Source organism: Hungatella effluvii, from assembly GCF_003201875.1.
Classification (GTDB): Bacteria; Bacillota; Clostridia; order Lachnospirales; family Lachnospiraceae; genus Hungatella; species Hungatella effluvii.
The window spans coordinates 57,672-115,342 of record NZ_QJKD01000005.1; the positions used below are offsets into that span (position 1 = coordinate 57,672).

At 50.3% G+C, this 57,671-nt stretch carries 46 protein-coding genes, 2 tRNA genes and 1 other annotated feature (2 of these 49 cut by a window edge); of the genes, 10 read left to right on the plus strand and 38 right to left on the minus strand.

The features are described from left to right. Positions 1–696, minus strand: the 5' portion of a protein-coding gene (locus DFR60_RS10785) for a PspC-like choline-binding domain-containing protein (RefSeq protein WP_110322911.1). Its footprint begins 246 nt before the window's first position; 696 of the gene's 942 nt are visible here — the first part of the coding sequence; the start codon lies at positions 694–696; the stop codon falls past the left edge of the window. Positions 697–1,124: 428 nt separating this feature from the next. Then, complete coding sequence (locus tag DFR60_RS10790; protein ID WP_110322912.1) at positions 1,125–1,982, minus strand: tyrosine-type recombinase/integrase; 858 nt, start codon at positions 1,980–1,982, stop codon at positions 1,125–1,127. Between the two features lie 337 nt (positions 1,983–2,319). On the opposite strand from DFR60_RS10790, the gene DFR60_RS10795 reads away from it, so the two are divergent. Continuing rightward, the gene (locus tag DFR60_RS10795) at positions 2,320–3,588 is read left to right on the plus strand and encodes an L-cysteine desulfidase family protein (protein WP_055654662.1); all 1,269 of its coding nucleotides are present in this window, start codon (positions 2,320–2,322) and stop codon (positions 3,586–3,588) included. Positions 3,589–3,779: 191 nt separating this feature from the next. Here the strand turns inward: DFR60_RS10795 and DFR60_RS10800 are convergent, their stop codons facing one another. From DFR60_RS10800 to DFR60_RS10825, 6 genes are all read right to left on the minus strand, one after another. Further along, complete coding sequence (locus DFR60_RS10800) at positions 3,780–5,450, minus strand: DUF4091 domain-containing protein (RefSeq protein WP_110322913.1); 1,671 nt, start codon at positions 5,448–5,450, stop codon at positions 3,780–3,782. Continuing rightward, positions 5,450–6,862: a sulfatase gene (locus tag DFR60_RS10805; RefSeq protein WP_110322914.1), complete on the minus strand. Its 1,413-nt coding sequence runs from the start codon at positions 6,860–6,862 to the stop codon at positions 5,450–5,452. The genes DFR60_RS10800 and DFR60_RS10805 overlap by 1 nt, the downstream gene beginning before the upstream one ends. A gap of 34 nt (positions 6,863–6,896) precedes the next feature. Next, complete coding sequence (locus DFR60_RS10810) at positions 6,897–8,360, minus strand: sulfatase family protein (RefSeq protein WP_110322915.1); 1,464 nt, start codon at positions 8,358–8,360, stop codon at positions 6,897–6,899. A gap of 3 nt (positions 8,361–8,363) precedes the next feature. Next, positions 8,364–9,938 carry an extracellular solute-binding protein gene (locus DFR60_RS10815; protein WP_110322916.1) on the minus strand — a complete coding sequence of 525 codons (1,575 nt, stop codon included), beginning with the start codon at positions 9,936–9,938 and terminating at the stop codon, positions 8,364–8,366. Between the two features lie 68 nt (positions 9,939–10,006). After that, positions 10,007–10,906 carry a carbohydrate ABC transporter permease gene (locus DFR60_RS10820; RefSeq protein ID WP_110322917.1) on the minus strand — a complete coding sequence of 300 codons (900 nt, stop codon included), beginning with the start codon at positions 10,904–10,906 and terminating at the stop codon, positions 10,007–10,009. Then, positions 10,906–11,853 carry an ABC transporter permease gene (locus DFR60_RS10825; protein WP_110322918.1) on the minus strand — a complete coding sequence of 316 codons (948 nt, stop codon included), beginning with the start codon at positions 11,851–11,853 and terminating at the stop codon, positions 10,906–10,908. The genes DFR60_RS10820 and DFR60_RS10825 overlap by 1 nt, the downstream gene beginning before the upstream one ends. A 371-nt stretch (positions 11,854–12,224) precedes the next feature. Between DFR60_RS10825 and DFR60_RS10830 the strand changes: the two genes are divergently transcribed. Next, on the plus strand, positions 12,225–14,459 hold the full coding sequence (locus tag DFR60_RS10830) for a helix-turn-helix transcriptional regulator (RefSeq protein ID WP_207659522.1): 2,235 nt from the start codon (positions 12,225–12,227) through the stop codon (positions 14,457–14,459). Between the two features lie 36 nt (positions 14,460–14,495). Here the strand turns inward: DFR60_RS10830 and rfbD are convergent, their stop codons facing one another. The 4 genes from rfbD to DFR60_RS10850 are packed head-to-tail and all read right to left on the minus strand — an operon-like array spanning position 14,496 to position 18,567. Then, positions 14,496–15,338 carry a dTDP-4-dehydrorhamnose reductase gene (rfbD, locus tag DFR60_RS10835; RefSeq protein WP_002601769.1) on the minus strand — a complete coding sequence of 281 codons (843 nt, stop codon included), beginning with the start codon at positions 15,336–15,338 and terminating at the stop codon, positions 14,496–14,498. A gap of 27 nt (positions 15,339–15,365) precedes the next feature. Then, entirely contained in the window at positions 15,366–16,388 is a 1,023-nt protein-coding gene (gene rfbB / locus DFR60_RS10840) for a dTDP-glucose 4,6-dehydratase (protein ID WP_110322920.1), read from the minus strand. 43 nt (positions 16,389–16,431) lie between these two features. After that, complete coding sequence (gene rfbA / locus DFR60_RS10845) at positions 16,432–17,316, minus strand: glucose-1-phosphate thymidylyltransferase RfbA (protein ID WP_055654649.1); 885 nt, start codon at positions 17,314–17,316, stop codon at positions 16,432–16,434. 57 nt (positions 17,317–17,373) lie between these two features. Next, positions 17,374–18,567: a MerR family transcriptional regulator gene (locus DFR60_RS10850; protein WP_110322921.1), complete on the minus strand. Its 1,194-nt coding sequence runs from the start codon at positions 18,565–18,567 to the stop codon at positions 17,374–17,376. A 266-nt stretch (positions 18,568–18,833) separates the two neighbouring features. On the opposite strand from DFR60_RS10850, the gene DFR60_RS10855 reads away from it, so the two are divergent. After that, complete coding sequence (locus tag DFR60_RS10855) at positions 18,834–19,589, plus strand: helix-turn-helix transcriptional regulator (protein ID WP_110322922.1); 756 nt, start codon at positions 18,834–18,836, stop codon at positions 19,587–19,589. Between the two features lie 17 nt (positions 19,590–19,606). Here DFR60_RS10855 and DFR60_RS10860 read toward each other — a convergent pair whose 3' ends face one another. The 7 genes from DFR60_RS10860 to DFR60_RS10890 form a co-directional block, all read right to left on the minus strand. Beyond that, complete coding sequence (locus DFR60_RS10860) at positions 19,607–20,098, minus strand: GNAT family N-acetyltransferase (protein ID WP_110322923.1); 492 nt, start codon at positions 20,096–20,098, stop codon at positions 19,607–19,609. A 48-nt stretch (positions 20,099–20,146) separates the two neighbouring features. Then, entirely contained in the window at positions 20,147–20,881 is a 735-nt protein-coding gene (locus tag DFR60_RS10865; RefSeq protein WP_110322924.1) for a ComF family protein, read from the minus strand. Between the two features lie 157 nt (positions 20,882–21,038). Next, complete coding sequence (locus tag DFR60_RS10870) at positions 21,039–22,475, minus strand: Sapep family Mn(2+)-dependent dipeptidase (protein ID WP_110322925.1); 1,437 nt, start codon at positions 22,473–22,475, stop codon at positions 21,039–21,041. An 8-nt stretch (positions 22,476–22,483) separates the two neighbouring features. Then, a complete protein-coding gene (locus DFR60_RS10875) occupies positions 22,484–23,329 on the minus strand; it encodes a carbohydrate ABC transporter permease (protein ID WP_110322926.1) in 846 nt (281 codons plus the stop codon). Continuing rightward, positions 23,326–24,243, minus strand: coding sequence for a carbohydrate ABC transporter permease (locus tag DFR60_RS10880; RefSeq protein WP_110322927.1), 918 nt, complete (start codon positions 24,241–24,243; stop codon positions 23,326–23,328). Before DFR60_RS10880 ends, DFR60_RS10875 begins: the two co-directional genes overlap by 4 nt. A gap of 83 nt (positions 24,244–24,326) precedes the next feature. Next, positions 24,327–25,718, minus strand: coding sequence for an ABC transporter substrate-binding protein (locus tag DFR60_RS10885; protein WP_110322928.1), 1,392 nt, complete (start codon positions 25,716–25,718; stop codon positions 24,327–24,329). A gap of 12 nt (positions 25,719–25,730) precedes the next feature. Continuing rightward, the gene (locus DFR60_RS10890; RefSeq protein ID WP_110322929.1) at positions 25,731–26,702 is read right to left on the minus strand and encodes a uroporphyrinogen decarboxylase family protein; all 972 of its coding nucleotides are present in this window, start codon (positions 26,700–26,702) and stop codon (positions 25,731–25,733) included. A 237-nt stretch (positions 26,703–26,939) separates the two neighbouring features. On the opposite strand from DFR60_RS10890, the gene DFR60_RS10895 reads away from it, so the two are divergent. Continuing rightward, the gene (locus DFR60_RS10895; protein ID WP_110322930.1) at positions 26,940–28,730 is read left to right on the plus strand and encodes a cache domain-containing sensor histidine kinase; all 1,791 of its coding nucleotides are present in this window, start codon (positions 26,940–26,942) and stop codon (positions 28,728–28,730) included. Beyond that, complete coding sequence (locus tag DFR60_RS10900; RefSeq protein ID WP_110322931.1) at positions 28,724–30,223, plus strand: response regulator; 1,500 nt, start codon at positions 28,724–28,726, stop codon at positions 30,221–30,223. The genes DFR60_RS10895 and DFR60_RS10900 overlap by 7 nt, the downstream gene beginning before the upstream one ends. Positions 30,224–30,271: 48 nt before the next feature. Here DFR60_RS10900 and recD2 read toward each other — a convergent pair whose 3' ends face one another. The 3 genes from recD2 to DFR60_RS10915 form a co-directional block, all read right to left on the minus strand. Continuing rightward, positions 30,272–32,506, minus strand: coding sequence for an SF1B family DNA helicase RecD2 (gene recD2 / locus DFR60_RS10905; RefSeq protein WP_110322932.1), 2,235 nt, complete (start codon positions 32,504–32,506; stop codon positions 30,272–30,274). Between the two features lie 299 nt (positions 32,507–32,805). Continuing rightward, the gene (locus DFR60_RS10910) at positions 32,806–33,807 is read right to left on the minus strand and encodes a rod shape-determining protein (RefSeq protein WP_006772389.1); all 1,002 of its coding nucleotides are present in this window, start codon (positions 33,805–33,807) and stop codon (positions 32,806–32,808) included. Positions 33,808–34,578: 771 nt separating this feature from the next. Continuing rightward, complete coding sequence (locus tag DFR60_RS10915) at positions 34,579–36,135, minus strand: ABC-F family ATP-binding cassette domain-containing protein (protein ID WP_110322933.1); 1,557 nt, start codon at positions 36,133–36,135, stop codon at positions 34,579–34,581. A 164-nt stretch (positions 36,136–36,299) separates the two neighbouring features. On the opposite strand from DFR60_RS10915, the gene DFR60_RS10920 reads away from it, so the two are divergent. The 5 genes from DFR60_RS10920 (at position 36,300) to DFR60_RS10940 (ending at position 42,532) form a co-directional block, all read left to right on the plus strand. Beyond that, positions 36,300–37,265 carry a putative ABC transporter permease gene (locus DFR60_RS10920; protein ID WP_110322934.1) on the plus strand — a complete coding sequence of 322 codons (966 nt, stop codon included), beginning with the start codon at positions 36,300–36,302 and terminating at the stop codon, positions 37,263–37,265. Positions 37,266–37,447: 182 nt separating this feature from the next. Further along, the gene (locus tag DFR60_RS10925; protein WP_110322935.1) at positions 37,448–38,104 is read left to right on the plus strand and encodes a TetR/AcrR family transcriptional regulator; all 657 of its coding nucleotides are present in this window, start codon (positions 37,448–37,450) and stop codon (positions 38,102–38,104) included. Beyond that, positions 38,088–39,320, plus strand: coding sequence for an MFS transporter (locus DFR60_RS10930; protein ID WP_110322936.1), 1,233 nt, complete (start codon positions 38,088–38,090; stop codon positions 39,318–39,320). Before DFR60_RS10925 ends, DFR60_RS10930 begins: the two co-directional genes overlap by 17 nt. A 3-nt stretch (positions 39,321–39,323) precedes the next feature. Then, the gene (locus DFR60_RS10935) at positions 39,324–41,672 is read left to right on the plus strand and encodes an ABC transporter permease (RefSeq protein WP_110322937.1); all 2,349 of its coding nucleotides are present in this window, start codon (positions 39,324–39,326) and stop codon (positions 41,670–41,672) included. 101 nt (positions 41,673–41,773) lie between these two features. Next, complete coding sequence (locus tag DFR60_RS10940) at positions 41,774–42,532, plus strand: ABC transporter ATP-binding protein (RefSeq protein ID WP_110322938.1); 759 nt, start codon at positions 41,774–41,776, stop codon at positions 42,530–42,532. A gap of 117 nt (positions 42,533–42,649) precedes the next feature. Here the strand turns inward: DFR60_RS10940 and DFR60_RS10945 are convergent, their stop codons facing one another. The 16 genes from DFR60_RS10945 to DFR60_RS11015 all read right to left on the minus strand — a co-directional run. Continuing rightward, a complete protein-coding gene (locus tag DFR60_RS10945; protein WP_110322939.1) occupies positions 42,650–44,386 on the minus strand; it encodes a phospho-sugar mutase in 1,737 nt (578 codons plus the stop codon). 78 nt (positions 44,387–44,464) lie between these two features. Continuing rightward, positions 44,465–45,442, minus strand: a complete 978-nt coding sequence (locus tag DFR60_RS10950; protein WP_110322940.1) for a protein kinase family protein — start codon at positions 45,440–45,442, stop codon at positions 44,465–44,467. Between the two features lie 141 nt (positions 45,443–45,583). Continuing rightward, positions 45,584–46,816 carry a CCA tRNA nucleotidyltransferase gene (locus DFR60_RS10955; protein ID WP_167437585.1) on the minus strand — a complete coding sequence of 411 codons (1,233 nt, stop codon included), beginning with the start codon at positions 46,814–46,816 and terminating at the stop codon, positions 45,584–45,586. Positions 46,817–46,888: 72 nt separating this feature from the next. Next, positions 46,889–48,322, minus strand: coding sequence for a proline--tRNA ligase (gene proS / locus DFR60_RS10960; protein ID WP_110322942.1), 1,434 nt, complete (start codon positions 48,320–48,322; stop codon positions 46,889–46,891). 154 nt (positions 48,323–48,476) lie between these two features. Further along, positions 48,477–48,678 (minus strand) — a binding site (T-box leader). A gap of 55 nt (positions 48,679–48,733) precedes the next feature. Next, positions 48,734–49,909, minus strand: coding sequence for a S8 family serine peptidase (locus DFR60_RS10965; protein WP_110322943.1), 1,176 nt, complete (start codon positions 49,907–49,909; stop codon positions 48,734–48,736). 33 nt (positions 49,910–49,942) lie between these two features. Then, complete coding sequence (locus DFR60_RS10970) at positions 49,943–50,290, minus strand: tRNA-binding protein (protein ID WP_110322944.1); 348 nt, start codon at positions 50,288–50,290, stop codon at positions 49,943–49,945. An 87-nt stretch (positions 50,291–50,377) separates the two neighbouring features. Beyond that, positions 50,378–51,742, minus strand: a complete 1,365-nt coding sequence (locus DFR60_RS10975; protein WP_243005042.1) for a M20/M25/M40 family metallo-hydrolase — start codon at positions 51,740–51,742, stop codon at positions 50,378–50,380. 54 nt (positions 51,743–51,796) lie between these two features. Next, entirely contained in the window at positions 51,797–52,858 is a 1,062-nt protein-coding gene (locus tag DFR60_RS10980) for an AI-2E family transporter (protein ID WP_110322946.1), read from the minus strand. Positions 52,859–52,950: 92 nt separating this feature from the next. Beyond that, positions 52,951–53,229 carry a hypothetical protein gene (locus DFR60_RS10985; RefSeq protein ID WP_110322947.1) on the minus strand — a complete coding sequence of 93 codons (279 nt, stop codon included), beginning with the start codon at positions 53,227–53,229 and terminating at the stop codon, positions 52,951–52,953. A 30-nt stretch (positions 53,230–53,259) separates the two neighbouring features. Continuing rightward, entirely contained in the window at positions 53,260–53,412 is a 153-nt protein-coding gene (locus DFR60_RS30380; RefSeq protein WP_167437577.1) for a hypothetical protein, read from the minus strand. Positions 53,413–53,442: 30 nt separating this feature from the next. Next, positions 53,443–53,527 (minus strand) — tRNA-Ser (locus DFR60_RS30385). Between the two features lie 63 nt (positions 53,528–53,590). Next, a tRNA-Tyr gene (locus DFR60_RS10990) sits at positions 53,591–53,674 on the minus strand. 478 nt (positions 53,675–54,152) lie between these two features. After that, the gene (locus tag DFR60_RS11000) at positions 54,153–55,112 is read right to left on the minus strand and encodes a family 43 glycosylhydrolase (RefSeq protein ID WP_110322949.1); all 960 of its coding nucleotides are present in this window, start codon (positions 55,110–55,112) and stop codon (positions 54,153–54,155) included. A gap of 22 nt (positions 55,113–55,134) precedes the next feature. Further along, entirely contained in the window at positions 55,135–55,992 is an 858-nt protein-coding gene (locus DFR60_RS11005) for a carbohydrate ABC transporter permease (protein ID WP_110322950.1), read from the minus strand. Position 55,993: 1 nt separating this feature from the next. Continuing rightward, positions 55,994–56,878 (minus strand): carbohydrate ABC transporter permease, encoded by an 885-nt coding sequence (locus DFR60_RS11010; RefSeq protein WP_002601819.1) that lies wholly within the window; start codon positions 56,876–56,878, stop codon positions 55,994–55,996. Between the two features lie 37 nt (positions 56,879–56,915). After that, positions 56,916–57,671, minus strand: the 3' portion of a protein-coding gene (locus DFR60_RS11015) for an ABC transporter substrate-binding protein (protein WP_110322951.1). Its footprint extends 633 nt past the window's final position; only the last 756 of its 1,389 coding nucleotides appear in the window; its start codon lies off the right edge, out of view; its stop codon occupies positions 56,916–56,918.

A 57,671-nucleotide genomic window follows, 5' to 3' on the forward strand; every position in this document is an offset into this window, starting at 1 on the left:
GGCCGCCGGAAGTCCCTCCAGCATGGTGGAAACAGCAACAGGAGTCACGCTTATACTCTGTCCGCTGATCGAGGCGCTGACTATATGCTCGCTTCCGCTTGTCTGATTAACAGCGTCTTTGATGTCATTCTGGACAACGTCTCTGACCCGTACCTTCTCTTTGGACGAACTGTTGTCTGAACCGGACGTCTGGTTTCCGTTGGCAGACCACACCTGCGCCGTCTGAACCGGAGGCACCGATCCTACTGTTCCATTTTCCGTAAAGTGATAGATCACACCGTTAATTTCCTTATCTCCTGTAAACAGCGCTCCGCCCGGTTCCATATAATATACTTTCTGGTCTACTTTGATCAGGCCTGTCTGCATGGCTCCGCTGTAAGCGAGGAAATACCATTTCCCATCGGGATCCTGGTGCCATCCAGTCTTCATCGCCCCGGTGTCTGTTGCCAGGAAATACCACACGCCGCTGCCATCCTGAAACCATCCGGTCTGCATAATTCCATTCTGGTCAAAATGATACCAGCGCCCATCCGTATCCTGGAACCATCTGGCTGCCTGATACTGCCCTTCCACAGACATATAACGCCAGCCCTCCCCGGTTAAACTCCATCCCGGCGTCTGCGCGTAGACGGCTGCTGCCGCGCTGATACTAAGTCCCAGTGTAACAGCTGCAAGTTTCCATGTTTTTCCTCTCATCTTTTCTCCTCCTGATTAAAATGACCTGATTGAAATATTCTGTCCGCAATCGTCCTGTCTGCACTATTGGAATATTATGCCGCCTCGGCTTTCTGGTTCTGCCCGAGAAATTACCGCCCATGTTCGGTTTACAACATAATACACAATATGTAGTAAAAAAGGCCTGCGCTGTCATGTATTTACGGCCTTTTTCCGTATTTGGAATAAATGCCGCTGTCCGAGCGCAGACCTGATCCTATTCGTTTTTATTGCCGCAAAGCCTGACAGGTTCTAAAAAAATACCCTGTCGTATATTGACAACGAAACTTCGTTGCTGTATGCTTATCACAACATAATGTGTAATATGTAGTTTACCGTACTAAAATCCTTGACATAAAAATCTAAGAGTCGTATAATTGTCACAACATAATGTGTATTATGTTGTATTTTTATATTATTAGTCCCATTTCATTCAATTGTCTTTCATATTCCCAACTGCTCGTCATGGTATAGATCCTGGTTGTTTCGATGCTGCTGTGCCCTAAAATATCCGCCAGATGCACAATATCTTTCTGTTTTCCATAATACGTCCTTGCAAACAGGTGACGCATATTATGGGGAAATACTTTTTCGTGGGAAATCCCTGCTCTCTCACATATTTTGTTCATTTCAGTCCAGACATTGCTGCGGTCGATCGGCTTACCTGTCCGGGTTATAAAGATGCTTCCCGACTGGATGGCGTTATTGATACAGTAGTCTTTTAGTTTGTCCTTCAGCTTTAGAGGAATCAGGATAATCCGCTCCTTTCCTTTGCACGAGACGCTTGCATACCCCCTCTGCAGGGATTCTGCCGTTATATTGCGCAGTTCGCTGATGCGAATTCCGGTCCCGCAGATCGTCTCCATAACCAGGGCCAGCCGATCTTTCTTCTCACTCTGGGCCGCTTCGACCAGTCGAATGTATTCCTCTCTGGTCAGCTCCCTGTTCTGATCGGTAAAAACGCGTTTCTGGATCTTCAGCAGCCTGACACGGCATTCCTGCCTGTCGTAAAATGTAAGGAAGCTGTTCAGCGCGGTTAAAAAGGAATTCACACTGGAAGGCTTATATCTTCCTATTAATTCTGTTTTGTAGTGCATAGCGTTTTCTTTCGTTATCTTGTCTCCCGTTCCCCCACAGGTCTGCAAAAAATCCAGAAATTTACCAGCATCCCGTACATACTTACTGACTGTCGACTTACTTTTCTCATTGTAGATGAGATACCTTCGATACTCTTCCAACATCATATCTGCATTCATTTCCGTCTCCATCTGTCTTCTCCTTTTCAATTTTACGTTTTATGCACTATTATTACCGATACCAAAGAAAATATTATCTGTTAGGAGACCAGAAAAAAAGTGTTTCATCCATTTCCTGTAAAAATATGAACATAATCATACCGGCTGATATGTCGCCCGAAACTCAAACCGTGGATGGAAACGATGCAATATCCCCAAAACCATTGACTTTCCACTCGGAATTTGATAAATTTTTATTATTAAAACATCCTAATTCAGCGCAGCAGCCACAAGGAATTTCAATACCTGTTCGGGCTTCATGCTGATTTACCTGCTTACAATATGAATGAATGGAAAGGTGAAGATACTCATGATGAACGAGAGAATACACGATGAATTCCTGAAGATACTGGCTGAAGAACTGATCCCCGCCATGGGATGCACCGAGCCCATCGCACTGGCCTACGCCGGAGCCAGGGCCAGAGAGGTGCTGGGCTGCCTGCCCGACAGAGTCATCGCTTACTGCAGCGGCAACATGATTAAAAATGTCCGCTGTGTCACGATTCCCAACTCAGAGAATATGGTCGGCATCGAAGCCGGCGTCATGCTGGGAATTGTCGGAGGCAATGCCTCCAAATGTATGGAAGTTTTAGAAGATCTGACAGATGAGGACCGGAAGACGGCGGCAGCTATGCTGAGAGACGGAGTCTGTACCGTGGAATATCTGGATTCTGAGATTCCGCTGCACATCATCCTGGAGCTGCATAAGGACGCTTCCGTTGTAACGCTGGAGATCCGGTATGACCACACCAACATCACGAAGATTACGAAAGACGAAGAAGTGATTTTCAGTTCAGACCATAAGGAAGGCGGATGCAGTCTGGCGGACCGCAGTCTGCTCTCCGTGGATAATATTAAGGATTTTGCAGACCAGGTACCGCTTAAGGATATCCACGAGCTGCTGGACCGGGTCATCATTCATAATATGAACATTGCCTATGAGGGAATGGCCGGAAGCTACGGACTCGGTATCGGAAAGATCATCAAGGAATCGTACCCGGACGGCGTGGCTGTCCGCATGAAGGCCTACGCGGCCGCCGGATCAGAGGCCCGAATGGGCGGCTGTGACATGCCGGTCATGATCAACTCCGGCAGCGGAAACCAGGGAATCGCCTCCTCGGTCCCCGTCATTGTCTATGCAAGGGAAAATAATATCTGCCAGGAACGTCTATACCGGGCTCTCGCATTTTCCAGCCTGCTGACCATCTACCAGAAGGAATTTATCGGCAAGCTGTCTGCCTTCTGCGGCGCCGTATCCGCTTCCTGCGCATCGGGAGCTGCCATCACCTATCTGGTGGGCGGAACCCTGGAACAGATTAAGAACACCATCGGGAATGTCTTAGCCAATATCCCGGGCATCATCTGCGACGGAGCCAAGATCTCCTGTGCCGCCAAAATCGCCACAAGCCTGGATGCCGCCATGATGGCCCACTATCTCGCCATGAACGGCAGGGCCTACCAGGCAGACAGCGGCATTCTCCAGGAGGACGCCGGTGAGACGATCAGCTGTGTGGGATACATTGGAAAAGAAGGCATGAAACAGACCGATAAAGAGATTATTAAGATTATGCTGCAGTAGTATCTCGCAGTATGGTTCTTCGCAGTGTAATTTAACAAAATAAGCGATTCATCTCCCACCTGTAGAGTCTGGGAGATGAATCGCAAAAACAAGTTCAGCGGCAGCGGCGGGCATATATCCCCCACTGCCATGTCATTCTGGGTGTTGTATTCTGGACTCAGAATGTGGATTGAAACAAACAAACACACACACTAATCTTCATCCAATTCCCGGTTAATCCGGTTTCTCATCTGGAGAATCCAGTAATCTGACTTCGGATACCGCTTAAAGGTGATCGGCTCTCCCAAATCCTCCTCCAGCATATTAACGACGTACTCTCTCCCCTTCTTATCGGCCAGCTGCTCCATGGCCCTCACGTCCTGCATCGTATGGCACAGGACCATCATGCGTATGGATTCCTCCGGTTTTCCGTCCGCTCCCGGATACACCAGGAATGAATCACCGGATGGGAATGCGCCGTCGGCATCCGTGGACCGGTAGGGATCCAGGGTCTTTAATGAGTACTGGGAATTATAAAAATTGTATCCCCAGTGAAGGATCCCCTCCATACCGTATTTAAATACCTGCGCGCCATAGATACGGCATCTGGCGGACGGCATGGCCATGAAGCGGTTGCTGACCAGATAATCCTGGGCTGTACAGTAATAGCTCCACAGAGGCGTAACGCCCGCTTCCAGAAATGGTTCCATATGGTCGTTGGAGCACACCGGACAGTCGATTTCTCCCTCCCTGCAGACCGCAAGGCTGGAGATGGCGTCCATGATGACGAAATCCTTCAGATACGGCGCCACGGATTCTCTCGCCTGCTTATAGGATAAGAGATGCTGCGGCTCCGGTTCATCGGAAATGTGAAATCTGGTTATCCCGGCAATGCCTAATTCCCGCAGCTTTTCCGTCAGCCTGGGGAGATAGGCCTCCAGGAATGTGGTGTAGCGTCCGCCCACGGCCGGATCATCCCAGCCGAACAGCTTTATTTCCTTCCCGTTCTCCTCGGCCATGATCTTCGGAGGATGACCGGCTCCCCACTGGGTAAAGAGATGGGACATTTCAAAACAGGTCATGCCGCAGGATAAGCACATGGCAGCCCAGCGCTCCAGCCTGGCAAAATCGAATTCATAGCCGCCCCCTGGAAGCACCTTTACCCCCACCAGCTGAATCGTGGTCCGCTCTCCGCCGGGCGCCGTGTCGAGTGGCGGGGTGAACTGCGGCGTCAGGATCATATTACAGCCCCTGGCCGCAGCCGCCGATATGAAATTCTCCATGATCCTCCAGTGCTCCTCGGAAAAGACAGGCACCTGGTAATAGTCGGCAAGGCAGTCTCCGTGGAACCATTCCGTGCGCAGGAGTCTCTGGGGACCGAGCACGGTCCGGTACACCTGTATGGAGGTCTCTCTCCTGCACAGCTCCTCACCCTCCGGCGAGGCAAATACCACAGCCACAGGAATTTCCCCGTGCGGTCCGTTCTCCGGAATCTCCACATCAATCCACAGGCTCTTAAACTGGCCCGGTGTGAAGGTAATGCGCCCTCCTGCCGGCTCGGTCAGCAGATCCGGATACATTCCCGGCTGTGTGCGCAGATAATTGCTGTCCGTGCAGCTGTTTACCGGGCGCAAGGATGGAACCGGGATGATCTCCCGGATACGGCAGTATTCTGCAGCCGGTGATTCCACCCGCACCACCGCATCGAAATTTCCCCGACCGCCATTTCCGCCGCCGCAGGTATACGCGGCCACGAAGCTGAACGTCTCCCCGCGGAGCATCGTAAATCCGGTACAGCATGGATCCTCTTCCGGCTCCTGTCCGGGAAATACCTTCGCCAGTGCGCTCATCAGTTTTATCTGGTATTCTCTGTTATCTTTCATCATACCTCCCCATACGCCTCATTTACTTCCGGGAAACGGGCGCATACCTCCCGCTGCCATCCATGCAGGAGCATCCGGAGCCGCGCAGCCATCTCAGGCATGTTTTCACAAATATTGTTCGTCTCACTAAAGTCCGCTTTCAGGTCGTAAAGTTCTCCGCGTCCGTCTTCGAAAAACTCAATATACTTGTAGTCTCCCAGAACAACGGAAGCGGCAGGAGTCCCTCCCTGGTTTCCATAGTGTGGGTAGTGCCAGAAGACAGGCCTTTCCGGCATGTGATTACCGGCCAGCAGAGGAACGATGCTTCTTCCGTCGATGGGAATCCCGGCTTTTTGCGGTACACCGGACAATTCCAGGAATGTGGGATAGAAATCCGGGGTCGTAACAGGCACGTCACACCGGCTCCCCGGAGCCACGTGGCCCGGATACTTAACGATCAGCGGAACCCTGGTTCCGCCCTCATAGACCCAGCCCTTTCCTTCCGAAGCGGGCAGATTGCAGGTGGGCGATCCTTCGCTTGTGGCGAGTCCGCCGTTATCAGAAGTGAATACCACCACGGTATTCTCCTCTTCTCCGCACTCAGAAAGCGCATCCAGCAGCCGTCCGATATTCTGATCCAGATTCCAGATCATTCCCGCGTAGGACGGATCCGACTGAATCACTCTTCTGACCACGCGCCGTCCCTTCTTATCCTCGGTATGGTGTAATTCTCCTTCCACCAGGGCCGTCTCCTGATCGAGCCCCTGCTCTCTCGCCTTCTTCTCGAAGCGCTCCCGGTCCTCATCCTTCACCTGTATCGGTGTATGTACCGCGTAATGGCATAAATTCATGTAAAATGGCTTCCTGCTTCCGCCCGCCTTCCGCTCTTTCAGCAGGCGGACCGCCTCATCCGTGATCCGGTCTGTCAGATATTCCCCTTCCGGCCCTTCGGGAAGCGTCTCGATCCCATAGGGGCTGAAATATCCTTCGTGGGGATGGCCCCAGGAACAGCCGCCTATATTGACATCGAATCCGAAATGGTCCGGGTAATATTCTCTTCCTCCCAGATGCCATTTCCCCACATGCCACGTTTCGTATCCCGCATCCTTTAACGCCTGTGCGATTGTATACACCCCGTCCGGCAGATGCTTGATATACGGAGCATCAATGAGTTTTCCTTTTAAGGGGTGAGAGGTTCCCTCCATATCGATCCAGTCCGTCACCCCCAGCCTGGCCGGATACTGTCCGGTTAAACAGCTGGCTCTCGATGGAGAGCAGACCGGGCAGGACGCGTAGGAATTGGCAAATACCATCCCCTGCCTGCAAAGCCGGTCAATGTTAGGCGTCTCATAAAAGGTACTGCCGGTACAGGCCAGATCCCTCCAGCCCATATCGTCCATAAAGATAAATAAGAAATTCGGTTGTACTGCCATGATTTCTCTCCTCCGTTTTCAAACACGCACTACTTTACGTCCCCACCGGGCCATATACATCTGTGCGTACAGCGTAAAGGCCGGGTCTGCAAAGCTGTCCCGATCCTGTCACACCTTCCCTTACCCCGTCGATCGCAGGATCCACATACTTGAGAAACCACGTTTCCATCTGCTTCTTCAGCTCCAGAACCTTTGCTTCATACTCCGAAAGCCCGAAGAGGTTTTCTGTCTCTCCCGGGTCGTCGGTCAGGTGATAGAGTTCGTGCGTTCCATAGGGATATCTGTGGATATACTTCCATTCTCTGTTCCGAATCATCCGCACCGGGCCATATTCGTCAAACACGACGATCTCGCCCGTCCGCTCCTGTTCCCCGCCGATAAGCAGGCTGGAAAAGCTCTTCCCCGGAAGGCCTTTGGGGAACCGGTCAGACAGGCCGGTCAGTTCCAGCAGTGTGGGGAACAAATCATACGCACTCACTATCTCACAGCATACACTTCCCGGAGCGATATGGCAAGGCCAGGATATAAGAAACGGCACTTTGACTGCCGAATCGAACATATTCATAGGAAAGGTTCCGTTTCCCTTTCCCCAGATTCCGTGCTGCCCCATGCTCATGCCGTTATCCGCGGAGAAAATCACGATGGTATCCTCTGTCAGATGCTTCTCTTCCAGGGCGTCTAAAAGTCTTCCCACCTGCTCATCCATGGCGCTGACCGCCGCAAAATAGCCCCGCAGATTTTCCTTTCTCTTTTCCGTACCGTAGACCGGTCCGGTCAGCAAATCGGGATGGTCCGGAATATCCGGAATGGAGGCAAAATCACAGTCCTCATAGAAGTCGATCCATTTGGCCGGATGGTGCTCCTTTCCCCATGGGGCGTGAGGCGCCGTAAAGTTCACAGCCAAGTAGAACGGTTCCTCCTCCTTTGCCAGTTCCTCTAAATAGTCCAGAGCCTTATCGGCGAAGAGCTCCGTCACGTATTTGCCGTGCTCCACCGTGATCTCCCCGTGATCCACAATGTCCGGATGGTAATAACAGCAGCCGCCCAGACCGATGGTGTACCATTTCTCAAATCCATGCTGGGGCGTCACGCTGTCCCCCAGATGCCATTTGCCCGCCAGAGCACAGTGATATCCGTCCTCCGCCAGGATGTCCGTATAGGCGGTCTGCCCGTCTAAATAAGCGATGGGCTTCCGCTCATTTTTGTAGCCGTCTGCGTAGGGATTCTCTTTTCCCTGGGCGGCAAATTTCTCCGCGTCCACACTTCCGCTCCGGATCCAGTCCAGGACACCGTGGCCCGACGGAATCTTTCCGGTGAGGAGTGACGCACGGGCCGGCGAGCAGACCGGCGAGGCGCAGAAGAAGTTGTCGAAGCGCATCCCCGAAGCGGCGATTCTGTCCAGATTCGGGGTATAAAGCTCGGGGGTGCCCGAGCAATGCATTGCCCAGGCCCCCTGATCATCTGTAAGTATGAAGAGTATATTTGGTTTCTTTCTCATCGATTATTCCACCTGTTTTTCTGACTTGTAGATCTCATTGGCTTCTTTTAAGATCTCATCGCCGCCCTGGTTTCTCCACTCTTTCCCAAGAGATACCACGCCATCCTCGATGGATATCTTTCCCTGAAGCATATCGGAGAAGTACTGGATAAATACGTCATTCACTGCGGATCCATTTTCAATTTCCGCCGGAGTCTTCTGTTTGATTAAATTCGGCATCTGGCACTCTGTAGCTACCTTTACGGTATCCAGCGCACGTTCTCTGTTGGGATCAGATACCGGAATATATCCGCTCTCTAACGGCCAGTAGAAGGAGCCCCAGGCCAGAGCATGGGCCCAGCCGTCCTCTGCAAATGCGTCTTTTGCACGTTCTTCTTCGTTAAAGGTGATGGTGTCTCCATCTTTTGTATAGTGGATTCCTTCAATACCAAGTCTCAGTAAGTCATTGCCTTCCTTAGAAACCATGAAATCGACAAATTCAGCCGCCTTATCCGGGTTCTTGCACGCTGTGGTGATACAGGTCATCATGCCGTTTTTCCCCTGCTTATTCAGTCCGCTTGCGCCGTCCGGTCCTTCCGGTGGAAGTCCGTAGCTAATGGAAGCGTCCGAAAACAGCTCTCTTACACTGTTTTCATGGCGTGTCACATGGCGGAACAATGGCGCAAGCATAGATCCGCATTTACCCTGATAGAATTTTTCTTCTTTTTTCGGATTATCATTCAGCATCAGCTCCGGATCCACCACTTTCATATCCCATAAATCCTTGATATAATTCATCGCCGGGATAAAGGATGGATCTTCGAAAAATGGAATGACCTCTCCGCCCGCATTAACAGAGTAGTCGGCATAAGGGAGACCGTAGGCAAAAAATACCCAGTCAAACGGCGTGCCTCCCGTTGTGCTGCTTGGTTTCTCCGCGGTATATCCATAAGTATTGGCCTTTCCGTCGCCGTCCGGATCATCGTTTGTAAATGCAATCAGCGCATTTTTCATATCATCCAGTGTCTTCGGATAAGAGAGCCCCAGCTTATCCAGCCAGTCCTGTCTGAAAACAATCAGGGAATTGGCTGCACTGTACTGCGTAATAAATGGAAGTCCGTAGTAGTTCCCGTCGATGGCAGACCACTCGTAGTCATCCTCCAGCCATGCTTTTATATTGGGCATCGTGTCAAAATACTGATTCAGAGGAATTACCATTCCGTCATCAATCCACTGCTTCGTAGCGCTTGTTCCATAAGCTCCCGTCACAACATCCGGGAAATCTCCCGAAGCCATAGCCACATTAACCTTCTCCGTATTTGCCTCCGGCACAATCTCTACGGTCAGATCGATGCCCAGTTTTTCATTAATGGCTGCCACAATCCGGTCATCCGGTTTGATCGCCTTCGCTGCCCCATCGCCTGTTGTCAGCCAGTGAATTGGAACTCTATCCTCTGATTTTGAAGAAGCTGCCTCCTTGCCAGATGCCTCTTTCGTCTCCGTCTTACCGGCTGTCTTCGCGGTTCCGCCGCCGCAGGCCGTTACAGAGGCTGCCATAACTCCCGCCAGTACCAAACTCATTACCTGTCTTTTTTTCATTACATACCCTCTCTTTCTTTTATATAAATCTGCTGTTTTACCGCATTTCGGGCGTTTCTGGTACACTTCTAGCCCTTGACCGCCCCCGCCGTCATTCCTGTTGTAAAATATTTCTGGAAGAATGGGTAGGCGCACATGATCGGAATAATCGCCATCATAACCGCAGCCATCTTCATCGGCTGTCCCAGCAGAAACAGGCTCTCGCCTCCGCTGGAATACGCTGCATCGTTCTGAAACAGCATGGAACGCAGGAACAGCTGCAGCGGCCACGCCTGTTTGCTGTTGATATACATGATCGCCGAAAAAAAGTCATTCCAGTGATCCACTGCATAAAAGAGTGTAACGGTCGTCAGAGCCGGTTTGGATATAGGAAGCATGATACGGAACAGGACTCCAACTTCCGTACAGCCGTCCAACAGCGCCGCCTCTTCCAGCTCCAGCGGTAAATCCATGAAGAAATTGCGCAAAATAATCAGATTGTAGGTATTGATCGCCGACGGAAGGATCATGGACCACAGGGAATTCATTAGATGAAGGTCCTTGACCACGATATAGGTCGGAATAATACCGCCTGAGAACATCATGGTAAACACCGCCAGGAACATGAAGAACCTCTGTCCCTTTAAATCCTTCTTTGACAGCACATAGGCCGCCATCGTCGTGATCGTCATATTGATCAGAGTACCTACAATTGTTATGAAGAGGCTGTTGGCGTAGGATGTCCACAGTTCTATATTCTTCACCATGTAGGCGTAGCCGTCAAGTGACCATTCGGAAGGCCACAGATGGATACTGGTTGCAAGATAACTTTTCAGTGAGGAAAATGACACCACCAGACAGTCCCAGAAGGGATAAAAGGTGGTCAGAGCCAGCAGTGTCAGCAGCGTCACGTTGACTACGTCAAAAACTTTACTACCGGCGGAAACCCTGACATGGCTTCCTTCCTCTTGTTTTTTCAATCTCAGCATCAGTAAATTCCCTCCTCTCCCGACATTCTTGCAATCTTATTGGCGGCCACTACCAGGCCGAAGTTAATGACGGATTTAAACAGGCCGACCGCCGTGGCCAGTTCGAATTTTCCATCCTGAAGGCCCATTCGGTATACGTACGTGTCGATAATATCCGCTGTCCCGTAGACGCCCGGATGGTAGAGAACGAAGATCTGCTCGAATCCGGCCTGCATCAGACTACCGATACGGGTAATCAGTATTACAATGATGATGGAACGAATACAGGGGACCGTAATATGTACCAGCTTCTGCCACCGGTTGGCGCCATCCACGGTCGCCGCCTCATAGAGCTGGGTGTCGATGCCTGTGATTGCGGCCAGATAGATGATGGTATTCCAGCCGAAGGTCTTCCAGATCATGGACACTACCATGGTCGGCACGAAAAACTTTTCATCCGTCAAAAACCCGATCGGCTGAAAACCGAGGCTCTTGATCACTCCGTTGACAATTCCTGAATCCATGGAAAGAATACTCGTCAGGATACCGCCAAGAACTACCCATGATATAAAGTTGGGAATGTAAATGGCCGTCTGAATCACTTTCTTCATCCGCAGGTGGCGCAGTTCATTTAACATGAGTGCGATGATAATCGGAAACGGGAAACCGAATATCAGACGGATCAGGCTGATCCTTATGGTATTCCAGAACACCGAATAAAACTTTTCCATGGAAAACAGCTTTTGAAATGTCTCAAAGCCGACCCAGGAACTCCTCATAATCCCTTTCATCGGGTTAAAATCCTTAAATGCGATTGTCACCCCATACATTGGTACATAACAAAAGATGATGTAATAGACGATTGCCGGAACCAGCATCAGATACAGATACTTGTGTTTCCATATATAAGTTCTGATACCGGGTCCATTTCTCACCTTTCTGCTTTTGCTTACGACTGCTTTCCCCAACCTTCTCCCTCCTCGTTATGAGCATTTAGCGGATATCCTTTGGCCGCTTACGTGATATCTCTTACATATCTCGTGACTAAAGCATAGCAAACTATTGTACTAAAATAAGTACAAAAAATAATCCTATTTCGTTCATTTTTTCACAAACCGTCATATTTACCTTATTTTCAATGGGAATTGCAAAAATTCATCTGCTTTTTAACCAATTTAGTTTGTTTTTTGCTATAGAAATTATACATTATATCCAATTTGTGTTTTGATTTTTACCATTACACGGAAGCATTTACGCTCATTTCGCACAAATCTTTTTGACTATCTGTCCATTTTTTGTTATAATTGGATACAACTAATCATTGGAAAGGATGGGACCATTGGGAAATAAGCACAAAAACACCAGGGACAGCAAATGGAAAAACATTCTGAAATCCAGACATTTCCGTTCATTTTTCTATATTACATTTCTATTCACTACTGTAATCTTTATCATCGGCGGCGTGGTGATTACGCTTCAGAACCGGATGAAGCTTCACGAAAATCTGGAGATGAAAGCAAATTATGTGGCGCTGTCGGTTCAGGATAATTTGTCCAACATGAAAAGCAGCGCGGTATTTATGGGGAATCTGGCATCCATCGAACAGGTTCTGGAGTCGAAGGCTCCCACGCTGGATCAGCTCTTACGCATGACCAACGATGTGACTCCCTACTCCACCCTGTACCACTACGAGTCCATCTGCCTCTTTTTCAACCGCTCCCAGAGAGTCTTTGACTCCAGCGGCGGGATGTATGATTACAGTGATTTCTATAATAAAGAATTAATAGACACCCTTGAGAATATGAAGGGGGAAGAGATGTGGCTGATTAACGTTCCCTATAAGCGTTACTACGCCCCCTCTCCGGCGGTTACCGTGATAACCTATGCGCGCAGGCTCCCTCTGTATAAATCCCAGGGGCGGGGCTATGTGACGGTGTCCTACTCTCTTGACCGGCTTCAGAAGGCCGCCGCAGAAGCCGCGGGCTACAATCCTTACACAGCCACGGTTTCCTTTCAGGACCATTTGCTCTGGTCTTCCTCCAATGCAGTTATGAAGGACTGGGACAACGGTCTGTCTGTTTCTGATAATGTGGAACTTCTGCTGCCCGGTACCTCCACATTCTCCTCCTACTCCACGATCGGGGCCAGGTGCTCTTTTTATGCGTCAAGGCTGGACCTCTTCACTGCCGTAAGCGCCACGCTCCTGCAGTGGTTTATCATCTATCTGGCCGTGGCTGCGGCCGATTTCGCCGCCTCCATGATTTACGGCATGATTATGCTGCGCCCGGTAGATGCGATCATGAAGAAGATCGGGATCAATCCCTACACGGAGATTCCCGGAGTCCGGGAGGATGAATTTTCGCTGATCAGCACCGCTCTCGATAATCTAAACGCGCAGCTGTCCGACATCGGGACCGTCATGCATGAAAACCAGCAGCTGGTCCGCGAGCGTCTGCTGTCAGGCATCCTCTATAACTACGTGGATATCACCAGTCTTCCGCCGGAATACGAGGAGCACGGGCTGGTATTTCCCTACCCGTTTTACGCCGTTATCCTGATTTCCCTTCCCTCTCTCGACGAGATGGAGGACTATACGAGGCGCGAACAGCTGAAGCTGGTCATCCGGACCAATACCACCAACGCCTTCTCCGCCCTGGGCACTGCCTACAGCCTCTATATTGATAACAAAAGCATCTGTATCATCCTGAATACCGGACTGTCGGATGCCCTTGGAAAGGAGCTGTCGAAGCTGTGTACCGCCCTGAAGAAGCGGATGAAGCAGAGTCTCAGCGTCTACCCGCTGTTCTCCATCGGCATCTGTTCCGAGACGGAACCGGCCCCATGGCAGGTATGGCAGCTGGCCCGGCAGGGCTTCATCTTTACGGCCGCGGATGCCGATGACTTCGTTCTGCTCAGCTATCAGAATGAGTTCACCTCCTCCATCGACCAGGATATGCTGTCCCGTATCACCCAGGCGATCATCGATAAAGACGGCGCCGGGTTAAAGGAGCAGACCGACGCCTTCCGCGACCGCTATCTGGAAAGCGAGGACCAGGAAGAGGTCAGGCGGATGGCTCTCATCACCGTCAGCACCATCTACGCCTCTCTTCTGGAGATCAACGGGGACATTCCTGACATCCAGATAAACGCCTCTGTGCGCAAGCTGGAAAACGCCTCCTCCGTCGAGGAAATCAATAAGTACTTTTTCAACTGCCTGTTTGGGATGCTGGATGCAAAGAACAAGATTTCCACGGAATCCTACGGTTACATCCAAAAGGCGATCCAGTATATCGAACAGAATTACTCGCAGCCCATCACCATCCCACAGATTGCCGGCTACGTGGGCGTCAGTTCCATCTATCTGACGAAGCTGTTCAAGCTCTCTACCGGAAAGACGCTGTCGGAGTATTTAAACTACTACCGCACCCAGAAGTCCCTGGACCTCCTGATGAATACGGAGGAGACCATCGGCTGGATCAGCGAAGCCGTGGGCTACAGTGACGTAAGAAGCTACATACGTTTCTTCAAGAAATTTTACTATATGACTCCCAGCGAGTACAGAAAAGACCGCTGATCTTTCATGATGATCAGCGGTCTTTTCTGTACTTCGTTACTGGATTTCTTTCAGATACCGTTCCAGCGCATCCTGCCACGACGGCAGTCTCTCAAATCCGTTTTCTTCCAGCTTATCCTTGCTCATGCGGCTGTTCATCGGCCGTTTTGCCTTTGCCGGATACTCTGCGGAGGTGACCGGAATTACCTCGACATTCATGTTTGCCTGTTTAAATATCTCCCGTGCAAAATCACACCAGCTGCACAGTCCCTCGTTTGTGGCATGGTAGCGGCCGTACTTGTCGGTCTCAATCATATCCACCAAAAGGCGGGCGAGATCGTAGGTGTAGGTGGGGGAACCGATCTGGTCGGATACCACGGTGAGTTTGTCGTGAGTCTTTCCCAGATTCAGCATGGTCTTTATAAAGTTCTTGCCGTTTACGCCAAACACCCAGGCGATGCGCACGGTAAAGTATTTGGTGAGATTCTGCTCGATCGCCAGCTCACCTTCGTACTTCGTAAGGCCGTAGACATTTAACGGTTCTCTCTCGTCGTCAGGCTCCCATGGGCGGGTGCCCTGGCCGTTAAATACATAGTCCGTGCTGATGTACATCATCTTGATGTCCAGCTCCCGGCAGACCCTGGCAATATTCTCCGTGCCGTATGCATTCACTCGTCTGCAAAGCTCCAAATTGTCCTCCGCCGCGTCCACTGCCGTATAGGCCGCACAGTGAATCACCGCGTCCGGGCTGGCTTCCCGGATCACACGGTCTACGCTCCCGGCATCCGTAATGTCCATCTCATCGATATCCACGCCGATCGCCTCATGGCCTCTCTTTTCCAGCTCATCGACCACATCGTGGCCCAGCTGGCCCTTTACTCCTGTTACAAATACTTTCATATACGCCTCCAGTGTGCTTTCTGCGAATTATAAACGGTCTCCGTACATATTCTCAAAGTAGTTCTGGTACTCTCCGTTGATGATGTGCTTCCACCAGTCTTCATTGTCCAGATACCACTGAATGGTCTGTTCGATTCCCGTATCAAATGTGTATTTCGGCTTCCATCCAAGCTCTGTCTCCAGCTTTTTCGGATCGATGGCGTAACGTCTGTCATGGCCGGGACGGTCGGATACGTACTTGATTAAGCTTTCCGGCTTGTTTAATGCCTTTAAAATCGTCTTTACCACTTCCAGGTTCGTTCTCTCATTGTGGCCGCCTACGTTGTAGATCTCGCCTTCCCTGCCCTCGTGGATAATTAAGTCGATTGCCTCACAGTGGTCAGCTACATGGAGCCAGTCACGGACATTTTCACCTGTTCCATAGACCGGAAGCTCTTCATCCGCCAGCGCGCGGCTGATAATCAGCGGAATCAGTTTCTCCGGGAAATGGTACGGTCCGTAGTTGTTGGAGCATCTTGAGATGGTTACCGGCGTTCCGAAGGTTCTGTGGTAAGAGAGCACGAATAAATCGGCGCTCGCCTTGGAGGACGAATACGGGCTGGAGGTGTGGAGCGGGGTCTCTTCCGTGAAGAATAAGTCCGGACGGTCTAATGGAAGATCTCCGTACACTTCGTCGGTGGATACCTGATGGTATCTCTTGATTCCAAACTCACGGCAGGCGTCAAGCAGAGTGGTGGTTCCCATGACATTTGTTCTGACGAAGCTTTCCGGATCGGTGATGGAGCGGTCTACATGGCTCTCCGCCGCGAAATTGACGATCACGTCCGGTTTCTCTTTTTCAAATAAGTCAAAGATGAATTTACGGTCCGCGATGTCGCCCTTCACAAACTTGTAATTCGGCTTGTCCTCTACCGGCTTTAAAGTCTCTAAATTGCCCGCGTACGTTAATAAGTCCAGGTTAATGATCTCATAATCCGGATATTTGTTTACCATGTGATGAACAAAGTTGCCTCCGATGAAGCCTGCGCCTCCTGTAACAATGATTTTCATGTGTGAATTCCTCCTGTTTTACTCCATTTTATCGGTTTATTTTTTACTTTATATCAATATATTTACCGGCCAGAACATCCATAAGATAATGGCCATACTGATTCTTCTTAAGCGGTTCGATATCCTCTAAAAGCTGATCCCTGGTAATCCAGTGGTTTAAATACGCGATCTCCTCCAGACAAGCTACTTTCCTGTGCTGATGGGTCTCCATGGTGCGGACAAAGTTGGTGGCGTCCGCCAGGGATTCATGGGTTCCTGTGTCGAGCCAGGTAAAGCCCTGTCCGAGAAGTTCCACATCCAGTCTGCCCTCTTCCAGATAGATCCTGTTTAAATCGGTGATTTCCAGCTCGCCGCGGGCGGAAGGCTGCAGATTTTTCGCATACTCTACGACCTTATTGTCGTAGAAATAGAGTCCTGTCACGCAGTAGTTACTCTTCGGATGCTCCGGCTTCTCCTCAATGGAGATAGCCTTTCCGTTGGAATCGAATTCCACGATGCCGAACCGTTCCGGATCGTCCACATAATATCCGAATACGGTAGCGCCCTCTTTTTTGTTGGCGGCCGCCAGAAGACGTTTGGTCAGACCGTGTCCCGCGAAGATATTGTCGCCCAGAATCATGGCTACATGATCGTCCCCGATAAATTCCTCGCCGATGATAAACGCCTGAGCCAGTCCATCCGGTGACGGCTGAACCGCGTAGGATAAGTGGATTCCAAACTGGCTTCCGCTGCCTAAGAGCGCCTCGAACCGCGGCGTGTCGTCCGGTGTGGAAATGATCAGAATATCTCTGATTCCCGCGTTCATCAGAACGGACAGCGGATAGTAGATCATCGGCTTGTCATAGATCGGCAGAAGCTGCTTCGATGTGACCATAGTCAGCGGGTAAAGTCTTGTGCCGGAGCCTCCGGCGAGGATAATTCCCTTCATAGTGTGTTCCTCCGTATTTTATTTATCTGTTTTCAGGTTTAGTTCTTCCGGCATTTTTCATCCGTTCATTTTCTTCCTGCATTGAAAGATACCGGCTCTCTTGGTGACAAAAAGCGTCCCCTTTTTCTCGATCTTCTTCTTTAAAAATTCTCGGAATTCATCGTACCGCTCGCTCAAATACTCCTGCTGGTTGCCGTGGCAGGATAGAATATACTCCATCAGCGGCCCCTCATCCCGGACCTCCAAATGGTCCTCATACAGGATCTCTTCCACCTGGTCAAAATGGCGGTTTAAAATCTCCCGGCCGTTTTCCAGGCCAAACACGTCGTATAAGTTCACTTCCGACAGCACGATCCGTGAATCAAACTCCTTCACCAGCTGGCTGATCTCCTTCATATGTTCCCGGCCGTAGGTACTGCAGAAAAATGTCCCGTCCGGCTTCAGCACCCGCCGCACTTCCTCCAGCGCACCGTCTAAGTCCTTTAAATAAAACAGCACATGGTTGGCCGAGACCTTATCGAAGCTCTCCTCCGCCTTCGGAATCCTGCAGCAGTCAAAGACTTCATAGGAAAACCTGCCCGTCACACCTTTTAAATGTTCCCTGGCATCCTGGATCATGCCCTCCGAGACATCGGACAGGCAGATCACAGCTTCCGGCGGGATTAAATCCCGGTTCTCTCTCCACAGCTCTCCATTACCGCATCCGGTCTCCAAAACTGTTTCACCGTCCTTCAGCTCCAGCTGGGAGTACAGCCACGGAAACCACCCGATGGGATTCTTCGCATATTTCTTGTGAAGATCAATCCTGATGTTGATATTGGCCGCATTCTTGTACTGCTCCACCAGGCTCTTTTCCATATTGGTAATATGGATTAAGTGCAGGATTTTATTCCAGTCAATGACCGGATTGTCCTTTACCAGCTTCGAGGTCTCCGAAAGTGTCTGCTCCACCAGTTTCAAATGCTCAATCCGCTTCTTCACTAAATCCAGCTGAAGCTCCAGAGACTGCTCTACATAGCCGTTGTCATCATCGTTGATGGTGATCGAACGGATCTCGTCTAAGGAGAAGCCTAGATATTTCAGTGAAAGGATCTTCTGGAGCTTGGCAAAATCGGAATCCGTGTACAGCCGGTATCCGGCCTCGCTCATGCCCGCCGGTTTCAGCAAGCCCTGTTTGTCGTAATAACGGATCGTCCGGATTGATACGTTTGCCTTTTTTGCGAACTCTCCGGAAGTATAATACCCTTGCATATTCTGCATCACCGCCTTTGTTCTGGGATCTTTATGATACCATTATATAGGGTGACGTAAGGGAAGGGTCAAGTGTTTTTTAGAATTTTTATTGCAGGAAGCAGTTTTTAAAACCATAATTTGCGTAAATGCTCTATTTTTATAGGGTGCAACGAATTGTTGCGTGACATTCTCTGTCCTGTTATGCTATGGTTATTACAGAAATAAGATGGAATTGGAAATATAACGGAATCAGTTTAAAGTTATGGTGAAACGGGAGGCAAATCATGAATGCAATAGACAAAAATATCAGAAAATTGAGAAAAGAACGGAAGCTGTCTCAAGAACAGTTGGCGGAGCGGCTCCATGTGACACGGCAGGCAGTATCCAGTTGGGAAACCGGAAAAAACCAACCTGACATTGAAATGTTGGAAGCGATTGCCAAGGCATTTGACACAGATCTATATATGATTTTATATGGTAGGAAAATAGACGAAGAGAGCGGAGCGTCCATAAGTAAAAGAAAGAAATACCATCTTTTTGCTGCCCTGATATGTGGAGCGGTCGTTCTGGCTGGTGTGATTTCCTGGATTATTTTAAAGGATAAGGTGATGGAGCTGCGCAGACTCTACTATAATATGGTGCCTTTCTTTATCTTCTATCTTCTCGTCCGGCCAGTCACGTTCTTTGCCGGCGGAGCAGGCTTGATGAATTTACTGGGACTTCTCGCCGATTTTTCGATTCGGCGTGCTTGGATCAGGAGAACAATACTGTTTTTTTCGGCAGGTATACTCCTTTTGTATGTCGTGGCTGTACTTTCTATGTTTATACCCAGTTTTCCCATGCAGCCGCTCCGGGATTATTTAAATCATATGAGGTTTTCGTATCTGCCCGACTACATGGCCTCATCGCCGGTTGTATTTCTGCTGTCCGGTCTCGGTATGTGCTTAGGGACACAGGATACGTTACAGCATGGCGGTTACTTTTGTATAATAAGAGGGAGGCGGAAAATATCCGCTTCCCCTGCGGAAAAATCACAGTAGCGTTCCCGCTGTCTTCCCTACACCATCATCTGGTAATTCTCAATATCCAGATACCTTCCAAACTTCACGCCCACTTCTTTGATCGTCCCGCAGTGCAGAAATCCAAGCTCCTCGTGCAGATGGATGCTGGCCTGATTTCCGCCGGTGATCACGGAAACTACGGTATGGATTCGCTCGTCCTCCCTCGCCAGGTTCAGTATATGCAGCGTCAGCTTCCTGGCAATTCCGCGCTTCCGGTAATCCCTGTGGACGTAGACAGACAGTTCCACGGTAGCCGCATAGGCCTCCTTCACACGATAGGGGGACAGGCAGGCATAACCGACCGCATGGCCGTCCTCCACCGCCACGATTAAGGGATGATTACTTATGTTATGAGCATAATACCAGTCGAGCCGCTCCGACAGTGTCCTGGGGTTGATATCGAAGGTCGCTTCCCCGTGCAGCACCTCGTGGTTATAGATATCCAGCAGATATGGGACGTCTTCTTCCTGCGCAATTCTGATTTCCATAAACTTTTCCTCCTGCGTTTCTATTTCTTTTCCTAATATTACAATATTTTACTGTCCCCGTCCAATACAAATCGCAATAAAATAGACATTTTTCACTCCCGCACGCAACAGTGCCCTGGCGCACGCCTCCATCGTGCTCCCGGTCGTATAAATATCATCCACCAGGATCACCCGCGTTACCCCTTCCGGCACCGCTCCCGCCGCAAACGCCTCCTCGAGATTGTGAAGCCGCTCCTTTGGATTCAGCTGCTTTTGAGGCGCGGTCTTCTTCCTGCGCACCAGCATCCCCGAACAGACCGGGATACCCAGCCGTTCTCCGATCCGGTCGGCAAAAACCTCCGCCTGGTTAAAGCCCCTCTGACGCCTGCGGGACGGATGGACGGGCACAGGCACCAGCGCATCGGCTCCCAGCCGCATCAGTAGCTTCCCATACCGTAGACAGACCGCCTCCGCGTAAAAATCGAGATATTCCCGACGATTTCTGTACTTGATATCCGCCATAGATTTTTTCGCGGTGTCATTATAGTTCAACAGCGCCCTCCCGTAATCAAAGGACCGCTTGTGCTTCGTACAGTCCAGGCAGTACTCCCTCTCAGCACTGGTAATCTCCTTTCCGCACTTCTTGCAGACCGGCTGTTTCACGAAAGACAGCTTTTTCACACAGCCGGGACAGATCAGCTCTCCTTTGGGCAGCACAATGTCACCGCAGACAGGGCAGCGGCGTGGGAAAAGGAGGTCGGTAAAAAAAGTCCTGAGCCGCACCGGAAAAGTCTCGTTCTTCATATTTTTTCTCCTGTTGGGGATGGGGTATGAAAGATTCTGTTACGATTAAGAAATATAAGATATACGCAAATGATGTTCAGAACTACCGTGCGAAGCCGCATCGGAGTATAGTCCCATTATACCATCAATGTTCTGATTTTCAATCCCTTTCATCTTTTTATGATTCTGGATTTTTTCTTTTTCCACTCCGCATTTTATATAGATCATTTAAATTCATGAAGGCATGAATGTAGACCTCCATCGCTTTCTTAAGGCTGGATACCGACTGAATTTCATCGCATCCATGGCCTCCCCCGTGGCCGGCCGGCAGCCCAAGCTCAGAGTAATCTTTCGGAATGCCCGGCCCAAAGCACACGGTATTTGGTATCATTCCCGCATAAGTATTGCCTCCCATCACATACGGCTTTTTCCCATCTTTCACCACATGATCATACGCGGCCAGCAGTGCTTTTACCTCCTCTGAATCAATACTGCCGCAGTAACCATCCCGGTGTTCTTCGGCAGTGACCATAAAACCATAACACTCTGCCGCTTTCCGCAGCTGTTCCACCATCTCCCCGGCATTGACCGAAGGCTGGTATCTGATATCCATCGTCAGGCATACGGTCCTGCCCTTCATCTCCAGCACAGTTCCGGCACATGTCAGATCTTCAAAAACCGGATCGCCGGCCGCAATTCCCAGTTCTTTTCCATACCCATCCAGACAGGCTTTTTGCAAAAATTCCAGAATATGTTTTTCCTCCTCTTTCAGCCCGGTCCCCCGTTTTAGAAGCCTGCCTGCCAGACCGATGGGGTTTACACAGCGATCCGGTGCCGCTGCATGCCCCGGTGTCCCATTTATCGTATAGCTCACGGTGGACCCGGATACCTCTCTCCTGATTATCACCCCCAGCCGTAATGCCTCCTCTTCCATATCCCCCATATCTATGGATCGGTCAATACGGATCACAGCTTCTGCCGGCACACTGTTGGAGGCCTCCCCTGCCGACATATCAATTATCCCTTCTGGAACCGAGTCCCGTTCCAGAATCACCACGCATCTGCCCTTCTCCCCATAACACAACGGAAAGCGGCAGTCTGATACAAATCCGAAATCGGGAGCCGGCCATTTCGTAAGATAATAGGCCGCGTCAGCCATTCCCGTCTCTTCACTCAGTCCACAGATCTGACTGATACGAAAGCATGGCTTTATGTTATGCTCCTTCATATATCTGAGGCAGTAAAGAACCGTGATGACCGCCCCTTTATTATCTGAAACTCCTCTTCCAATCAGAAAGTCTCCCTTTCTCGTACACTCCCACGGGGGATAGATCCAGCCTTCACCGGCCGGAACAACATCAAGATGTCCCCATACCTGCACTTCACTTTCACCATCCCCGTAGAGTATCTTTACACAGCGGTTATCGCAGTTTTCCGTATGAAATCCATACTGAGCCGCAATTTTTATCATACTGTGCGCTGCTTCCACCACATCATCTGACTGCTCCTGTTCCGGCCGCGAGACACTGGGGATTTTCACCAGTTCTCCGATATCCCGGACCAGTTCTTCCTCATGCGCGTCAATCCATTGTCTGATTTTATCCTCTCGATCCATGTTTCCTCCTATCCCTTAATCCCGGAAGATACGATTCCATCCACCAGATACTTCTGAAGCAGAATAAATATAATAATCAGCGGCAGAATGGAAAGTACCGACATAGAGAACATCGCTCCGTAGTCCGAGGTAGAAGCCGGATCACAGAACAGCTTCAGCGCAAGGCTGATGGGATACCGTTCTGATTTATTTACGTACAGAAGAGGCGACAGAAAGTCTTCCCATCTCCACATAAAGGAAAAGATGACTGCGGTAATGAGGGCCGGTACTACCAGTGGAAAAATAATCCGGAAGAAAATGGAATAATAGGAACAGCCGTCTATCTTTGCCGCCTCGTCAAGCTCCGTGGGGATTCCATTTATAAAGTTCATGATCAGATATACGAAAAAACCCTGAATAGCAAAGCAGTAGGGGACAATCAGAGGAAGATACGTCCCAACCCAGCCCAGCTTCTGATACCATAAGTACTGGGGAATCATAAGTACCTGGGCCGGAAGCATCATGGATACCAGCATTGCGGCAAACAGAAGCTTCTTTCCCCAAAAACGGCATCGTGAGAAGCTGTATGCCACAAAAGCGGAGGACAGGATGGTGCCGAACGTCGCCAGCGCTGCAATGAAAAAGGAATTTTTAAAAAAGGTGCCAAAGCTTACTTTTCCAAACCCTCTCCAGCCATTCTGATAATTCTCCAGGGTAAACTGCTTTGGTATCAGCTGCCCGGCTGTCGTGAAAATAGCGTTCGTCTCTTTAAAAGAGCTCATTACCATCCAGAGAAGTGGATACACCATAATGAACGCTCCGATCCCAACCAGAAGGTGGTAAACAATTTTTCCGGCTATTTTTTTGCTTTTCATGATCTTTCATTCCCTCCTTCATAAACCCAGAACTTTTTCGACCAGAACAACAGTACCGTAATCATGGCGATAATCACCAGCATCACCCACGCCATTGCCGCGCCGTATCCCGTGTTGTAAAATTCAAAGGACTGCTGGTACATATAGACGCTGTAGAACAGTGTTGAACTCATCGGCCGCCCCTGAGTAATAATAAAGCACTGTGTAAACGCCAGAAACCCGTTAATCATCTGCATCACCAGATTAAAGAATATGGTGGGGGTCAAAAGCGGCAGCGTAATCCGGAAAAACTGGTTGATATTTCCCGCCCCATCCACTCTCGAGGCCTCGTAAAGGGAGATTGATATCTGCTTTAATGCGGAAAGAAAAATCAGCATGGAAGAACCAAACTGCCAGACTGCCAGGAGAATCAAAACCCATATTGCGGTATTCTTGCTTCCAAGCCAGGAAAAATGGCTGTTGATGCCAATCAGCTGAAGCAGATGGTTAAACGTCCCATCCTCTGCAAAAAGCCGTTTCCACAAGATAGAAATCGCTACCGACCCGCCGATAATTGACGGGAGATAGTAAGCTGCCCGGTAGATTCCTGTCGCTTTCGTCGTCTGCTTGAGAATCAGGGCTACAATCAGGGCAAATACCAGGCGCAGCGGAACTGAGACCAACGCATAAAAGAATGTCACGGAAATCGACTTGTAGAAGGTTTCATCCTCCGTAAACATTTTCACATAATTGCCGAGACCGATAAATTTGGGAGCGCCCAGAATTTCAAATTCACAAAAAGAATAATACAGCGACATTCCCATGGGAATAACCATAAACATAAAAAAACCAATGATAAAGGGCAGCGCAAAGACGACGCCCGCCGTGCTGTTTTTGCTGAATGCCATTTTTAATTTAATCCATTTCTTATCCATACAAACCACCGCCGTTCTGATAGATTCGAGCCATTTTGGGCAGTAAAAAGGCTGCCGCTCTTCTGCAGCAGCCCCTCTGTAGCCTACGATTGCTTACTCTGTAAAATTTTCGTTCCCTGGTTCAACAGCTCCTCTGCTGCCGCCTCGGGGGTAATCTCCTCGTAACAGACCTTTTCTTCCATTTTATATACCACGTCATAAACCTCTGTGGCTCCGTTGGGAGATGCCGGGCTGACCATGGAGCACTTTGGAGTCACCACATTGTTAATATAATCAACTACCTTCTGGTCTGATTCGCTCATATCTGATGCGATTGCCTCTGCAACCGCCGATGATACAGGCACTCCACGCTCTCCTAACAGAATCTTATTGCATTCCACGGAGTTCGTCCAGTAATCAATGAGTTTTGCCGCCTCTTCCGGCTGACTGCTGTCAACGGAAACCGAGAAGAACATGCTGGGTTTCAAGTAATTGGATTTTACAGCATCATCGGATGGCCACGTCGTGATGCCGATCTCCATGCCCTCCGGAGCCGCGTTCGTGACGGCGTTCATATTATTGGAAAAGTAAAATGCACACCAGGACATATTGGACGGATCCGAGCCATAGACTAAAGGCTCCTGCTCCGGCTGTCCGATGGATCGTTCTGCAAATACACTCGGATTGATCAGCCAGCCCTCATCAATTCCCATTTTATAAAGGTTAAAATATTCCGTCAGGTTTTCCTTTGATGCTCCAATCGTACCGTCTCCGAATAAATACTCTCCCTTTGAGCGCAGGAAGAAATCCAGCCACGAGGTTCCATTGTTATACTGAAGATTCGTTTTGTAGCCCGTCTTCTCATTTACCTGTCTGCAGATCTCCAGGAATTCTTCCATTGTCATGTTATCCCTGATCTCGATTCCATTTTCCGTAAGCAGGGTTTTATTATACAGAAGCGCCGGCGAATTTACCCCAATGCAGACGGCATACAGGCCATCTCCGATTTTTCCGAATTCCTGTACTGTTTTATCCACATCTTTCAGATCGATGACTCCGCTGTCCACATACGGCTGCAAATCCACCAACATGCCATTGTCCACGTACTGTTTGATATAGGCCTTGTCCATCTGTACAACGTCAGCCATGGTATGGCCCGCCGCGGACGTGGCCAGCTTATTCCAATAATCCGCTCCTGAGAGGAACTGTCCGTCAAACGTAACTCCGGGATTTTCCCCTTCATAGAGTGATAATGCTTCCTGAGTCAGTTCTGCCCGCTGCTGGCTCCCCCACCAGGTTATGGTCAGTTCCGTTTTTTCACCGGATTTCTTATCTGCCTCTGTCGTCGTTTCTTTCGATTCCCTGCTCTCCTGTCCTGTCGTACTCTGAGCCGTCTGCGTGGTATCCTGCTGCTCCTTTGCCGGGCTGCCGCTGCATCCGGTAAGTCCCGCCGCCATAATGACGGCCGCTGCCATTAGCATCACTCTCTTTTTCATATTCCTTCTCCTTTATAATTTTCTTGCGGTCTCCACCGCTAATTTGATTCTCGATAAATCCTGTTCGGTGGCCACGGTACAGTCAGCTCCAAGAATCAGACCCTTCCGTCCATACGACTCCACAATGGAGTGAACGGTGTTGATCAGAGCCTCCTCACTCCCGGCTGCCAGCACCCCCTGCCGGTTAGCCAGACCTCCCATGACTGTCTTCTGATGAAAGATTTCCCTGCCTTCCCTGATGGAGCAGGGTACTTCAAACGTTCCCCAGTTCACTACATCATATAGATTTTCATCGTAATCCCGGTAATAATCCAGATTCACATCCCGGTTGCACACATGAAGGAAACAGTACCCTCCCGCGTCTTTTACTGTTTTCATAATCATCTGGTCAAATGGCGCTACCCACTCTAAAAACTGTTCCCTTGTAAGTCCAAATCTTCTCTCCGCTCCCAGGGAGGCCACAAACACTCCGTCAAGCCCTGCTTCTATGTATTTGACAGCCAGTTCACAGAGCCCATCCGTTATTCTCTTCATGGACTCCAGCATTTTCTCTGGTGCCTCGTTAAGCCATGCATCAAAAATTTTTCTCGACTGATCATATCCATAACCAAGTGATTTAAACGGATGGTACATGGCAGAGGTGCCCACACTGTGAAGTGTGCCGATTGTAAAGCATTCCCCGTCCGCCTCTTCTAAAATCCGTTTAACCAGGTCCAGCTGCCTCTTCATAAATGGCTGTTCTGCTGAAATCTTCTGGAAGCTCTCATAATCCTGTCTGGTGAGAAGCTCATGATCACAGGTCACCAGGTTTTCATTCATAATTTTCAGAATGTCCGTATCCGTCTGCTTCAGAAACTGAATATGCGCGTCAACCGCACTCTCACCATTTGCATACTCCGGCGGAAAATGCATGGAAAAGCAGGAAGGAATTCCATCCGTCTCTTCTCCTCTGACCGCCCGTATTACACGTTCTCTTTTTGTCATGTTCCTTCTCCCCTATCGTGTCTTTGCAGTCTCACCCTCCGCCGCTTTCTCTTTCAGCGAAGTTCCTCATCGACTGATCCCAGTATATCACCCGGTCTCCATAATTTTAATCCAATATTCCGGTATCATATGTCAAAAAACCGGCTTCTCCATGGCTTGTTCTTGCTTTTTTCTCTGTGTTTTCTTATGATAATAGTGTCAGGGACACAGCGTGCGGACAAATAAGGGGGAAACGACATGATGAAACTTCTGGCCACTAAAATAAAACTGCTATTTTCCAATACGTCTTTAAAAAGAAAGATTCTTACAATTGTTCTGGTCTCCATCTTCCTGATATCGGGAGTCAGTCTGGCCGGGCTGCAGATCGTTTCTAACGCTTATTTAAAGCTGTTAAGAAATACCATTGCCAATAATCTCTCTTATTCTGCGACCACGATCTCCTATTATTTGTCCAATATTGAGACCATGTCCGGACTCATGCTGTCCGACTCGAATATTCAAAACAATCTTGCCGATATCAGGCATTCGGACAATCCGCGTATTCGGACTGAAGCGTACAAGAATCTTTCCTATACGGTTCTGGAATACTATCAGCAGTATAAACCTAATTTTATCAGTTATATTACCCTTAACAACCCTGATTTTGTCACCTATTCGAATTTTCTCGGCTCGCGCAAAACACCGGAGGAGATTGAAAGCCGCGTTCTCGACGCTGCTCAGGCCGCGGACGGCAGGCCGGTATGGATCAGCGACTATGGTAAAGATCATGGAATCTTTATGGGACGTCTGATAAAAAATATCCAGAGCTCCAATTTGGAAGAGCTGGGCACGCTTCTCGTATCTCTGGATCTGGAAGCGCTTATGGATTCTCTGAACAAGGATAACTCGATGTACGAGGATCCCCAATACTATATACGGACGGGAGAAACCATTATCTATAATGACAATCCCGTCTCAGCATCCATCCATTACCAGCGCCGGAAGCCTTCCGGACAGAGCTACGAGATCATGACGATTGACAGACATAAATACTTTGTGACGGAAAAGTCAATTCCCGGCTTTGACTGGACTTACGTATGCTATGTCTCTTACGATCCCATATTTCAGTCGGTATCATTTGTGCGGACACTCAGCATCTGTATGATTATCCTGAGTATCCTGTCGGCCATTGCATTTTCGGAATCCATGATAACCTTTATCAGCTGCCACACCAGAGGGCTGATTCGCAAAATGGAAGTCTTCAGCACCGACGAGAACGCAGTCATTGAAAGCGATTACGATTACAGCTGCCGCAAAGACGAGTTCGGTCTTTTAAACCGGCAGTTTGACCACATGGCCGAAAAGATCAGAAATCTCATACAGGTAAACTATGTAAACGAGTTATGGAAAAAGGATGCGCAGCTTAAGGCTCTGGAAACCCAGATCAATCCGCATTTTTTATACAATACTCTGGAATCCGTCAACTGGCGTGCACAGGTGGCCGGCAATATGGAGATATCGTCCATGGTGGAATCGTTGGGCACCCTGCTCCGCGCTACACTCAGTAACTCTACCTCCCATTTTGATCTGAAGAAGGAGCTGGAAATTGTAACCGCATACATCACCATCCAGAAATACCGATTCGAAGACCGTCTGGAGTATTCCATTCACTGCGACGAAGCATGGTATAACGCTCAGATCCCCAAGATGTGTATCCAGCCTCTCGTGGAAAATTCCATTAATTATGGTCTGGAGGAGTCCACAGAGCTCTGTACCATCGAAATCACCATTGAGCATCAGCCGGAATCAGGTACGCTGACCGTTCTGGTCAAAAATGACGGTTCCCTCTTTGAAGATCACCTGCTGGAAAAGCTGCATTCACAGGAAATAAAGCCCCATGGTTTTGGCATTGGTCTTATTAATATCAACGAACGGATCAAGCTGATGTTTGGAAAAGACTACGGTCTTACTCTTTACAATGAAAACGACTGGGCGGTTGCCAGAATTATTATGCCTTATATCACGGATCAGGAGGGGATCTTATGTTGAAAATGATAATTGCCGACGATGAACGCGTCATAAGGGAAAGCATTTCCTGTCTCATTGATTGGGAGAAACTTGGTGTGGAATTGACCGGATTGTGCAGAAATGGTCTGGAAGCTTACGATATGATTATCGATGAGGCGCCGGATATTGTCCTGACTGATATTCGGATGCCGGGAATGGATGGTCTGGAACTGATCAGAAAGGTCTCACTCATGGATCTGGATACCTGCTTTATCATTCTGTCAGGATACGGCGAGTTTGAGTACGCGAAGGAAGCCATGAAGTACGGGGTCAGGCATTATGTGTTAAAGCCCTGCAACAAGTCATTGATCTCGGACTGCATTGTGGATGTTGCGAAAGACTGTTACGCAAGAAAACGCACACGTTCCCTGGAAGACGGCCATTTTCTTCTGACCAGCAGTATGCACCACAATATTGTCTCCAGTGTTATCAGTGAAAGTCTGGGACAGAATAAGGCTCTGCCGGAAATCATACGGTCCTATGAGCCGTATCTCGACTTTTATTCCACGCCATACCAGCTTTTCTATGTATTTTATCTGGATATCGGAAGCCTTAAAGTATTTCTTCAAGAGCTGAAGCAGTACTGTGAGCAGACTATGCTGCAGGTTACCATACATGGAACCTACGTACACAATACTCTTCTCCTGTTTTTTAAGGACTATTCGGCAGACTGCGGAATGCTGGAACAGTTTATAAAGCAGCTGTCACTTCCCGTCAAGCCGGTAGAACTGGAAATCCAAAAAGAGACTTATCACAGTCTGTGTGAACTTCTGGAAGTGATCCTGGTCAAGTTGAAGCGGTTCAGTACCATCTATTATCTGAACAACTTTCATTTGCTTTATACGTGTAATTACAACTACCTCATGTCGGAGGCGGAAAGACTGTATCAGAAGTTAAAAGCCGGATCACAGGACAGCTTTCAAAGCCTGTCGGAGCTTCTCCTGGGAATCGAAGACACTGCATTTTTAAAACAGCTTTCCGGAAGCCTGCTCTTAAAAGCCTCTGCCGATAATCCGGCCTTTTCCGCCATCAACCTGACGGAATGGCTGTTTGAGATAGATGGTGAAGCGGATCCGGCAAAACTGAAATCACGGATTCTGGATCACTTAAAACGACTGCTCCTTCTACCGCCCAAAGATACCAATACCAGCTCCATGATCGATCAGATTACTACCTATGTGGAACAAAATTTAAACAACTCCGGTTTGACGTTAAAATTTATCTCCGAACAGGTTCTCTTTATGAATGTAGATTACGTCAGCAAACGATTCTTTAAGGAAGCAGGCCGCAAATTTTCCGACTACCTGACCGATATTCGGATTATGAGGGCCAAAGAATACATCGCTGCCGGCGAGAAGATTCAGATCATCGCAGAAAAAGTGGGCTGCGGCAATAATCCCCATTATTTCTCCCAGCTCTTTAAGAAGAAAACGGGGATGACCCCCAGCGCATACAGCGACAGTCTGCGAAAATAACAGCCGAAACCGGGCATCATATTCATCTGCCTGGTCCGGCTGTTTCATTTAATCCTGGGGAACGGTGTCATAAATCTCACAAATCCTCTCCCTAAGCCCCGAATACCGTCTCTGCTCCATCTCATTATCCACCATGGCCTGGAACACCTCCGGCACTCCCACCAGACAGACACAGGCCCTGGCCCGCGTCACTGCGGTGTAAATTAAGTTCCGCGTCATCAGCATCTTCGGTCCGCTGAAAATGGGAATCACCACCGCGGGATACTCGCTTCCCTGAGATTTGTGGATGGTGATGGCATAGGCCAGCTCCAGTTCCTCCATCTGTTTGAAGCTGTATTCCACCATACGGCCCTCGTCGAACTCCACGGTAACCAGCTCTGCAAATAAGTTGATCTCACGGATGATTCCGATATCCCCGTTGTAGATTCCGGTTCCCTTGTCCACAGGGATCCCGTATTTATTCCGAACTTCCCACTCGATGTTGTAATTATTCTTGATCTGCATGACCTTGTCGCCCACACGGAAGGTCACACCTCCGCTCTCCTTCTCCAGCTTGCTCTTATCCGGCGGATTTAGATATTCCTGCAGGATGGTGTTAAGCCGTTCCACGCCCAGCGCGCCTTTCCGCATGGGAGTCATGATCTGGATATCGTAGGGGTCTGCGCCCACATACCCCGGCAGCTTCTTCTGTACCAGGGTAATCATGGCGTTGATGATCATATTGGGGTCGTCCCGCTTGATAAACAGGAAGTCATTGCTCTTCTTTCCAAGGGGAACCGACTCACCTGCATTGATCTTATGGGCGTTGACGACGATATCACTCTGGCTCGCCTGCCGGAAGATTCTGGTCAACATAACTACGTTAAAACAACCTGCCTCGATGACGTCCTTCAGCACATTGCCGGGGCCGACGCTGGGCAGCTGGTTCACGTCACCCACCAGGATCAGTCTGGTTCCCGGATTGACCGCTTTTAACAGAGACTGCATCAGATGGATATCCACCATGGAAGTCTCGTCGATGATGACGGCGTCCGCGTCCAGGGGATTCTCCTCATTTCTCTCAAAATGCATGCCGATGGAACGCTCATCCCCCGGCATACCGGAGATTTCCAGCAGCCGGTGTATGGTTCTGGCCTCATAACCGGTGGCCTCGGTCATCCGCTTCGCCGCCCGGCCTGTCGGCGCTGCCAGAAGGATCTCCATCTCCTCACTCTCAAAATACCGGATAATGGTGTTAATCGTCGTCGTCTTTCCGGTTCCCGGTCCGCCCGTGATGATTAGAAGGCCGCTGTTTACCGCCTCCACCACAGCCTGCACCTGTTTTTCGTCCAGCTCGATCGACTCTTCCTTCTGAATCTGAAGCAGCTTCTTTCTGATCTTCTCTTCCGGCTCCCGTCCCCTGATATTTAAATCGTGGAGCATCCGCGCCACGCCCATCTCCATGTAGTAATACTGAGAGGCATAGACAACACGGACGCCCTCCGACTCCCGGATCACCAGACGCTTGTCGATCTGCATGTCCATCAGGTGTTTTTCGATGGATTCCGTTTCTACCCGCAGGAGCTCCGATGCCTGGGAGAGGAGGTCCGTCTCCGGTAAGTACGTATGGCCGTTGCCAGTGGCCTGAAGAAGCGTATAGAGAACGCCGGATTTAATGCGGAAATCCGAATCCGTGAAGATTCCCACCCGCTTGGCGATCTCATCCGCCATCTTGAAGCCCACGCCAGCGATATCGTCCGCCAGCTGATATGGATTTTCTTTGATAACCGTATAAAGCCTGGGGCCATATTCCTGATAGATTTTTACTGCCAGACTCATGGAAATGCCGTATTCCTGGAGGAACATCATGGCCTGGCGCATCTCCTTCTTCTCTTCCACCTGCTCGGAGATCGCCATGGCCATCTTCTCGCTGATCCCCTTCACTTCGGATAAACGCTCCGGTTCTTCCTCCATAATACGGAAAGTATCCGCCTTAAAACGCCGGACAATCCGGGCCGCCAGCGCGGCTCCGATTCCCTTTACGGCGCCGGATCCCAGGTAACGCTCCATGGCGGCTGTATCCTCGGGAGCCTTGATCTCGTAGGTTTCCACTGTCATCTGTTCCCCATAGACCGGATGCTCGGTCATGGGGCCGGTGGCTTCCACCATCTCGCCCTCGCTGATATAATGGAAATTGCCGACCAGAGTGTATTCCTCTCCTTCGTCCGTAAGGCTCAAGACCGTATAGCCATTTTCTTCATTGCGATATTTAATTCGTTCTACAAATCCGCAGACCGTCGCCATGGTCTTCCCCCTTTGTCGTCATAGAAAAAATACAGAAAGCAGATGGTCACAAAACAATCCCTGCCGGAATCCTATGATCCGCCAGGGTTGTCCTGCAACTATCCTGCTATTTCAATCCACATTCTAAGTCCAAAATACAAAACCCAGAATGACATAGTAGCTATGCTACCATTTTATCCGGTTGCCCGGATTGTTTTGACCTCATGTCAGTGGGGGATATCTGCCCGCCACTGCCGCTAAGTTTGTTTTTGCGATTCATCTCCCACCTGTAGAGGATGGGAGAATTCTCGTTGATTTTGTTAAAATTCGGACTTACCGCCGTCATGGGTGAACTCGATAAACTTACCTGTACCGATCGCAACTGCCGTAAGCGGATCTTCCGCGATCATGGTATTGATTCCCGTCTTCTCCTCGATCAGAGAATCCAGACCGGAAAGCAGGGAGCCGCCGCCCGTAAGAACAATGCCGCGGTCAAAGATATCGGCAGCCAGTTCCGGAGGCGTTCTTTCAAGCACGTTGTGCACGGCGTCCACGATCTGCATCGCCGGTTCTTTCAATGCGTCCAGAGTCTCATCGGAGGTAACGACAATCGTCTTCGGGAGACCGGTAACCAGGTTACGGCCTCTTACTTCCATGGTCAGAACTTCCGGTCTGCGGTAAGCAGCACCGATATTAATCTTAATTTCCTCTGCAGTTCTCTCACCGATCAGAAGATTGTGTTTTTTGCGCATATAACGGACCAGCGCCTCATCGAAATCATCGCCGGCCACCTTGATGGACGTACTCACTACCGTACCTCCCAGGGAAATAACGGCGATATCGGAGGTACCTCCGCCGATATCTACGATCATGTTTCCGCAGGCCTTGGCGATATCGATGCCTGCGCCGATAGCAGCCGCAACCGGCTCTTCGATAATCGCTACTTCTCTGGCGCCCGCCTGATACGTAGCATCCTCTACCGCCTTCTTCTCAACCTCTGTGGCTCCGCTTGGAATGCAGACGCTGATTCTCGGCTTTCTCAGTGTTTTCTTGCCCACTGCCTTGTTGATGAAATATTTTAACATCTTCTCCGTTACAGTATAATCGGAGATAACGCCCTGGCGAAGCGGTCTGACTGCGACAATGTTGCCCGGCGTTCTGCCGATCATCAGTCTTGCCTCTTCCCCAATCGCCTTGATTTTATTCGTGTCACGGTCGATTGCAACTACGGAAGGCTCTTTTAACACAACACCTTTCCCTTTAATATACACAAGTATGCTGGCGGTACCTAAGTCGATACCGATATCATTGGACATCATCATTTATTTCCTCCTGTTCGCTTAAACGGTTCCCAGAGTTTCCTTTATCTGTATTTCAAATTCGGGTTACTGGCCCTAATAGTTAATTTCGTTTATCTCCCTTATTATATACAATAACAACCTGTTTTTAAAGGGTTTTTTTTATTTTTATTATGTTTATGGTTTTTTTATGTCCAATACACACTTTAGTCACAATTTCACCGTATACTGAGAATACGTTATCCAAGAGGATAGCGGGCCTTTGTTTCAAGTAACTTACTTGAAATCACAAAGCTTTTTCATACTCATACCGGATGGTCATAAGATCATCCGGCCCCCCTAAAGATTAGTTCCCGCTTCGATCCCCCTCGGAGCGGGAATTTTGTCTGTATAAAGGAATTCGGGAACCGAATGAAAAAGGACGTTCGGGGAGCAGGGCATAAGAAAAAGAAACATAAGAATAGCATACCCGGTTTTTACGAAATAATTTTAAATAAATACTTCATAAAGTTATAACCTTTTTTATTTTTTCTTAATGGAAAGTCCACAGATTGCACACAAATTCCTGATATTATATAACTAATCACAAAACAGTGATTAACACAAAGCTTTTTCATACTCATACCGGATGATCCAAAAAATCATCCGGCCCCCCTAAAGACATTATCCTAATTTATTATACCTACCATTCCCAATAGTTTAAAGAAGCAGCTGCCTGGAACAAGGCGGCTGCTTCTTTATTTTCATCATTTCCTCCCGGCGCCCTGCCGGGAAGGAACGGAATATCAATTTCTTCTATGACAGCTTCAGCGCCCACTCCCGGCAATCCCATACCTTTGTCGCCACGCCCTCATAAAACTCCGGCTCATGGCAGATTAAGAGGATACTTCCCCGGTACTCCTTCAATGCGCGTTTCAGTTCTTCCTTCGCCTCCACGTCCAAATGGTTGGTCGGCTCGTCCAGCAGGAGCACGTTCGTTTCCCGGTTAATGAGTTTACATAATCTCACCTTGGCCTGCTCACCTCCGCTCAGGACACGGACCTGGCTCTCGATGTGCTTGGTGGTCAGGCCGCATTTTGCCAGGGCGGAGCGGACCTGGTACTGAGTATAGGACGGGAATTCCTTCCAGATCTCCTCGATACACGTCGTCTTGTTGCCGGGCGCCATCTCCTGCTCGAAATAGCCGATCGACAGGTAGTCGCCAAGCGTCACCTTTCCGTCCAGCGGCGGTACCAGTCCCAGAATACTCTTTAAGAGCGTAGTCTTTCCGATTCCGTTGGCGCCGACCAATACGATCTTTTCCCCGCGCTCCATGCGGACGTTCAGCGGTCTCGACAGCGGTTCGTCGTAACCGATGATCAGATCGGTGGTCTCGAAGATCGTCTTTCCCGCGGTTCTCGCCTCCAGGAAATGAAATTCCGGCTTCGGTTTCTCCCGGGCCAGCTCGATGACATCCATCTTGTCCAGCTTCTTCTGTCTGGACATGGCCATGTTCCTGGTTGACACCCGGGCCTTGTTGCGCGCCACGAAGTCTTCCAGCTCCGCAATCTCCTGCTGCTGGCGCTTATAAGCCGCCTCCAGCTGCGCCTTCTTCACGGCATGGACTTCCACAAACTTATCGTAGTCTCCCACATAGCGGTCCAGACTCTGATTCTCCATATGATAGATGATATTCACCACGCTGTTCAAAAATGGAATATCGTGAGATATCAAAATAAAGGCGTTTTCATACTCTAATAGGTAACGTTTCAGCCACTCGATGTGCTGTTCGTCTAAATAGTTGGTCGGCTCGTCCAGAAGCAGGATGTCCGGTTTTTCCAGAAGCAGTTTTCCCAGCAGAACCTTGGTCCTCTGGCCTCCGGAGAGCTCGGTGACGTCCTTATCAATACCGATATCTGTAAGCCCCAGGGCCCGGGCCACCTCCTCCACCTTGGAGTCTATAATATAGAAATCGTGGGCCATCAGAAGGTCCTGGATCGTTCCCAGTTCTTCCATCATGGTCTCCATCTCTTCCTCTCCCGCTTCGCCCATGCGGTCGCAGATCTCATTCATCTGTTCTTCCATCTGAAACAGAAATGCAAACGCGGACTTTAACACGTCCCGTATCGTCATTCCCTTTTCCAGAACCGTATGCTGATCCAGATAACCGACACGGACGCGCTTCGCCCATTCAACCTTACCTTCGTCAGGCTGAAGCTTTCCGGTAATAATATTCATAAATGTGGATTTGCCTTCGCCGTTGGCTCCGATTAAGCCGATGTGCTCTCCCTTTAAGAGACGGAACGACACGTCGCTAAAGATGGCCCGGTCTCCAAATCCATGTGTCAGATGTTCAACGTTTAATATGCTCATTCGTAAACTCCTCAATCTTCTTATTCTTTACCCATTTTACATGACAACCGCCATTCTGGCAAGGGGAAAGAGCGCGCCAAGTTTGGGTTGTAAAATTCGACAAAAACGTTTATGATATAGTATAGATCGTTAAGTCGATAATTTTAAACGAAAGGATTTTACTTATGTACATATACACCTGGTATCAATGGCTCCTTTTTTTCTTCATTTACTGCTTCATAGGCTGGATCATTGAATCCACATACGTTTCCCTAAAATGCGGCCATTTCGTAAACCGCGGCTTCTTACGCCTTCCGCTCCTCCCGTTATATGGAAGCGGGGCCATCATCATGCTCTGGGTCTCCCTGCCGTTCCAGGATAATTTATTCCTTGTTTTTCTGTCTGGCATGATCGGCGCATCCGCACTGGAATACGTCACCGGCTGGACCATGGAGCGCCTGTTTAAAATGAAATACTGGGACTACACCAACAATCCCTTCAATATTAACGGCTATATCTGCCTGGGCACCTCCATTGCCTGGGGCTTTCTGACCATTGTGCTGACAGAATTTATTCACCGCCCCGTGGAAACCGTTGTACTGGATTTAAACCCCATCGTGTGCATCGTCTTATGCGGCATTATCGGAGCCCTGTTTGTGGCCGACACGGTGGAATCCACGAAAGAGGCCCTCGATCTGGGCCGCGTGCTGGAGTCCATGACAAAGATGAAGGCAGAACTGGAGGAGATCCAGGTGCAGATGGCTCTCTTAAAGGCAGAGACCGCGGACAAACTCTCCGACCTGCGTGACGAGCAGATTCAGCGGGCGGCCAACCTAAAGGGCGAAGCCGCTGTAAAGATCACCACCTTGAAAGCAGAAACTGCCATGCGTACAGAAGAGACCATAAACGCATTAAAGGAAAGTGCGGAACGGGGCCTCGAGGCCGCTTCCCTCTTCAAGGAGACTGCGGGCAAGGCAGTCCCCGACTTATCCTCACTGAGTGAACGTCTCCAGTCCCTCACAGAAAACAGGGACAAGCTATCCAAACATCTGGGCTTCTACCGCAAGGGCCTCTTAAGAGGAAACCCGACCGCATCCTCCAGACAGTTTGGAGAGGCGTTAAAGGAATTAAAGGAACGTCTGAAAAACTAAATAGCAAAAAACAGAGTGAGCTAGACTGGAAAAAACAGAGCAGAAACATCGGCTCTGTTTTTTTGTATCATAAATGCTGCCATATTTTTTATTCTTTCTCTTTACAAACAGATCAGAGTATGGTATTCTCTTTTTACGGACCGACAGTCAGTCTGTAATGGATCGAAAAAGGAGATGGCACCATGAGAACGGTAAAAGAACCCGAGATACGTAAAAATGAAATTCTGGATGCGGCGGATACGCTTTTCGCCCAGAAAGGCTTTGACAATACCAGTACCGGCGATATTTTAGAGATGGTCGGAATAGCGAGAGGAACCCTGTACTACCATTTTAAATCAAAAGAGGATATTCTGGATGCTCTGATCGACCGGTATAACAGGCAGATCCTGAGTGCGGCGCAGGAGGCCGCGTCCGACAGCAGTCTCTCCGCCAGAGAACGTCTGATCCGCACGATTCTGGCGCTGAATGTCAGCCAGAAGGGCGGTCAGGAGCTGAAGGAACAGATGCACCGGCCGCAGAACGCGCTGATGCACCAGAAGACACAGATGGCGGTATTAAACGGCGTCACTCCGATTCTGACGGGGTTAATCCGGGAAGGCGCGGAGGCCGGATACTTTCAGACTCCCTACCCAAGGGAGTGTGTGGAGATGATTATGGTCTACAGCAACGTCTTCTTCGACGATGCCACGGAAACCTCAGAGGAACTGAGAGACGAGCGGACGCAGGCGCTTATCTTCAATATAGAACGGCTGCTGGGAGCAGAGTCCGGGAGTCTTGCGTCGGATCTCATGCGGGTGTTTGGCAGCAGAAAGGTCGAGCGGAATGATGCAGACAACTAATTTTAATAAATTTCTTCTCCTCTGGACAGGAGAACTGGTTTCCGCCATCGGAAGCGGACTCACCTCCTTCGGGCTGGGCGTATACGTCTTTCAGCAGACAGGTATGGCCTCCGCCACGGCTCTCGTCACACTGCTGGCCTTTGTGCCGGGACTGATTCTGGGCGTTCCTGCCGGGGTTCTGGCAGACCGTTACGATCGCAGGCTCTTAATGATTCTGGGCGACGGCCTGTCCGCGCTGGGACTCCTTTTCATCCTGTTCTGCTTCTTTAAGGGGGAGGCCGCGTTGTGGCAGATCTGTGTGGGCGTTACCATAAGTTCTGTGTTTTCCTCGCTTCTCGATCCCGCCTACAAGGCCACGGTGACCGACTTGCTGACGCCGGAACAGTATACGAAGGCCAGCGGTCTGGTGGGTGTCGCAGGATCTGCGAAATACCTGATTTCTCCGGTACTAGCGGGTCTGCTGCTCACCATCTCCGATATTCGTCTTCTGCTTCTCTTAGACACCGCTACCTTTTTCTTAACGGTTACTGCGACGCTGGTCGTCCGGAAAGGGATCACCTCCAGGAAGGCAATGGAGAAAAAATCCTTTACCAGAGAATTTTCGGAAGGATGGAATGCCATCACGCAGAAGAAGGGCGTGCTGGTGCTGGTTATTCTGTCTTCTGCCATCACATTTTTCTTAGGCTTTATCCAGACGCTTTTCGGCCCGATGATCCTGGGCTTCGCAGACAGCACTGTCCTCGGCGTTTCCGAGACCATCTGCGCCTCGGGCATGCTCATCTCCAGTCTGGTGATCGGGATGGTCAGTTTGAAGAAAAACCGCGTGGTCATCCTGTCTGCCGCCCTGTTTGCAGCGGGGATTTTCATGGCCGGTTTTGGAATCCGGGAAAACATCGTTGTTATCTGCATCTTTGGATTTCTTTTCTTCTCCTCCCTTCCTTTTGCAAACGCAGCGCTGGATTTTCTTGTCCGCACGAACATTGCCGATGATTTCCAGGGAAGAGCCTGGGGGCTGATCGGTGTCCTGTCACAGCTGGGATACGTGGCCGCTTATGCAATTTCCGGCATTCTGGCAGACGGTACCGGCGCGCTGTTTTCCATCGGCTCCGGAAGAGGTTCCGGTCTCCTGATCGTCGCAGCCGGTATTTTCCTGGCCGCCATATCCTTTCTGCCCTGCCGGATCAAATCCGTGAGGGCCCTTGAAGAAACGAGGTAAGTTATGAACTATTGCCGCATCATCCGTAACGATGTTAGAAAAAGCCGGCTCACCACCATGATCACTACCCTGTTTGTGGCGCTGGCCGCCATGCTCGTCTCCCTGGCCGTTATTCTGGCTCTGAACCTTGCGGGCGCCCTGGACCGGCTGATGGTGCAGGCAGAGACACCCCATTTCATGCAGATGCACTCCGGCCCGCTGGATGCTGAGCCCTTAAACAGTTTTGCCTCACACCATGAGGCTGTTGACCGGTATCAAATTCTGGAATTTTTAAATATTGACAACGGGGCGATTGAACTGAACGGCCAATCCCTGATCAGCAGTACGCAGGACAACGGTTTCTCCACTCAGAGCGGTGCGTTCGATTACCTTCTGGACCTGGATGGAGCCGTCATCTCCCCTGCCGTCGGGGATATCTACGTACCGGTCTGTTATATGCAGGAAGCCGCCATGAAGACCGGCGACACCGTCTCCGTCTGCGGCATTCCATTTCGCGTAGCCGGATTTCTGCGGGATTCGCAGATGAATTCCATGCTCTCTTCCTCCAAACGCTTCCTCGTAAGTCCCCAGGATTTTGAGCGGCTGAGAGACCTCGGAACCATGGAACATTTAATTGAGTTCCGTTTAAAAGACTTATCGGCCCTGGACGCCTTTGCCGCTGATTATATGGCCGCCGGGCTTCCTTCCAACGGTCCGGCCGTCACATACCCGCTGTTTCGCATGCTGGGTGCCTTATCCGACGGCATGATGATCGCCGTGATCCTGCTTCTCGGATTCCTGACCGTAATGATCGCCTTCTTATGCATTCGTTTTACGCTCCTGGCCCAGTTAGAAGCCGACTACCGGGAACTGGGCGTGATGAAGGCGATCGGCCTGCGCGTCTCCGACATAAAGAAACTGTATCTCGGCAAATATGCGGCGATTGCCGCAGCCGGATGCACGGCAGGCATCGTTCTGTCATTCCTGCTTAAGAACCTTCTCCTTCAGAATATCCGTCTAAACATGGGAACCGGCGGAAACGGCCCGGCCGCCTTATTCCTCGCACCGGCAGGCGTTTTGATCGTATTTTTTGCCATTCTGCTTTATGTAAATGGAGTTTTGGGACGTTTACATAAAATATCCGCCTCCGAGGCCATGCGGTGCGGTACCGGACCGATGGCTTCCGGCGGCGCTGGCCGGATGGCTCTGAGCCACAGCCATTTTTCCAATGTCAGCATCTTCCTGGGAATCCGGGAGGTACTCCTGCAAAAGAAGCTGTACGGCGTCAATTTTACCGTACTTCTCTTTGCGGCATTTCTCCTTGTGATTCCCATCAATCTGTATACCACCATGTCGTCCAGGGGCTTCGTCACCTATATGGGAATCGGTAACTGTGATCTGCGGATCGATCTGCGCCAGTCAGACCATTTGGCAGAAGATGCCGCCCGGATCGCCCGGGAGATGGAACAGGACGACTCCATTCTCCGCCATACTTCACTGATTACCAAGGCATTTCAGGTGGAAACGCCGGGCGGCACCGTTCGTAATCTCCTGACAGAGCTGGGGGATCACCGGGTATTTCCTGTTTCCTACGTAAAAGGGCAGGCCCCCGTCTCCCCCGATGAGATCGCCCTCTCTGCCATGAACGCCGAAGAGCTGGGCAAGAACCCGGGCGACAGCCTCACACTGATTACCGGCAGCGGTAAACAGACCATGACAGTGTGCGGAATCTATTCCGACATCACCAACGGGGGGAAAACGGCGAAGGCCGCCTTCCCAGCGGATTCAGACAATACGGTATGGGCCGTCATCTATGCCGGGCTGAAGGATTCCTCGATGCTCTCACAGACTGTCCGCGAATATGCGGACACATTTCCCGATACGAAAGTTACGGATATCCGCGATTACGTTGCCCAGACTTACGGACCGACGCTGAACGCCATCCGCATGGCGGCCATCGCTGCGGCTGCGGTGGCTCTTGCGCTCACCGGTCTGATTACACTGCTGTTCGTCAACATGCTGACCGCAAAGGACCGCTACTCCATCGCCGTAATGAAGGCCTCCGGGTTCACGGCCGGGGACATCCGGCTGCAGTATATAAGCCGTTTTGTACTCGTATCCGTGTGCGGAGTCTTTGCCGGAATCCTTCTGGCCAATACTGTAGGCGGGGCATTGGCCAGCCTGGTGCTCTCGGGTTTCGGCGCCCCCACCTTCCGCTTTGCGGTAAACCCTGTCCTGTCCTGTCTGCTCTGCCCGCTTCTCATGATTTACACCGCGGTCTCTGCCTCACTTGCCGGCACAAAGGGAGTCAAAAAAACCGCTGCCGGCAACGAAGCATCAAATTTACGGCGCTGCTTGCAGCAGGATTTTTGACCCTCGCGGCCGTCGCCAAATGGACGCGCCAGCGTGTCCGTTTGGCTCGTTGCCCACGGGAATAAAGGAGATCACAATAGCTGAATATGGAAAGGAATAACATGGAAGAAATCATACACGCCAAAAACATCATCAAATCGTTTCACGAGGGATCCGAAAACCAGCGCCTCCTGGATGGCATCAGCCTGTCGGTCCGCGAGGGCGAATTTATCTCGGTGATGGGTCCCTCAGGTTCCGGAAAATCGACGCTGCTCTTCGCACTGAGCGGTATGGACCGCATCGACAGCGGCAGCGTATCCTTCTGCGGCAGCAATCTGTCCGCCTGCACGGAAAACCAGCTGGCAGACCTTCGCCGGACACAGATGGGCTTCGTCTTCCAGCAGCCCACTCTGCTGAAGAATTTAAACATTCTGGACAATATCATCCTCCCTTCTCTGCGGGATAAAAAGAAGGATGTCTCCCGGATCACCGAAAAGGCAAGATCACTCATGAAGGAGACCGGAATCGGGGAGCTGGAGGACAGGGATATCTCCCGTGCATCGGGCGGACAGCTCCAGCGCGCCGGAATCTGCCGCGCCCTCATGAATGACCCGCGAATCCTGTTTGGCGATGAACCCACCGGCGCCTTAAACTCAAAATCCGCTCAGGAGATCATGGATATATTTACGGAAATCAACGCACAGGGAACCGCAGTCATGCTGGTAACGCACGATGCCAGGATCGCAGCCCGCACGGAGCGCGTCCTGTTCCTGTGTGACGGCAGAATCGTGCGCGAGGCTCATTTCCCCAAATATACCGGGAAAGATATGGAGCAGCGGATGGAAAAGATTATGGAACTTATGAAAGAAGCCGGGATATAACCGGCTTAGCCTCTTATGCCTATTAAAAAAGGGAAGCATCATCCATGATATAAAAATCACTGGTGATACTTCCCTTTTTATTCCATTACTTATTTCGTCTTCATGAAACGCAGTTCCCTACATCATGGAATCCACCATGGCCATCACCGCTTCACCCAGCTTCGCAGATTTCTCATCCGCATCCGCAAGGGAAGTGCCCTTGATCCCATAGTAGAACTTAATCTTCGGCTCTGTGCCGGATGGCCTTACACACAGCCATGCGTCATCGGTCAGATCGTAATAGAGAACGTTTGATTCCGGAAGTCCGGTCGGTTTTACTTCGCCGTTTTCCATATCCTTAATCGTATCCAGCTTGTAGTCCCTTGCAGAGACCGTCCTGTATCCGCCCACTTCGGTTGGTGTGTTGTTTCTTAATGTATCCATGATGGCCTGGATCTTTGCCTGGCCCTCGATTCCCTTCAGTCCGATGGACTTGACAGCGTCTTTATAGTAGCCGTACTTCTCATAGATGGCAATCATGGCATCCCATAAGGTCATGCCCTTCATCTTATAATAAGCGGCTGCCTCACAGAGCGCTACCGTAGCGGAAATCGCGTCTTTATCGCGGGCATACGTACCGATCAGACAGCCGTAGCTCTCCTCCAGACCAAATAAATACGTTCCGTATCCCGTGTTCTCTTCTTTTAAAATCTGCTGGCCGATATACTTAAATCCGGTCAGAACCTCAATCAGCTCGCATCCGTAGGACTTCGCCACCGCGTCAACCAGATTGGTGGTAACGATGGACTTCACCACCTGTCCATCCTCCGGAATGGCACCGCGCTCCTTCTTCTGGCTCAGCACATATTCACATAACAGGGAACCTGACATGTTGCCTGTAAGCGGAATATAGTCGCCGGACTTCGAATCTTTTACGTAAACGCCGAGACGGTCTGCATCCGGATCGGTCGCCAGCACTAAATCGGCATCCTTCTCCTTTGCCAGAGCGAGGCCCAGTTCAAAGGCTTCCTCTGCCTCCGGATTCGGATAGCTGACGGTCGGGAAGTCTCCGTCCGGAAGCTCCTGCTCCGGAACCACATATACATGGGTGAAGCCGATCTCAGCCAGCGCTCTCCTGGCCGGAATGTTGCCTGTGCCGTGGAGTGGAGTATATACAATCTGAATGCTGTCCTGCATCTTGTCGATCGCTTCCTGATTCACTACCTGGGCTTTTACCTGCGCGATGTACTTATCATCAATGGCTTCACCGATGATCTCGTACTTGCCTGCTGCCTTTGCAGATTCCACATCGGTGGTCTTTACCGTGGAAAGGTCTGTGATCGCCAAAACCTCCGCGGTTACTCCCTTGTCGTGAGGCGGAGTAAACTGTGCGCCGTCCTCCCAGTAAACCTTGTATCCGTTATACTCAGGCGGGTTGTGGCTTGCGGTGATGTTGATACCGGCGATACAGCCCAGTTCCCTGACTGCGAAGGAAAGTTCAGGAGTCGGGCGCAGGGATTCAAACTTATAGGCCTTAATGCCGTTGGCCGCCAGAGTAAGGGCCGCTTCCTCTGCAAATTCCGGAGACATATGTCTGGAATCGTAAGCGATTGCCACGCCTTTATCAGCGCCGCCCTGCTTGATAATATGATTAGCAAGCCCCTGGGTTGCCCTGCGGACCACATAAATATTCATACGGTTGATTCCCGCGCCGATGATGCCGCGCAGGCCTGCCGTGCCAAATTCCAGATCCTGGTAAAACCTTTCTTTAATTTCATTCTCGTCCTCTTTAATGGACCGGAGTTCTTCTTTCGTAGCCTCATCGAAGTATGGATTAGCCAGCCATTCTTCATAAATACTCTTATAGTCTTTCATAAAACACAATACTCCTTTCTCTCCATTCTGTTATCAACATTATAAATCATAACAGCCTAAAAGGAAAGCGAAATTGTGTTATTTAATTCTGGAAAGGAACTCGTTGCGAAGCGGCTGCTGCAATTCCAAGTCCTTTAATTTCTCAATATTTCTGGCCGGAATCCAGGCCTTGTTCGCATTGTAGTAGAAATTAATCTGTTTCCAGTATTTTTCCGGATACAAAAACAGATAGTAAAGACAGGTCCTGTCTGTGTCCGAAAGCGGAAGAATCCTGGAATATGTTTCCAGCATGGAGTTGCCGAGTTGTAAACTCCAGTCATGCTTCTCCATGGCCTTTCTCATAAAATGGTACAGGTCTTCCATCTGCATTCCCAGATGCATGCGGTTAAATTCCACCACAGCCACGTCCCTGGGGCACATCAGGATATGATGCTGGTTTAAGTCTCCGTGACACAGATAGCATTCCTCATCTTCGTGATGCGCACAGAATTCCTTCATGCCAAGTCTGGCATCCTTGGCCTGCTCGTAGAACATATCGTAGTTTCCTATGACGCAGAGTTCAAACTCCGTCTTTTTTCTCTTGTTTCGGATAAAGGAACGCGCCCTTATAAGCTCCCGGTTATGGCGCTCCATCTCATCTCCCGGAAGCTGCACGAGAATAGAACCGAGATTCCACTCTTCCTTGAATTCGATCTTTCGCAACATTTTATGTAAACTGGCAATCTGCGTAATGGCTCTGAGGACTTCTTTGTCGTCTTTTAAATTACACTCTTTGTCGGCATACCAGTCTTTTACGATCCATCTCGTCCCGTCATCCGCGCTGGAAAGCAGTTCGCCCTCACGGTTTCTCACATAACGGTCCACAAAAGGGTGCCAGGCCTCTTCCAGCTGTGTAAACACCTGGTCTTCGAAATCCAGCCGTTTTATGGTCCCTTTATATTCTCTGAGAAGCTTCAGGCCCTGGTTTGTCTCACACAGCCAGGCGCCGCGGCCGCGTCTCACATCCAGAATTTCAAGCTCATACTGCGAAAGCACCTCTGTGTATTTCTCTATCACAACCACCCCTCCAACTCTTAGCTCATCGGCTACTTCTAGGGTATGAGTGGCGGGACGGAAATATACGTGAAAAAAGAAAGTTTGGCCCCTGCTTCCGCTGCTGTTTTTACACAGCCGCGGCCGCAGGGGCCAAACTCCTTCTCATGATTCCTTTATCCCATTTTTCAATCCGGCGGCACGCAGCAGATACGCTCTCTCGTTGCATTCCGGCCGCTCCAGCACCTGTTCCATCAACGCATTCAGCGTCTTTCCAAGCGCCGGTCCCGGATTCATACCGGCCGCCATCAGATCACGGCCATCTACGGCCAGTTCCTTTAAGTTCACCGGGTCTCCGGCCTCACGGATCTCCTCCGCCAGTGTCTTTACCATCTTTAACGTCTCTCCATAGCCTTCGCCTACTTCTCCGGCAAATACCTCCTGGAAGCAGAGCAGGCTGTCAAAGAGGTCGCCGGGAATCTGATTCATCACCCGCCGGATCGCCGGTTTTTCAGCGGCAATCGGCGTCCTCCACCGGGATACAAGTATTTTTACCCGATCCATGGTGTCACAGTCCATCTTTAAATCCCGCAGTATGTCTGCCGCCGTCTCCCCCTGCTCCCTGCGGAGGCAGCCGGCCCATCTCATATATTTTACAGCGGGAAGACACCCCAGCGGGCGCAGCTCACCTTTACTCAGCACGGCTGCCTTAAAAAATGGCTCCGAGATATAGCGGGAAGCCCCGGTGTCGGAAACTCTCTTCATCTTCTCCGGATGGCCGGACAGCAACAGCTTCGTAAGCTCCGTCGCAATACGCTCTTTACTCACCTTTTCCAGGTTGGGCGCGATCAGGGAAATCGCCTCGTATGTCTCGTCCTCAATCCGGAAATCGAGCTGTGCGGAAAACCGGACTGCCCTCAAGATCCGGAGCGCATCCTCCGTAAAGCGGTTCACGGCGCTTCCGACGCACCGAATTACCCGGTTCTCTAAATCCTCCATGCCGCCAAATGCATCCACCAGCCCCTCGCGGCCGTTGTAAGCCATGGCGTTAATGGTGAAATCACGGCGTTTTAAGTCTTCTAAAAGGCTGGTGGTAAAATCTACGGACTTCGGATGGCGCCCATCCTCATACTCACCGTCCACCCGGTACGTGGTCACTTCATAGCCCTGCCGGTTAAGCATCACCGTGACCGTGCCGTGCTGGATCCCCGTATCGATCGTCCGGCTGAAAATGGCCTTCACTTCCCCAGGCTTCGCCGAGGTGGTGATATCCCAGTCCTCCGGCTCTTTTCCCAGCAGGCTGTCGCGGACGCACCCGCCCACGACATACGCCTCAAATCCGTGCTCATTCAGTTTTTCAATGATCTGCTCCGCGTCCGCCGGAACCCGCATTTCTATCCCCATGCCATCATCTCATTTCTATAATTATACGCGTATCAAAGCAGCCTTACGGCTGAATCACTGCATACATTAATATGCGCGGCCCCAGTATACCATCTTCGTCGCCGGCTTTCCGCAGCAGATACACGTATCGGAAAGTTTCTCCTGCTTAAATGGCATACAGCGTGAAGTCGCTCCTGTCAGTTCCTTGATCTTGTCTTCACATTCCTGGCATCCACACCACATGGCTTTTACGAAGCCCGGTTTCTCTTCAATCGTCTTTGTAAATGTATCAAAATCAGTCGCCTCATACGTATGGGCCTCACGGTGTGCCAGTGCGCGCTCGTACATATCGCGCTGGATGGTATCGAGCAGTTCTCCAACCTTCTGACCGATCTCATCCAGGGAAACGGCGGTCTTCTCGTGGGTATCGCGGCGAACCAGAATGGCCTGGCCTGCCTCAATATCCTTCGGTCCGATCTCCACGCGGACCGGAATACCGCGCATCTCAGATTCAGCGAATTTCCAGCCCGGACTCTTGTCGGTGTCATCCACCTTCACACGGTATCCGGACAGCACGGATTTGATCTCGGCCGCCTTATCCAGAACGCCTTCCTTCGACTGCTGGATCGGAACGATCATCACCTGAACCGGTGCGATTCTCGGAGGCAGCACAAGGCCGTTGTCATCCCCGTGTACCATGATGATGCCGCCGATCAGACGGGTGCTCATGCCCCAGGAGGTCTGGTGTACGTACTGCAGCTTGTTCTCTTTATCAGAATACTGGATTTCAAAGGCTTTTGCAAATCCATCGCCAAAGTTATGGCTCGTTCCGGACTGAAGCGCCTTGCCGTCGTGCATCAGCGCCTCGATCGTGTAGGTAGCTTCTGCTCCGGCGAATTTCTCCTTGTCGGTCTTCTGGCCGCGGATAACCGGCATGGCCAGGACTTCCTCACAGAAATCGGCGTAGAGATTTAACATCTGCTCGGTTCTTGCCTGCGCGTCCTCTGCTGTGGCATGAGCCGTATGGCCCTCCTGCCATAAGAACTCGCGGGAACGCAGGAACGGTCTCGTCGTCTTCTCCCAGCGCACAACGGAACACCACTGGTTATATACCTTCGGCAGATCGCGGTAAGACTGGATGTCCCTCGCGTAAAAATCACAGAACAGAGTCTCTGAAGTCGGTCTCACACAGAGGCGCTCTGCTAACGGCTCCAGACCGCCATAGGTCACCCATGCCACCTCCGGCGCGAATCCTTCCACGTGATCCTTTTCCTTCTCAAGAAGACTCTCCGGAATAAACATCGGCATGTATACATTCTCCACGCCAACCTCTTTAAATCTTCCGTCCAGTTCCTTCTGGATATTCTCCCAGATCGCGTAACCAGCCGGTTTGATTACCATACAGCCCTTTACGCTGGAATAGTCGATAAGTTCCGCTTTCTTCACCACATCGGTATACCACTGGGCGAAGTCCACATCCATTGATGTGATTGCTTCTACTAACTTTTTGTCCTTTGCCATAGCAATTCTCCTTTACCTCTTAAATTTACGTATTTTCCTGTCAATAGAGTCCGGCAGGCCGGACTCCTGCGCCGGAGCGCGGCTGCTTCAGCAGCCATACTTCCTTAGCGCGAGGGCGCATCCCGTGAAACAAAAAAGAGCCGCCGATCCCCAGACAAGGGACCGAACAGCTCGGTGGTACCACCCAATTTAGCCACAATCGTGACTCACTTGTATCTCCGATAACGCCGGATATGCGCCGCAGTTTGCTGCGGGACTCCAAGGCAGGTTGGGCGACCAGGGGCATGAAGGTCTTCCACCAGTGACCCTCTCTCTGGAATGCATCATCGCTTACTAATCCTCTTCCACGTCTGAAACGTATGTTGTTATGTTAGTTTGTATGGTTGATTTTACGCTATTTGGATTTCTTTGTCAAGGGGAGATCAGAACTTGCCCCTGCTGATTTTCATGCACCGTTGACTGAACCGCAGCTATAAAAGCAGCTGGATCCAGAAAACGCTCCCCGGAATCATTTTCGTAAGCCGTCTGCCGCATGAGATCCAACAGCTCCTGGCCTGTCAGCGATGGATTTACCTGCCAGCCCAGAGCCAGGACGCCTGTCCCATAAGGAATTGCCCAGCTATGTCCGCCCGACGCGTCATAGCTGTAAGAATACTCGCCTTCACTGTAGACCTCTGCCGTGGTGCGGTATCCCACCGGGGTTCCCAGGGCATGCGCAGGACATTCCAAAAAGCCGCCGTCAGGCGTTCCGATTTTGCTCGCCGTAATATCATCCCGTTGATCGAAATCAAAAAAGCTGGGCCAGAATACACAGGTATCATAGTCCGCTCTGCAGTCCAATACCAGGATACCGGCCTCCCGGGCCCGTTTTACCGCCTCGTCCCACGCCTCAGGATGATCAAAATATTCCGTGTTTGTGAGGTCTGCTGATACACTGACAGCACGAATTCTTTCAGACTCCGGTAGTGTTTTATTCTGCTCGATCATCCAGTCCAGCGCCTGGCCTGCCATTTCCGATGCGTTTCTGTCCCAGAATTTGATTGCTGCATAGTACAGCCTGACATCCGGGGCTGTTCCGATGGAATTTCCCGCAAGCAGACTTGTTACCGCGGGGCCATGCATCGAACTGGGGCTGTCTTTTTCGGTCAATCCCACGGTATAGTACGCTTCAATCTTGCCCGCATACTCCGGATGGCCGGGCAGTAAGGGCTGGTCAATGATTGCTACCGACACGTTTTTACCCGTAATTCCCCGGTCATGAAGCTCCTGCACATGCAGTCCGGGATTTTTTCCAGTTTCCATAATCTCGGCCGCAAGCGCTTCGTTTCCCTCAAAAAGCGTATTTTGATTAAGCCAGTATGTAATCATATCCGCCGGAACGTACTCACCGGAACGCAGTGTGTTGACTTCATCAAATCCACGCACATCCGAATAGGGAGCCAATACCTCAATGGTTCCAGTACTCATTTCAGGTGTGGAGTCTATCGGCGGCTCAGTCTGACTGCCGCTTTCGCTCTGCCCTGCATTGGGGGCACAGGAACAGAGAAAGAACAGGGACAATACGATCATTGCCATCCTCTTTTTCATCTTACTTCTAACCTCCTTCGTGTTCTCCGCTGATTACCCGACCCTCGATCCGTTCGGTACTGGTTTTTCAGGCATCGCAAGAACTGGTACGATTCCGTCCTCATAACCAATGTCCCAAAGCATCCCATGGGACTCGATGCCAAACATCTCTCTCGGCGCCAGATTCACAACAAACAGCGCCTGTTTCCCTTCTACTTCTCCTGGATTCTCCCGTTCTTTTTTCAGTCCGACGAGAATTGTCCTTTTAAATGTACCGAAATCCACGGTCAGCTTTACCAGTTTATCTGATTTCGGTACGTCTTCCACCAGTTCGATCGTCCCCACCCTGATATCAACTTTTTCCAAATCACTCATCTTGATTTCTGCTTTTATATTCTCCATGACACACGCTCTGCTTTCTTCATAAATATTTGATTTATTATACCGTACCATTTTCACGGAAGGTGACACACAACACGAGAATACGCCCTATATCTCCGCAAGCAGATACAGGCATCTGACCGCATTTCTGATCACTTCGTCCGGGAACTCATAGTCTGGCGTGTGAAGGTCCGGGCAGTCTTCACCGGCTCCTATGCCGAAATACATGCCCCGGCATTTCTTTAAATACCATCCGAAATCCTCAGACCAGCGGAATGGGGCGGCGGCTTCGAGGCAGGGGATTCCTTCCTGTTCGAAAAGCATCCGGCTCTTGTCTATGATCTCAGGGGTGTTTACGGTATCACAGGAAAATGTCTCCCTCCTCATGACCGCAGTCCCCAGCGGATAGCCCGGGAGATTGTGATAGCCGTAGACGCGGTCTGCGCCCAGTTCTTCTAATAATCTGCTGCATGGATTTCCGCCTTCTCCGGTCTCCTCGGCAGGCTGGAAGAGGAAGCAGAGATTCTTTTGAAAAACCCGCCCCTCCGTCAAGAGGCAGAGCCCCGCCAGTATGGCGCTGTGGCCGTCATGGCCGCATCCGTGATAAGGAATGTTTCCGGCGCCTTTTATGGCGTCCATGTCCGCGCGGAAGACAACAGTTTCCTCGGCGCCGTTTTCCTGATGGAGGGCGTAGAACCAGCTGCCGCGGTCAGTGACAGAAAGGGAGGTGTGTTCTCTGAGGAACGTTTTTAACATTTCCATGGTCCTTCGTTCCTGGCCGGACAGTTCCGGGATTTTGTGGAGTTCTCTGCGGAGCGCCTTTATTTTTTCGAAGGTCTCATCGTCGAGAGCGCTGTGGCTTCCAGTACTGCCGCATTCTTTATTCCCCAGCGGCTTTTCGCTTATAATCCGCTCGGACTCCTGCCTGACCAGGTCACGTAATCGTCTGGTGTATTCTGACATGTTCGATATGTCGTCGCCATATGTAAGATTCAGCTCATATTCCAGAGGGAGCCATGTGTCCGCGCCCGCCTCATTATGCTGAATCAGAGTCTCGATCTTGTCCAGAGCCTTGGTAAGCCTTGCCTCCTTCGTCTGAAGTGCCTCCATCTCGTCGAAAAGGCCATTAAGCCTGCAGGCCAGCTCATCGGGGAGGGAACCGGTCATGGTCCGAAGGACGGCGCTCTCCGTCTCTTCATCTGAACCGCCTTTTATAAAGGCGGGAATATCCCCGGTAATGGCCTCGCCCCAGTCGTGGATCAGACACATGTCCACCACCCGGTCCATGTCCAGCTCCGGGAATTCATCCTTTAGCAGAAACGCCATAACCACCAGACGCCAGCTGTGCTCTGCTACGCTCTCCCTCCTGCCGGAGGTGGTCCAGTTATGGCGGGTATTGCATTTTAGTTTTTCTAATATTCTTAAAAATTCAATCAATTTCTCCGGTTCCATTGCTGCCTCCATTTCTGCCATGGCATCGCTGCCGCGGCACACCTGTTGAGATTCTTATATGGAACCAGTATATCACTAGCCGCCGTACAGTTCCACCAGATCTTCAATAATCAGGAGTCCGATCGGCCCCAGGATAAAGCCCAGAAGGCCGAACAGCTGGAGCCCCACATACATGGAGATCAGCGTTTCAAGCGGTGTCAGACCAACCTTGTCTGCCATGATTTTGGCCTCCATCACCTGACGGAGGAAGTAGCAGATAATATAGATGACAAAGAGGCCGATTCCGTAGAGCCAGTCTCCATTTACCAGGCGAAACAGAGCCCAGGGGATCAGTACCGTTCCCGTGCCGAAGATGGGAAGCGCGTCGAGAAGGCCGATTCCGATTCCCAGAAGCAGGCTGTACTGATTGCCCATAAGGAAAAGGCCTGCGGTACAGATGCACATAGTCAGGAACATGATGCTTCCCTGTGTCTTCAGCCATGCGCTGCCTACCATAGTCAGCCTGCTGCCCAACAGGGCAAATTCGTGGCGGAAAATGGAATTGTCACGGCGCATCCGGATATCCTCCATCTCCTGAAGGGAGAGGATGGTGGCGATAAACAGTATAATGGTCATAACCGTAACCTCCACGAAACAGCGCACGACGGTCATGGAGTTTACCATTAAAAATGGCATGGCGGCATCCTTCATGGCTTTCCCGCCGCCGACCAGCATCTCGCGCAGCATTTTCACCAGAAAGCCTCTGGGGAGGCGGAAGAGATTCTCGGTAAAGAAGCAGCAGCCGGTCAGCCAGCGGTCGAGGCTGTTGATCATCTGCGGAAGGTTGTCGAAGAACAAATTCGCCTCCATAAACAGCTTTCTCCCGCCATAATACAGAAGCGTGCCGAACAGCGCCATCAGGATGATGATCTGAACGCCGCCGATGACCGCCAGGGGCAGATGGACTTCTTTCCTTTTTAATGTAAACCGGCATTTCTTTTCCAGCCATACGGCGGAAGGACGAAGTGCCAGGGCAAATATATATGCAATCAAAAAGGGAATCACCAGGGGCAGCAGATACTTAAAGCTTGCATAAACTGCCCCCGTAACTCCCAGTATTAAAAAAGTTTTCTTCAGTTTCCTACTCGGTTTCTCCATGGACTCACCTGTTTCTGTTTTGTACTTCTTTTGTACAAAATCTAGTATGAGCCGCAGGGCAGTAAATTATTCGGACTTGCTCCTGCCAAAATTTATCCAATTTTGTGATTTTCGATGTAGTATTTTTTCTTATTCGCCGAACCGCCCTCTACGACACAGAAATCCAGCAGATCGCCGACCTCCGTGTACAGCACCAGCGATTCCAGTGTCCTTGCCACGGTAGAACGGTTGATGACCTGTTCCCGGTCCGAAAACGGTGCGTACTGCCGGTTGATCCTATCCGCGATCTGCGTGATCGTCAGCGGCTGCTCCTTTGATCCATGTTGTTTTAATATATTCACAATCACCAGCGGAAATAAAACCTGATGCATGATACTCATCCTCCTGTTGAGGCTTAAAGATCATGCGGTCCCTGCCGCAGGACTGGATATCCGCCGCACGTTCTTTAAGCGATCGTCTTCTGCAACGCAAAAAAGCCTGTAGTTATTATAACTGACAGGCGCGCTGCTGTAATATCGCTCACGCAGTACGACGGTTTCCATTTCGGTTTCCATTCCTTTCTTCCTATTATAAAATACTCCAAACGGAAAAGGAGGGATTCGAACCCCCGGTGCCTGACGGCACAATACTTTAGCAAAGTATCATCTTAATCCTCTCGATCACTTTTCCAAATTTTTAATTTTCCGTCAAACGAAGCGCGGCGGCTCCTGTCTCGCTTCGTTTGACGGAAAATGGATGCGGCAGGACTCGAACCTGCGTTGTTTCCGATGTGAGAGATTTACAGTCTCCTGCCCTCGCCGCTGGGCTTACGCATCCTCAAATGTTACGTTTCAGACTTTCTTTCCGTTGTCTATGGTCATACTTTACCACACCGAACAATGCAAATTTGCATTACTTTAAAGATTTTTAAAATTATATCCCATAGTATGGCGGATATCCTGCTGCACACAAAAAAGGAACCGCCGGGCAGCGATTCCTCCGATATCATTACATTTTACATTTAAAATGTCAAAACGGATTTCACGATAAATCATATCCCGACTGCATGGATTCCCTTTTATATTGTACGCCAAAAGCTTCACTGCAATAAGTCTCTGCACTGAAGGTATCGCTGCAATATTCATAAGTGAATGCATGAGCTGGTCTGTTCATCGCTGTTATCCTCATAAAAACGTTTATCGCCGCAATCGGCAGAAGCGTTTTTGATTTCGTTTATTTTCGTTTTACTTCATCAGTGTATCACAGGGGATGCGGTCTGTCAAATGTTGTCTGTGGTCTTTGGTCTGTCTTCTGCCTAAAGCCTCATCGGCTTAAAAACCATCTCCCCGTCTTCCCATTCCACACCGGCCAAATACGCGTGCCGGTTCGGGTCATACAGCGGATCTCCCGAGATCTCATCGTACTGCCGGGCGTGAAATACCATGATATCACGGCCATTTTCATCGACGGTGAAGGAATTATGGCCGGGACCGTACAGTCCGGCCGTTTCATCGGTCACAAGGACCGGCAGACGTTCCTTGGTCCAGCTGGCGGGGTCGAGAAGGTCACTGTCTTCTTCGGCGCTCAGTAAGCCCATGCAGTATTCCGCGCCTGTGGCGCTGGCCGAATACGTCATGCAGATACGTCCATTCCGCCGGATAACAGCCGGCCCCTCATTGACCCAGAAATCAACCCGCTCCCAATCGTAATCCGGGGACGACAGGAGAACCTGCTTCGTCGCCAGACTATGCGGAGACTTCATCCTGGCAATATAGAGATTGGAAATCTTCTTTCCCACGCTTACCTTTTCCGCCCAGACACAGTACCACGCGCCGTGCGACGCAAAGACAGTCATGTCCAGGGAAAAATCCTGAAAGGAAAAATCATCTGCGGCCTCCATCATCCCCAATTCCTGCCAGGGACCTTCCATGGGATCCTCCGCCCTGCACTCCAGCACATACGGCCGGATGGCCCAGACATCCTCAGCAGCGCCCGCGGCAAAATAGAGATACCAGGTGTCTCCGATCCGGTGAAGCTCGGGCGCCCAGATGTGGGCGCTCATATCACCGCTATCATGTTTTTTCCATACTGTTTTCTCGGGGGCCTCCCGAAGCCCCATGAGGGAATCTGACTTTCTCAATACAATTCTGTCGTACTCCGGAACGCTGGCCGTAAAGTAATACGTGCCGTTGTCGTGACGCGTCACATACGGGTCCGCCCGGTTACTGATAAACGGGACATTTTCCGGAGTCTTTTTATAGTTAAACTGATTCATACGTGTTATCCCCCTCCAACGCCTATCCTTTCACCGCTCCAGCCGTCATGCCTTCGATGAAATATTTCTGGAAGGCGATAAACAGAATGAAGATCGGGATGATGGAGAACAGGGAACCTACGATCAGAAGGCTGTAATTGTCCCCATAAGGGTTAATCAGCGTATTTAAACCAAGGGTCAGCGTGTATTTATCCGAAGAACGGATTACCAGCAGCGGCCACAGGTAGTTGTTCCATGCGTTCATGCCGTTTAAGATCGCCATGGCGGAGAATGCCGGCTTCATGATCGGTACGATCAGCCTTAAAAAGATTCCGTATTCCGTGGCGCCGTCGATTCTTCCCGCCTCTAAGAGGGACTTGGGAAGGCTCAGTAAGTACTGGCGGAAAAAGAAGATTGTAGATGCATGCGCCATGAACGGAAGGACAATGGCCGTATAGCTGTCCATCATCTTCATCATGGACATCTGCTTATACAGCGGCAGCATGACAACCTCCAGCGGGATCGAAAGGATGAGAAGGACGATGACGAAAAATACCCTTTTCCCCTTAAACTCGTACGCTGCAAATCCGTATCCGACAAAGGCGCTTACGGCCAGTGTCAGAAGCACGGTCAGAGCCGTTAAAAAGATACTGTTGAAGAACCAGGTCCAGTACTCATGCTGTCCCGTGAAAAGAAGGACGAAATTGTCGAGGCTCATTCTGGAGAAGTTGATATCCAGGTTTAAGCCGTACTGTAATAAGTCGCCTCCGGGCTTGAAGCTGGCGATTAACAGCAGCCAGATCGGAAGAATAATCACAATTGCCAGAACAATGAACAGGATGGTACTGCCCCACAGCTCCAGACTTGCCTTTTTTGATTTACCGGATAATTTCGTCTGCATACTATTTATCCTCCTCTTTAAAGGTACCTGTCAGCTTCAGCTGAATGACATTGACAACCATGACGATGATGAGAAGCACCATACCGACGGCACAGGCGTATCCCATGGCCCGCTTCTCCACGCCCTGCCGGTATAAGTATCCGACAATGGTAAGGCCGATGTTGTTCGGGGAGTTATTGCCCTTGAACAGCATGGTACTCTCCAGGAACATGGACAGGCCCGCGTAGATGCTGATGGTCAGTACGTAGACTGTAGTCGGCTTTAACAGGGGGATGGAAATACTTTTAAACTGCTGCCATTTCGTCGCTCCGTCGATGGACGCCGCCTCGTATAATTCCGTCGGAATGTTCTGGAGTCCGGCCAGGAAATAGAGGATATTGACGCCGGTCCAGCGCCAGCAGGCCAGCAGAAGGAGGGCAAAATATGTGGTATTAGCGCCCTTTAACCATTTGATCGGGTCGAGGCCGAAAAATCCAATGACCTGATTGAAGAGGGAGGAGGCCGATTCTCCGAACATAAGCCGGAAAATCGTACCTGCTACCACTACCGACGTCAGCGCCGGCAGGAAATAAACGGATTTAAAGAACTCGGTTCCCTTTAACAGTTTATTGTTTAATAATGTAGCAAACAGCATCGGGAAAGGAATCAGCAGAACCAGTGTCCCGACCATATACTTAAAGCTGTTCCACACGGCTTTATAAAAGATTTTATCCGTCAGCAGCCGGGAGTAGTTGTTAAACCCCACCCACTCATCCTTCAGCACATCCTGAAAGCTTAACAGCACGCCGTTGCATATGGGGGCGATCCAGAACAGAAGGACCGTGATGACAAACGGGCAGATAAATACGTATGGGGCTATTTTCTGTGAATAAAACAGTTTTTTCATTCCGCTAACTCCTTTCCTCGATGCTTTCCATCATAACTTATCTGAATTCATTGTCCAACGTTTCCTGGGACTGGGTCAGTGCTTCCTTAATATCCATTCCATCCTCGTAAATGCTGTTGAGCGTTACGTTGCAGAATTCGTTGTTGATGGACGGCATCTTCTCATCTGTAAAGCAGGTCAAGAGACCGATACTGTCTTTTACTTCATTTAATACGTCAAATGGATAGGTGGTAAAATACTGTACAAACTGGTTATCCGGATTCTGTGTCAGCGCCGTGTCGGTCCATACTTCTGTGTTGACCGGGTCAAAGCCTAATACGTTCCAGATTTCCTTACTTGCTTCAGCAGACAGCTTGATGTATGCCATTACTTCTGCCGCCAGGTCTGCGTGCTCGCCCCCTGCTACAACAGCTGTACCGGTACCGCCGCCGCCGATTGTCTGAACCTTGCTGTCTTCAAATGCCGGAACTGCTGCGATTGCTACCTTGCCCTTTAAGTCGGTCATGTAGTTGGTGTATCTGGATGTCTGCCAGAAAGGCATAATCTGTGCCGCATAATCGCCGGAATTATAGAACGGATACGCTTCCTCGTTGTCAGGCTGACCGCCCGGAACGGTTGCAAATGCGCCGGTATTCTGCATTTCCTTTATGTAGGTCAGCACCTCTACCATCTCGTCGCTGGTGATGTTGACATTGCCGTCAGCGTCTAAGTAATTCCCGCCCTTCTGAGCCAGCATCAGGTTGATCATCCACTGCGCGCTCGTCTCGATACATGCAAAATACTTGCCGGTTGC

Coding starts and splice junctions, on each gene's coding strand:
- DFR60_RS10790 (WP_110322912.1), bottom strand. CDS start 1,982: ATGGAGACGGAAATGAATGCAGATATGATGTTGGAAGAGTATCGAAGG.
- DFR60_RS10795 (WP_055654662.1), top strand. CDS start 2,320: ATGATGAACGAGAGAATACACGATGAATTCCTGAAGATACTGGCTGAA.
- DFR60_RS10800 (WP_110322913.1), bottom strand. CDS start 5,450: ATGAAAGATAACAGAGAATACCAGATAAAACTGATGAGCGCACTGGCG.
- DFR60_RS10805 (WP_110322914.1), bottom strand. CDS start 6,862: ATGGCAGTACAACCGAATTTCTTATTTATCTTTATGGACGATATGGGC.
- DFR60_RS10810 (WP_110322915.1), bottom strand. CDS start 8,360: ATGAGAAAGAAACCAAATATACTCTTCATACTTACAGATGATCAGGGG.
- DFR60_RS10815 (WP_110322916.1), bottom strand. CDS start 9,938: ATGAAAAAAAGACAGGTAATGAGTTTGGTACTGGCGGGAGTTATGGCA.
- DFR60_RS10820 (WP_110322917.1), bottom strand. CDS start 10,906: ATGCTGAGATTGAAAAAACAAGAGGAAGGAAGCCATGTCAGGGTTTCC.
- rfbD (WP_002601769.1), bottom strand. CDS start 15,338: ATGAAAGTATTTGTAACAGGAGTAAAGGGCCAGCTGGGCCACGATGTG.
- rfbB (WP_110322920.1), bottom strand. CDS start 16,388: ATGAAAATCATTGTTACAGGAGGCGCAGGCTTCATCGGAGGCAACTTT.
- rfbA (WP_055654649.1), bottom strand. CDS start 17,316: ATGAAGGGAATTATCCTCGCCGGAGGCTCCGGCACAAGACTTTACCCG.
- DFR60_RS10850 (WP_110322921.1), bottom strand. CDS start 18,567: ATGCAAGGGTATTATACTTCCGGAGAGTTCGCAAAAAAGGCAAACGTA.
- DFR60_RS10855 (WP_110322922.1), top strand. CDS start 18,834: ATGAATGCAATAGACAAAAATATCAGAAAATTGAGAAAAGAACGGAAG.
- DFR60_RS10860 (WP_110322923.1), bottom strand. CDS start 20,098: ATGGAAATCAGAATTGCGCAGGAAGAAGACGTCCCATATCTGCTGGAT.
- DFR60_RS10865 (WP_110322924.1), bottom strand. CDS start 20,881: ATGAAGAACGAGACTTTTCCGGTGCGGCTCAGGACTTTTTTTACCGAC.
- DFR60_RS10870 (WP_110322925.1), bottom strand. CDS start 22,475: ATGGATCGAGAGGATAAAATCAGACAATGGATTGACGCGCATGAGGAA.
- DFR60_RS10875 (WP_110322926.1), bottom strand. CDS start 23,329: ATGAAAAGCAAAAAAATAGCCGGAAAAATTGTTTACCACCTTCTGGTT.
- DFR60_RS10880 (WP_110322927.1), bottom strand. CDS start 24,243: ATGGATAAGAAATGGATTAAATTAAAAATGGCATTCAGCAAAAACAGC.
- DFR60_RS10885 (WP_110322928.1), bottom strand. CDS start 25,718: ATGAAAAAGAGAGTGATGCTAATGGCAGCGGCCGTCATTATGGCGGCG.
- DFR60_RS10890 (WP_110322929.1), bottom strand. CDS start 26,702: ATGACAAAAAGAGAACGTGTAATACGGGCGGTCAGAGGAGAAGAGACG.
- DFR60_RS10895 (WP_110322930.1), top strand. CDS start 26,940: ATGATGAAACTTCTGGCCACTAAAATAAAACTGCTATTTTCCAATACG.
- DFR60_RS10900 (WP_110322931.1), top strand. CDS start 28,724: ATGTTGAAAATGATAATTGCCGACGATGAACGCGTCATAAGGGAAAGC.
- recD2 (WP_110322932.1), bottom strand. CDS start 32,506: ATGGCGACGGTCTGCGGATTTGTAGAACGAATTAAATATCGCAATGAA.
- DFR60_RS10910 (WP_006772389.1), bottom strand. CDS start 33,807: ATGATGATGTCCAATGATATCGGTATCGACTTAGGTACCGCCAGCATA.
- DFR60_RS10915 (WP_110322933.1), bottom strand. CDS start 36,135: ATGAGCATATTAAACGTTGAACATCTGACACATGGATTTGGAGACCGG.
- DFR60_RS10920 (WP_110322934.1), top strand. CDS start 36,300: ATGTACATATACACCTGGTATCAATGGCTCCTTTTTTTCTTCATTTAC.
- DFR60_RS10925 (WP_110322935.1), top strand. CDS start 37,448: ATGAGAACGGTAAAAGAACCCGAGATACGTAAAAATGAAATTCTGGAT.
- DFR60_RS10930 (WP_110322936.1), top strand. CDS start 38,088: ATGATGCAGACAACTAATTTTAATAAATTTCTTCTCCTCTGGACAGGA.
- DFR60_RS10935 (WP_110322937.1), top strand. CDS start 39,324: ATGAACTATTGCCGCATCATCCGTAACGATGTTAGAAAAAGCCGGCTC.
- DFR60_RS10940 (WP_110322938.1), top strand. CDS start 41,774: ATGGAAGAAATCATACACGCCAAAAACATCATCAAATCGTTTCACGAG.
- DFR60_RS10945 (WP_110322939.1), bottom strand. CDS start 44,386: ATGAAAGACTATAAGAGTATTTATGAAGAATGGCTGGCTAATCCATAC.
- proS (WP_110322942.1), bottom strand. CDS start 48,322: ATGGCAAAGGACAAAAAGTTAGTAGAAGCAATCACATCAATGGATGTG.
- DFR60_RS10965 (WP_110322943.1), bottom strand. CDS start 49,909: ATGAAAAAGAGGATGGCAATGATCGTATTGTCCCTGTTCTTTCTCTGT.
- DFR60_RS10970 (WP_110322944.1), bottom strand. CDS start 50,290: ATGGAGAATATAAAAGCAGAAATCAAGATGAGTGATTTGGAAAAAGTT.
- DFR60_RS10975 (WP_243005042.1), bottom strand. CDS start 51,742: ATGGCAGAAATGGAGGCAGCAATGGAACCGGAGAAATTGATTGAATTT.
- DFR60_RS10980 (WP_110322946.1), bottom strand. CDS start 52,858: ATGGAGAAACCGAGTAGGAAACTGAAGAAAACTTTTTTAATACTGGGA.
- DFR60_RS10985 (WP_110322947.1), bottom strand. CDS start 53,229: ATGCATCAGGTTTTATTTCCGCTGGTGATTGTGAATATATTAAAACAA.
- DFR60_RS30380 (WP_167437577.1), bottom strand. CDS start 53,412: ATGGAAACCGAAATGGAAACCGTCGTACTGCGTGAGCGATATTACAGC.
- DFR60_RS11000 (WP_110322949.1), bottom strand. CDS start 55,112: ATGAATCAGTTTAACTATAAAAAGACTCCGGAAAATGTCCCGTTTATC.
- DFR60_RS11005 (WP_110322950.1), bottom strand. CDS start 55,992: ATGCAGACGAAATTATCCGGTAAATCAAAAAAGGCAAGTCTGGAGCTG.
- DFR60_RS11010 (WP_002601819.1), bottom strand. CDS start 56,878: ATGAAAAAACTGTTTTATTCACAGAAAATAGCCCCATACGTATTTATC.